Genomic DNA, 57,671 nt, shown 5'->3' on the forward strand with positions numbered 1-57,671 from the left:
TCCCTAACTTTCCACCACGAATATCATATATTAGACGTTCACTAGCCCTATCATAGTCATCCTTCATACCAAGATTGGATGTTATCTTCATGAGAATCTGAGGATTATCCATCTCTAAATCACTGTCAGTTAGACGATAGACCCTTTTGAGACCTTCAGGATTGGACTCCTTAAAAACATCTATGGCATACAAAGCTATATCATCCATTTGTAAAAGGGTATCTTTGATAGCACCTGTCACAGCTAATTTTTTCCCAATTAAGGCATCTTCAAACTTCGGCCATAGAATCCCCGGTGTGTCTAAAAGCTCGAAGTCATTTCCAATCTTAAGCCAGCGTTGTCCCTTGGTAACACCTGGTTTATTGGCAGTTTCTGCTTGGTTTTTCTGGATAATTCGGTTGATAAAAGTTGATTTCCCTACGTTAGGAATTCCTAATATCATTAAACGAATTGGTCTTGGTAGCACGCCTTTAGCAGCTAAGCGGTCAAAGTCGGCTTGCATCATCTTTTTCATAGCGGTTTTAACGGTCGCTAATCCCTTCCCATCTTTAGCTTGTAGTGGGTAGGCTTCGATACCTTGAGAACGATAAAAATTAATCCAGCGGCTAGTTGATTGGCTGTCCGCTAAATCTGCCTTGTTTAATACCATAATGTGTTTCTTATTGCTCTTAATCTCCTCTACTAAAGGATTACGGCTTGATTCAGGAATTCGTGCATCAACACACTCAACCACGATATCCACTAATTTCAGTTTTTCGATCGCCTCTCGCTTGGCTTTAGCCATATGTCCGGGGAACCATTGAATTGTACTCATAAAAAAACTCCTTTCAAGAGGTTGAGTCTTGGCTCCTTCTTATTGAATGATGAATACAATAGAAGGAATACTAGCCTATTATAACATGATTCTTGGAGTTTTTATGTATTACTGTCTACGAAGCTGCAAGGAACTGAGTAAAAACTCCATAGAGACTAGAAGTCATTTCTAAATCATAAAAAGAGTTCCTGAGAAATAAACCAGAAATCAAAACGGTGGCACCACCGTGAGCCTTGGTCTCACGTAGACAGCTATGATTTACACCGCTATTTCTGATTCATTTCTCAGGAACTCTTTTACTTGTCGTACTATAAAGTTGTTATTCAATTTTGATAATTTTTATTTACTCTAAATGGATGCCATTATTTTCTATTACCTTTTGATACCAATAGAATGATTTTTTCTTAATGCGTTTTAAACTTCCCTTGCCTTGATTGTCTTTATCAACATAGATAAATCCATAGCGTTTGCTCATCTCACCTGTTGAAGCAGAAACTAGATCAATGGCGGACCAAACAATATAGCCCATAACTTCAACACCATCATGAATTGCTTCATTCATTGCTAAGATATGATCGTTTAGATAGGAAATACGATAGTCATCTTCGACCTGTCCATTTTCATCAACCGTATCCTTAGCACCAAGCCCATTTTCAACTAGAAATAATGGTTTTTGATAGCGGTCGTAGAGCCTGTTCATTGTAATTCTTAGCCCTTTGGGATCAATTGCCCAGCCCCAATCACTTTTTTCTAAATATGGATTGGGCAATGATTTCACGACATTAGCTTCACTTTGTTGGTTCATCGTTGCACTAGCACATCTTGAAGAATAGTAACTAAAGGAAACGAAATCAACTGTATTCTTTAATAGATTCTCATCATTTTCTTCCATCACTAATTCAATATTTTTTTCTTTAAATAAACGTTTGCTGTAGCTAGGATACTTTCCGCGAACTTGAACATCAATAAAGAATAAGTTCTCACGGTCTTTTTCTAATGCACTCCAAACATCATCAGGGTGACAGGTCTCCGGATAAAAATCACCGCCCGCCAGCATACAACCAATTTGGTTATCTGGGTTAATCTCATGAGCTATTTTGGTTGCTAAGCTAGAGGCTAGTAAAACATGATGTGCTGCCTGATACTTAACAAAATCTTTGTTCTCCCCCTCTTGGAATACTAAACCAGCACCAGAAAAAGGACTGTGTAAAAGAATATTAATTTCGTTAAACGTTAGCCAGTACTTAACCAATCCATCAAACTCTCGAAAACAAGTTTGAGCATACTTAACAAAGTGATCCACCATCTTCCTACTACGCCAAGAACCAATTGTTTCAACCAGATGCATTGGTGCATCAAAATGACAAAGTGTCACTAAAGGTTCCATATTGTATTTGTGACATTCTTTAAATAAGTCTTGGTAATAGTCAATGCCTGCTTGGTTTGGTTTTTCTTCATCACCATTTGGAAAAATCCTTGTCCAAGCAATGGATGTTCTAAATACTTTAAAGCCCATTTCAGCCATTAATTTTATATCGGACTTATAGGTATGGTAGAAATCAATGGCTTGATGACTCGGATAATAATTACTAGATTTTAAGGTCAAATCCGGCACTAAGCCAAGTTTATAGTCCATCCGCTCTTGTCCATGAGGGATAACGTCTACAATAGATAACCCCTTGCCATCCTCAAGGTAAGCACCTTCCGATTGATTTGCTGAAATGGCGCCACCCCAAAGAAAATCATTTGGGAATTTTTTAATATCCAAGATTTATTCCCCCTCTTTTAAATCCTCAAAACCAATAAGTAAGGTCAGTACAAAAGAGAGCACGACGGATAAAATCATAATACCTATTGTCCAAACAACAGACATTGGGTCTTTGGGATCAAAAAATTGTACTGCTGTTGCAACTCCTGGTGATGCCATTGAACGACTAGCTAATCCAGCAATACCAGCCAGTCCACCACAAACAAAACCAGTTATAAGGGAAGCAATCAGTGGACGTTTCAACCTAACAGCCACCCCATATAGCCCCGGTTCTGTAATACCAGCAATTATCGCTGAAAATGCTGCCGCAATAGATGTTTGGCGTAATTCATGGTTACGTGTCTTCCAAGCTACCGCAAGAGCTACACCACCTAGCGACAGGTTAGCACCAATCTCACTTGGCATTACCATAGCTTCCATACCAGTTGCTGCAATTGTCATTAAAATCGTTGGAGTGAACACACGGTGCATACCAGTAATAACTAATAACGGCCAAATGGCACCCATAATAGCAACTGCTAGGAAACCAAGATGATCATGAATGGCATAAACAAGACTTGAAATGGCATTACCAAACCATACACCTGCAGGACCAACCAACATAATAGCGATAGGTGAAGCAATCAAGAAAATCAACATTGGTTTTAAAAAGTTTTTAGTAACTTCTGGAGTGATTCTATCCACAAACCGTTCAATATAAGACAATAACCAAGTCATTACAAGAGTTGGAACAACGGTGTAGGTATATTTTACAGAGGTCATAGCAACACCTAGAAAAATTACAGTTTCTCCATCGGCAATAGCTTTCATTATTTCAATAAAGCTCGGGTGTACAAGAGCACCAGCAATCGCCATAGCAATATATGGATTGGTATTAAATTTCTTAGCGGCCGAAGCGGCTACCATAATTGGTAGGAAGAAAAAGGCACCATCCCCCATTACAGTTAGTAAACGATAGGTATAACTGGTATCTGGTAATACTCCTATCATATTTAATAGTAAGACTAACAATTTAATCATTGAGCCACCAATAATAGCAGGAATCAATGGGCTCATTGTAGAAACAAGTGCGTCTAAAATATTGGCTCCAATTTTCTTGAGGGTTAGTGGTTCTTTGATTTGCCCCTTTGCAATCTCGCTTTCTTGACCAAAATCTCCAATTTTTAAGACTTCCTTGTAGGCTTGTGCAACAGCATTTCCAATAATCACTTGGTGTTGTCCGCCATTATAGATGTAGCCTAGAACACCCTTGATATTCTTTAAGCCATCAACATCTACCTTACTGTCATCTTTTACAACAAAGCGCAAACGTGTCATACAATGTGTAACACCAGAAATATTATCTTTGCCACCAATCTTTTCTACTATTTCCTTTGAAATAAGTGCATAATCTTTTGCCATAATGTTATCTCCTCAATAGTTCTTTTTATGGTCTCACTTTAGCCCAAATTGATAGCGTTCACAATAACTCTTAAGGCTTTAAAAACAAAACGTATGCGATAAAAAATTGTTTCCTGTAGAAAACAATATGTTTTTTCTGTAGGAAACAATTCAAGGTACAAGCGCTGACAATTATGTTACTATTATTGTCAAAGACAATGTAAAATGATTAAAAATGAGGTGCATCTATGTTTAGTCCAGATATCATAAGAGACTTAAGTCCAATACAACTTTCCATTTATAACTACCTTTTGGATAATAAAGAAAAAGTTGCTTATATGAAAATTCGTGAATTTGCTCATGAAAGTCATGTGTCAACAACTAGCATTTTGAAGTTTTGTCAAAAATTAGGTTTTTATAGCTATACAGAGTTCAGAATGGCTTTTAGACAATACCTTCAAGAAGATAAAAAACAAAGTTTACTCACAAATGATACATCCGAAATAATAGATTTCTTAAAGAGAAGTGATTCCGTTGAATTTAACCAACAAATTAATGAAATTACCAAGAGTATTCTAGAAGCTAAACAAACCATCTTTATTGGTAGTGGCAATAGTGGCGTGATGGCGAAGTATGGCGCGCGTTTTTTATCATCAATTGGTGAATTGACTCTTTATATTGATGATCCACACTACCCCATTAAAGGCAACCTCTTCTCTGATTCTGTCGTAATTATTTGTAGTGTTTCTGGCGAAAGTAATGATATTATTACTCATATCAATAGCTTTAAGAGTAAGAATTGTAAGATTATTTCTATTACAAACAATCAAAGCTCAACTATTTCAAAAATGAGTGACATCAACTTATCCTACTACATTTCCCAAAATAAGAATGACCGATATGATATTACATCTCAGATTCCTGTTATTTCTATTATCGAGAAGATTGGTAGAAAGCTTTATCAGCTTAAATCAGAGGAAGAAGTCCCTATCTAATAACTTAGTATCAAACTATAAAAAGAGTCTCCAATACCCTTATTTTTGATAGAGGTATTGGAGACTCTTTACGCATGAACACTACCTGCTAACATTTCCTAAACATCAGTTCAATCGTCTGGCATTCTTCCGTAACCCAGCAAAGCATACCAAGCCACAGATTGCACCAAAAACAATAAATGCTTGAACCAAAGGCATAAAGTTATAGGAATTTAATTGCCAAGCTTTTGTAAGAGCGCCTGGTAGTACTGCTGTTGGTAAATATATCAGAGCGCCTTGGACAACTTTAGGCAAGTCTTCAATCTGTAGTCCCATTAACCCCGATAACATCATAATAGCGAAATAAAGAGTCATGGTAATTCCATAGGCAATGCTAAAGCGACGTACCAATAAACAAATTCCATAAGCTAAGACAAATAGAGATACACCTAAGACAGCAAAAGTCACTACTAAAGCAAAGAAAGCAAAAAATGTTGGAGTCGATAAATTGATATAAGAAGCAGTGGCAACAGTATATAAAATAATAGCTAAGGTCGTACCAATCGCATTAGCAATCATCTTAGCTTGCATCTGCTTGCCTTCACTAATTCCAAACAATACTAATCGATTAATAACCCCCTTTTCAATTTCTTGAGAAAATAGTGCTGAAAATCCAATAAATAATAAAGCCAATGGTATCACTAACATCATTTGCACAAACAATTGAACGCTTACCTGAGCTTTCATTACTTCAGGAACATTTTTAATGATTACTGGGTACAAAATATACAACATAACAATTGGAAAAACTAATCCAAAAAAGATAGCAAAGAAATTTCCTAGCATACTTCTCAATTCATATGTCACTAATCGTCTCATTTTTTATTCCCTCCTATAGCATTCATGCTTAGAATTTCAATATCGTAATTACTACGCTTAAAGGACACATTTTTTTCAACTAACAATTGAACAAGCCCCATTTCTTCCTCAGGTGTTTTGCAAGACAAGGCTAGCATTCCTTCAGGCGCAATAATTTTTTTGTAAGAATCGATTAAGGTATGCTCAATTTGATTGGCATTAAAGGTTACTACAGAATGACCACAATATTTTCTAAACAGTTCTTTGGTATCACCAAAATCAATCAATTTTCCTGCATCTAAAATCATCAGCTTGTTGGTTAACCGTTCTAACTCTTCGTAATAATGGGTAATGAAAATAATACAGGACTCTTTATGGTCATACCATTCAAGAATTTTATCAATCAGACTTTGTCTTGTTGAAAAATCTAATCCTGTAGTAACTTCATCAAAGAATGTGATAGGTGCATCTTGCATTAAGACCAAAATCAGGGTAAATCGTTGCTTTAATCCACCTGATAAATTTTTATAGTGTTTTTTCAAATGGTCATTAAAGTTAAAAAAGTTGATTAATTCTTGCAGCTTTGGATTTTTGTCAACATCGGTATTTAAAATAGTTTCCATAACATTTTTAACACTCATAGTATCTACATACTCATTAAACTGCATATGGACTGACATTTGACTAGGTGCTACTTCTGTGGCAATGGTTCCCTCATATGGTAATATTCCTAAACATGCTTTAACAAAGGTTGTTTTCCCGGCACCGTTTGACCCGATAACGCCCACACGGTCATGGGCATTGATCTCAATTTTGCGGTCAATATCTAAAGCTTTTACATCTTTGTAGCTTACTTGTAAGTCATTAATGGTTATCATAAGAATCTTCCTCCTTTAAATAAATGACGACTTGCACACCTGATTCTTGTAAATCTATCATCCCCTCTTCAAAATTGTCAATCGTCCATCGCAAGCCCAGCATATCGATGAAGGTATCTACCAGATACAAACCTAGTCCCGTTCCTCGTTCTTGATTGTCTTGAGACCTTACAAAGGCTTCCTTAATTCTCGGCAATAACTCTTCATCAATCGTCTTGCCAAAATTGCGTAAGACAAGCTTGTCTTGAGTAAGCATAAGGATCATCTTTCCACCTTGTGGGGTGTATTGGATAGCATTATTGATGATGTTTTCTAAGATGGAATAAAATAATTCTGGGTCAGTTGTAAGCTTGACTGAGTCAAGTGCTGTTTCAATCTGAATATGTTTATCCTTAATGCGTTCAGAAAACTGGTTTAGACAATTTTCAACTAGGTCATTAAGAGAGATTTCTTCTAAATCAAGAGTCTGGCTCTTATAGGCAAAGCTTGCGATAACATTCTCAATAATGCTACTCAAGCGAATCAGTTCCTGCTCAACTTTTGGTAGATAAACATCCGTATCAGCAAACTTACCTACCTTATGCTTCATTCCCTCTACCAACAGACTTGCTCCTGCAATTGGTGTCTTTAGTTGATGAGAAGCATTCATCATAAATATCTTTTGCTTTTCTTTTTCAGCTTCCAAGGCTTCATTCTGCAATTGTAGCTGAGTCAATTTCTGTTGAATATCTTGGTGCATGTCATTCAAGGCATCCTCTAGTACTTTGAATTCATCTCCTTGGTTCTTCTGTTTAAACATAAAATCTTTCTGACCACTACGATTACGAGCTTGCTTTGCCAGTGTTTCAACTGGTTCAGCCAACTTTCGGCTAAATAATGAAGCAGAGATTAGTGAAAACAGTAATAATACTAAAACAATCATAGGTGTACTAATTAGAATGATGGGCATCAATTCACTCAATTGTGGTGTCATGGTTGAAGCAAACGTAATGTAATAAACGCCATTTTTTTGCTTAAATGCTATAATGTTTGTAAATTGAGTTTTATTTGATTCTATCTGGCTAATCATCATTTTCGAGCCATCTTCTAATTGTTTGAAATCTGATATAACAGCACTATCGTCAAGCATTTGGATATTATTTTTAAACTCTTTGATGGTTACCATCTGATTGAATTGGAATTCTTTACTCAAGTCTTCCCATTGTTTCGTATCGAATTCTATATCTATATCTTTGCTATCTTCATTTGAACTTGACATCTGTACAAAAGACTTGCGCATAGAGTCAATCAACTCTTTTAATTCTGGACGAATCACTTCTACGGTTGATGAAAAATATTGATTGAGTAGTTTAAACTCATAGCCGCTTTCAGGAAGTTGAACGCTCATCAAATAGATATTATCAGTAATCAATTCTCCTAAGTTTTCATCTTCACCAGCCACCAAACTTTTTTGAACTTCACTAATTTGTTCGATATATTTATCGTTTTTATAATCAACATACAATCCTGGTAGCATAAAAATAAAGTAACCAATAATTACTAGTCCAACAAGAAAAGTAGTTGCGCCGGTATATAAAAAGACTTTTTTTGAAAGTTTCATTCTGTCACCTCCTGATACTGGTAACCCACACCAATAATTGTTTTTATGACATTGTAAGGCAGTTTTTTTCGTAAGTTTTTAATATGAGCGTCAATCACTCGGTCACTAACAATTAGATTATCTGGGTCAATCTTGTCTAAAAGCTCTTCCCTAGTAAAAGCTTTGGTCGGATAATCTGACATACTCTTAAATATCAAAAACTCGGTAACTGTGAGATGTAGCGATTTTTGTCGATAAAAGACTTGATAACTTTCTTCTTGAATAAGAAAGCCTAGATTGCTCGCACTAACCGCTTGCGGACTCCCCCTTCGCAAAACAGCCTCCATTCTCTTCAAAAGAATTACTGGAGAAAAAGGTTTAATAATGTAATCATCTGCAAAATAGTCAAAAGCCTGAAGTTGATTCGTTTCATCCCCCAAAGCTGTTAACATGATTGTTTTAGTTGAGGGATAAGTCTTAGAAATGTTTTGTAAAACCTCAAGACCAGAAACATATGGCACCATAATGTCTAGAATGGCTAAATCAAACTCATTATCTCTTAATAAGTCTAGTGCGTGTCTCCCATCTATAGCGTGCTTTGCACTGTATCCTGCCAAGAGCAAATATTCCTTAACAACCTCACTAATAATCGGGTCATCTTCTAAATATAGTATTTTCATCCCTAACCTCCTGTCTAATTCTTATCTTTCTTGTTTACATACATATTATAGCAAGACTGTATGAATCTCATATGAATTCAGAAAAAATGACAAAAAAATGATGGGTTTCCCCTTTTGATTCAGTCTTGATTACTGAATCAAAAGAGGAAAAACCATCATTAATTGGATTTCTTATCTAATGATAAGATTTATTTTTTTCTTTTACCTAAACTCTTTATTCCTAGCAAACCTAATAAGAATCCGCCTACTTGAGTTAGCCATAAACTACTTGTACCAGTATTTGGTAACTGTTTAGCAGTGGTCGTTGGTTTTACAGAAGTAGTTGCAACTTGAGAAACCTTGATTTCTTTGTCTTCCTTCGCTCCACTTGCTACCGGTTGCCCACCCTCATTTTCATCAACTCCAGGAATGGTAACTTTGCCTGGGATTGGTTTAGTCGTTAAGTCTTCTTCCTTCACATCTTTCAATGCGTGAGAATAGACTACAGCATATTGACTAAAGTGAGGCACCGTAAAGCGAACGCTTTTACCAACAACTTGGAAATCAATCGCTAAATTGCCATTTTCACCAACATAGTAAACAAAGATTGGCGTTCCATTAATTGGAATCACTACCTGAGCATCACTTTGGATTGGCGAATACTGACCATCTGGATTGGCGAAGCCTAGTTCATAAAGATCATAAGCTTTGCCATCAAAGAGATCCAAAATATTTTCTAAGATGCTTGCATCAAAGACCGCACCTGGTTTAACACCATCCTTATGAATGATGACTGTAATTTGTGTGTCACTATCAGTTACAGTGATAAACTCATCTACTACTGGAGCTGTTGGATCTGTTGGATCTACTGGATCTGTCGGATCTGTTGGATCTACTGGACCTACTGGATCTACTGTATCTGTTGGGTCTACTGGAGCTGTTGGATCTGTTGGATCTGTTGGATCTACTGGATCTGTTGGATCTACTGGATCTACTGGAGCTGTTGGATCTGTTGGAGCTGTTGGATCTACTGGATCTGTTGGATCTACTGGAGCTGTTGGATCTACTGGATCTACTGGATCTGTCGGATCTGTCGGATCTGTTGGATCTGTCGGATCTGTTGGATCTGTTGGATCTACTGGATCTGTCGGATCTGTTGGGTCTACTGGATCTACTGGATCTGTTGGATCTGTTGGATCTGTTGGATCTGTTGGGTCTACTGGATCTACTGGATCTGTCGGTTCTACTGGATCTGTTGATTTAATATCTTTCAATAAACTTATCTCAGCTGCAGATCCAAAACCGGCATGACCAGTTAGTACTTTGAACTCAAAGAGATTAGATAATACTGTGTTTTCAAAAGTTGCATATTTTTCTTCTGTATTATTTTTCCAAGTTCCCTCAGATACTTTTACTAAACTACCATCAACTTGAGCATATACTTCATAAGCAGTAACAACACCATTGCCACCTGCTGGTCTAGGTACATAAACTAATCCATTCACTTTTTGTTCTTCATTCAGTGTAATGGTTACAGTATAACTTGCATCTTTTTTAGTCCAATTTGAATGCCAAAAAGTAGCTTTGTTTCCATCGAAAGCTAGTTCTACTGGTCCCTCAACATTATCCCCAGGTTTTTGCTCACTTGAGGCCGTTACTGATTTAATCTCATCTGATTGAATCACTCGTGGATCAATAAATTTCTCATTACTTAGCGTTAGTCTGTAGATAACTCCATCAAAACCGCCTATTTTACCTAAAGGCATAACAAAAGTAGTATGAGCAAGCTTTGGAAACTCAGTAATTGCTAGTCTATTTTGTTTCATACCATTAACATATAGATCTGTTTGTTGTTTAGCTGTAACAAATCGTAATTCAAGAAGTTCATTTAAAGGTAATTCAGTATCAAATTCAATATCAAATTGTTCAAACTTATAAGCTACTTTTCCATTTTCATTAACCAAATATATACTATTAACACCATTTGTTGAGAATACTTGCTCTCCTTGACCTGTTAGTTTTATTTCCATAGTCAATACCGCATCTGGACCAACCTCTTTGGCGCTTGTAATAATATAGGAATCTTTGCTTACGTGAATTCCTTTATCATCATTTTCAATACCGAATGTTTCAAATGCCTCAATTGTTTCTTTAGAAATATCAAAGAGTTGCTCTTTCGTGATTTTAAATTCTGGATTTGATGAAGGAGCATATTTTAGATGTTCTGGTAAGAAACCAAAATCAGCATATGCTTTTGGTGCACGGTTTGAACCCCATGTTTTTGCAGCTGTAACTTCTAGTGATTTAAAGAAACGAGTAAACATGTCATAAGAAGTAATTCCTGTTTCATGTAAATCAATATTATCATTCCATAAGGCAAATCCCCCTCCTAAAACATTCGGATGAGATTCGTTTAATGTAACTCCTCCACTTGCAGAAAAATCATTTGGTGCCCATGAGTTGTATTGTCTAATGTAGTCTGCATAGTCTTGATAAGGTCCTTTAGCACCACTTCCACTTGGTACAATATAGGTTGGAATATCAAGAATATTAATGATATGAGCCCCCATATTGATTGCATCTGTAGGATTTTGCCAACTTAGTGCCCATAAGTGCATCTCTGTATCGGATACATCAACAGTTGTATTACCATGTTTATTGGATAATGAACCCCAGAATCTTGGTACAATACCTTTTCCTTTAATGAATTTAATCATTTCGTTGGTATATTTACGGTAAGTTTCAGAATCACCATAATATTCATCTGTTCCAATATGAAGTGTCTTAATTCCACGCAATGGTGCATCATCACCATCTAAAAGCTCGTTATAAACAGATTTTACGAAAGCAAGAGTTTCGTCATATTTACCGTCTAGATCAAGCATGGCTACACGTTCAACATCCGCATGGTGACCAGTAACTTGACCCTTATACATCAAGTCTGGTCGAACTTTTACAAACGATAGAGCATGTCCAGGCGTATCAAATTCTGGAACTAAGTTAATTCCCAACTCGTTAGCTCTCTTCAGTAAATTTTGGAACTGCTCAGCTGTATAATGATCATCAGATGTTAGCTTAACACCATTTTCCCCAACAACATTTGTAGCAATTCTGAAACCATCTTTTGCATGTTCTAATACATATTTGATTTTTTCTTCATTGGTCATATTTTTATCTTTAACATGTTCATTTAAGAAAATGTAGTTATCGTTTAAATGAAGTTGTAAATCATTCATCTTATAATAAGCCATATTTTCCATGAATTCTAAGACCATGTGATAAGGAACAAATTTACGACCCGTATCTAGCATAAATCCTCTATGTCCAAATGCTGGATAATCTCTTAGCAATCCATTTTGCAGGTCTTTTTCACCCATTTGAAGTAGGGTTCTGGTTCCATAAAACGCTCCTACATGTGAATTAGCCTCGATAGTAATTACTCCATCTTGAATTGTAATACCGTAACCCTCATCAGCGTAGCCTTTATCTGTAACTTTCTTGAATTCAATTCGTTTACCATTTGATGTTTCCCCAATGGCCAGACTTAAGCCTCTAGCTTGTAGATCTTTTTGATACATTTCAAGAGCTTTTGCAAAGTCACTTGTCATAACTAAAATCGTTTCATTAGTGATAGAAGTTTTCCCTTCTACTCCATGCCATTGCTGAACAACCGGTACTACAACTGGTTTTTCACCAACACCTTCATTTTCATAGAGTCCACCAACTTCAATAACAAACTCTTTCATTCTAACTTGATTATTATGCGTTTGTTGTAAGGACACTTTGACACTTTGATTGGTCAATGGTTTATAAACAGTACCTGTTAAATCAACTACGCCTGATGCATTTGTTCCTACGATAACCACTTCACCTTGTAATTCAGGCAGAATGATTTTAGTGCCATCTTCTGATAAGGTTAGTTGCGTTATTTGATTAAGATTATCAATGACCGCTGTATCTGCTGTGTTTGAGTAGGCACGAATTTCATTGATGGCTACATTGCGCCAGCCCAATTTTCCAGTGACATAATCTGTCACGACTAGTCTTAAATGCGTTGCATCTATACCTTTATCAAGTTCAATAACTTCATTTACTTGTGCAGCAGTTTTACGTTCGTGAGCAAGGGTCCAATTTGAAATGTTTTCTAGCCCATTCGTATCTTTCGTTTTAATATAGTAAAGTTTCCATGCATTTACATTTGGATCATCTTGATTAGCACTAGTACGTTTGTCCCAATCAATTTCAATTCTCTCAATATGCGTTAATTGGTTCAAAGCAAGTGTTAAAGTTGGATCAACAACATCTTTATCAGTTGCCCAACGTGTCGAGTCATTTCCGTCAATGGCTTTATCAGCAGTATACTGTGTGTTAACTTCAAAGTTATTGGCACTAGCCTTTGCGCCACTTAAGTGATTCACATTTGGTGTATTCAAGGCAGGTTTTTCTGATTGGTTAGAGAAAGCTCGAATCTCATTAATTCCAACATTACGCCATTTGAGATTACCTTCAACGTATTCAGTAATGACTAGCTTCAGCTGTTTAGTAGTAATTCCCTGACTCAAGTTAACAATTTCATTGATACCTGTTGCCTGATTCCGTTCATGTGCTAAGATCCATTCACTTTCACTAGCAGCTAATCTATTGGCAACTTTATCTTCTTTAACATAATAGAGTTGCCATGAATTTACATTCGGGTCTGCAACTGTCCCATTGTTTTTTCTTGGGTCCCAGTCAATTTCAATTCTTTCCATATAGGTAGGCTGGTCAAGTGTTATGAATAGGGTAGGCTTCTCTATGTTTACATTAGTCGCCCAACGAGTATCGTTTTTCCCATCTACGGCTTTATCTGCAGTGAAAGTCGTACCTTTTTCAAAGTCGCTAGCAGTAGCTGTGGCATTTAATAAATGGTTTACATCATGTGTATTCTGAACGTTTGATTGACTTCCCTCTTCTGGGTTAGTGCTTTCAGGATCAAGACTAGTTTGACTGTTTGCTAACTTACCTTTTGCATCTACTGTTAAGAGATTTATGTTAACAATCTCACCCTTAAATACGCTCTCAATTTCACTTCCCCAATCACCTTCCTCTATAGCATAAAGTAGTGTCTTTTTATCCACTTGTTTAATGAACTTAGCTATTTTTCCATTTGATAACACTAAGTCAGGTTGTTCAACTGCTAGTACACCATAATCAAAGGCAACTTCGATTTGGTTATTATCTTTTTGTTTAATAGAGTCAACTTTAACAGTTGGTAAAGAGGATTCTTCGTTAATGATAAAGTCCCAATTGAAGCGCTTGAACATTAGACTATAGTCATTGTATCCACTTGGGCTATGCTCATAGAGAATACCAAACTCTTCATTATTTATTTTTTGAATTGAATTATAGGCAAATTTGCCATCTTGGATTGCTTGTGAGTGTGTCCATTCTAGAGTGCCATCAGCTTGTACTTTTGCTAAGCGCACATGGCCATTTTCTCTTTTAGGACCATTTGAATTTGCTAGAAGAATATATTCTTGTCCCTCACGTTCAAATTGGATGGCTGATAATTGTACATAAACATCTGTAACATCATTCAGTAAAACAACATCATCTTCCCAAGTTGCTCCACCATCTTTACTGGTTGCCATTTGGACTTTCTTATTGAGGTTACGCATAAAGAGCTTTAAGTCACCATTTTTTAATTGAACAACTGTTGATTCTGTATTTTGTGCAAAAGCATTATTCATTGTAGTGGAATGAATTTTACTCCCATCAGCTAAAGTTCGATTATCATTTACCGCTTGACCAGGTTTCCAAGTTACTCCGTTATCGTCAGAATAGATAACCGCTGAAGATTGAGAACCATTTAAATGAGAAGCATGGTTAGTAGAGTATACTGGAATAATAATTCTTCCTTTATGCTCTCCACTGTGTAGTGCAATACCTGTACCAGGTCCAACGCCAAAGAATTTGTAGTCATCAGACTTAACTTGTGGTGTAATATCAGTTGGTGCAGACCAAGTTTGGCCATCATCATCACTATAGGACATCCATAAATATGAAGTTTTAGCACTTCTAAATGGACTTGTTGGGTTGTCAATAAAGTAGATGTTTCCAATTTTTTCAGAACCTTTAAAGATATCACCCATTTGAGAATATGGTGCCTTTTCTGGTTTCACAACTACTCTGTACACTGTTACTTTGCCGTCAGGTGAATACACGATTCCATCATCACGAACCGTATGGAATTCAGATGTTTGATTCTCTTTATTAGAATACAGTTTTAGATATTTTTTGCCTTCAATTTCGCTATATGGATCTTCTCTTGGACCGTTCATACCAAAAATACCTTGCATTTGAGGAAACATATCATAAACAGAGAAAATTCGTTTGGTATCTGGATTTTGCGCCAAAACCATATCAATATTTACAATACCATTAACGCTTGCATCTTTAGCATTTGGATTGATTTGTAAATCAGTAATTGGGATAATATTGCTCCAGGTTTCTCCCTTATCCGTAGAGCGACGAACAACCATATCAATATCACCCCAGTCAGCAGAGTGGTTATGACGTTGATCTGCACCTGCAATCAGTGTTCCTTTATCCGTAACTAGGAGTGCAGGAATACGGTAACTAAAAATCCCCTCCTTGTTCTTTTGATTATTTTGGCCACCCTTATAGACTGCTTTAGCATCGGTCACCTTTACATTTTCAGGAACATTTAATTTATAAGATTCTGCAGCAAAAAGATTTGATCGCTCTGCCATTTCTTCATTGGTGAAGGCTTTATCGTAAACTACAAAATCATTTAGATAGTACCCCTCATTCCAAACTTCTTTTGAACCTCTTACCGTTTTACCAAATTGAGCAACTTGGTCACTAGTTTTAGCCGATAAATCTTTGATGAATTTCGATGACACTTTAGTAGTACGTGATAAAACACCATTTACATATATTCTTGCAAAGCTATTATTTTTATCGACTACTAGACCTACTGAATTCCATTCGCCTGGTTTAACTTGCAATGGTGCATCAGCATAATTGCCATAAAATGCAGTTTTATTTGCATCCTTAGCTTCTACACCAACTACACCTTTAAAGACATATAGTGATAAATAATCTTCAGAACTTGTATTTGTTGATACAGAGTATAGGTTAATGTAAGTGTTCAGGTTTTCTGGTGCCTTAAATTCCATATAGAGTGTTGCATTAGATAAATTCTTTAGAGTTTCTACATCATTCTTTACAACAACACGATTATTGTTGTTCTTATCAATGGAAATATTTCTGTGTCTAATTACTTCATTGGCAGCAAATTTATCAACTACAGGACTATTTTCTTTGACAATTAAATCTTTTGTTGAAGCCTCATGGAGAGATGCAACCTCCTCAGCACTTACTGCTTTATTGTAAATAGATAAACTATCGACCTGATAATTGGCTCCCCATGGTTTAACAGTCTCTCTAACAGTTGCACCAAACTGCATATTATCTGCATTCTTTAAATCTTTTAAAAACTTAGATGTTTGTTCAGCTGTCTTAGCAATTTGCCCATCTACATATAAGCTTACAGTGGATTTCTTTTCCTCATTAGCTTGACCTACAACAAAAGACAAAGAATGCCAACTATCCGGTCTAAGTTTCTTGTCTGTTGCACCAATAGCAGTATAGAATTGTTGCGTATTATCTCTACCTTCAACTCCCAATACTCCTTTATTCAGATAAAAAGTCAAATATTCCGCTCTATCTTTAGAAGATGAAATTGAAAATAAATTCATAAAGTTAGGAATTGCTTCTGGAGTTTTAAAAGTTAAATGAATAGACCCACTTTCCAAGTCCTTAACTAGCTTTAGATCCTCACTCAAATCTACCCGTTGATCATTACTTTCGTTAATTGTCTTGTCTTCAACAACTAGGACTGGTTTATCCGTTGAGGTTATAGCTTCTTTACTTTCAGTACTTTCGGTATTTTCTTCAAGTTTTTTATCCTCTAAAACCTTCTCACCTTCTGCCACTTTAGCGCTTTCATTTTTTTCTAAATCAGTCTTATTATTTTTTTCCAGACTATCTACTTCTGTTACAGATGTAGCCTCTTCTTTGCTTAGCTCATCTAGTACTTTCTCCTCCTCAAGTGACTCCGTTTTTGAGTCTTCACTTTCCAAAATCACATTGGTCTCAGAAATATCTTCTTTCTTTACCTCTTCCTCTGTATCAACAGCACTTATATTAGTCTTATCTTCAACTGCTGCTAGTACAGCTTTATTTTCTCCCTTAATTTCTTCACTATCAGACACATGTGCATCTGGAGTAAATGAAATACTTTCAGTTACCTTCCCTTCCTCACTTGCTCGAACTTGATTATTACTATTCATTCCAATAGTAGTTAGTACAGCTACAATAACCGTACTGGTAATGAGTAATGGTTTTCTATTTTGATAAGGTTGCCGACTCTCTCCAAAATCTAGAACTTTCTTATCAATATCTGACCTTTCCTCATTTTTTCTGCTTATCATATCCCAAACACCTCCTAAACTATTTATAGCAATAAAATTATTACCATATTTTTATAATACTAAAATGAAGGACATTTTTGTGTTCTATTAATTTAAGAATTCCTTAAACTTTTGAAACGCTTTCATAAGTCTGTGTTTTTCTATATTTTTAAATGTAATGTAATTTACATCAAACTCTTTTCTTGTCATGTAAACTAGTAATTATTTTCGTTCAGAAAGTTTTAGCCTCATAAAACCAAAAAAACGTCCCTATCAGTAAACCCGATAAGGACGATTTTGTAAGTATAATTCTAAAAACTCCAACCTACAGATAATAAAAGACAGCAAAGAACATAAAAATTGCCCCAGCTAGCACAAATAGGTGCCATAAAACGTGGTAAAGGTTGTTGTATTTCTTTCTATAAAAGATTGTTCCTAGTGAGTAACTTACTCCACCCATAACTAGGAAGAAGATTCCCCCCCAGCCAATAGATTCATAAAGCGGACGAATCGTGAAAATGACTGCCCAGCCCATTGCTAGATAAAGAAAAACTGAAATCTTAGATAACTTTTCCAGGAAGAATGTTTCAATGATAATCCCACCTATAGCAAATGCCCAGATGGCAATACAAATCCCCCGACCAAAGGAGCCACCGATTCCTAATAGACAGAATGGTGTATAGGTTCCTGCAATCAAGACATAGATTGATGAGTGATCAAACCGTTGCAAGTACTTTGCGGCTCTAGTAAATTTTAAACTGTGATACAGAGTAGAAGCTAAGAACAAGAGAATGAGTGAGGAACCGTAAACAATAAATGACGCCAAGGCCGTTGTATTGTTGACTTGGAGTGCCTTCAAGATTAAGAGAATTAAGGCTGTGATACTGAGCCCAACTCCTATTCCATGTGTTACTGCATTTAATACTTCCCCTACAATAACGGATTTTTTTGATTGAATTGGATAGACTTTTTTTGTTTTCGTTAAATCTGTCATAATATCACCCTCAATTTATTTGTATATGTTTATTATAGGAGTAATTCTATCGTTTGTCTAATCGAATTGATAGAATTTTATCATTAAATATTTCTACTGGAATGATTTTTTATCAGCTATCACCTAAAAATAGCATTCATGTAGTGTTTATATAAGGTTGCAAAACGATAAGAGTAAGACTTTGCCCAAGGTTTTCTCTTTCCACAAAAATGTAAGATAACTGTATTTTTCATCACCCAATCGAGGTCATAATCTCCTCCACTTCTAATCATGTAACTCGTATAGTATCTAGCATCATAATTCCAGATAGCATCATCAATTGCTAAGGTAAGACTTCCATACAGGAAATTAAAAACATCTTGATCAGGTAGTATGAGCTCCCCTTTATAGTTGCTCACACATTGAAAAATATCCTCAGCTTTTACGACTTCCCTTGCTACTTTTAAGTTCATTAGCAAGACACCTGTATTAAAATAATCATGATTTGTCCCCAATCGAATTCGATTAACACCATTTATAATATTTGTAACTCCGATATGTGAAGCAGCCGCAAATATATATTCATTCAAAGACATTTCCCACAAAGGTCTAATAGAGTTGATGACAAGAATATCCGGATCCAAGTAGAGAATTCTATCAAGAGTCGAAGGAAGAAGGTGTGGTGCTAATAAGCGATAATACATTTCTTGTGGGTATTGTTTTGAAACAGGAGCCTTCTTAAAAATAGCAGAATCTACCTGAATAGGCGTTAGTGAAACACCCTGTAAGTCACAAAAATCTCCTAGGTCTTGTAGCTCCTCCGATGAGATGCTGCTATGTAGTAACCAGATATGGATGGTTTCATGTGGATTATTCGTAACGAGAGACTTTAACATAGTATGAAATGGCTTTATGTAGCCTTTATCAAAACTGACAAGTATATTGATGGCATTAGTCGACACGTGTTCCTTCACCTCTTTAATGATTGATTCAAAATTAGTAGCTTCTATCATTTAAGATTATACGATACATATCTAGTAATTTCCAATCACTCTCCCACCAGAATACACTCTATGAGAATGGATGCTTAGTAAGAGATTGACCATCTGATTAATAGCTAACCCTCTTTTTATGGTATAATTCAATCAAACCATATCTTTTAAAGGAGTTGAGGCTATTTGAACGAGCAAGAAACAAATCAAAGAAGAGTTCAACAAAATGTAAAGAGAAACCCATGGAAAATTGCTTTTTTTAGTCTTCTCATCGGACTAATTTTGGCACTAGGTGGAACTTATCTATATATCATTAATCTCATCAATTCAAATCAAAATACGGTTAATACCATTTCAAATCAAGTAACAACAAGTCAACCAACCAGTGAAACAAACCTTGCCTTTGATGTGAACCTTACTAAGGCTCAGTTAAGTCAGCTACTTAATCAGTCTCTGCAAGATACCAACAATCTAGCAGATCCAATAACCATTGCGATAGAAGATAAGGTTATTCTAAAAGGAACCACCGAATTTTTGGGATTAAGGGTTCCATATGTGTTAGAATCCAGTCCTTTTATCATGGACAATGGCAACCTTCAACTAAAAGTAGATTCCTTTAAGTTATCTGGTCTCTCACTTCCATCAAGCTCCGCCCTATCATCTATTGGCAATCAAGAAAATCTTCCCACTTGGTTAGGAATTGATAGTCAAAATGGACTGATTGTATTACAATTAAATCAGCTTAACTTTGGGGAAAAGAATGCTGTTGTGGTTAAATCAATTGATTTGCCAGCAGATTCGATTGTGTTTTCAGTTTCATTTTCACAAGAACAGTTACAAAAAATATTAGAAAAACAATAGGAGAGTGTCAACATGAGTGTTCATATTTCAGCTACAAAAGGTCAAATTGCAGAATCAGTTTTAATGCCGGGAGATCCATTGCGTGCTAAATACATTGCAGAAAACTACTTAACACAAGTGGAGCAATACAATGCCGTTCGTAATATGTTTGGTTATACTGGTTTATACAAAGGACAAAAAGTATCTGTCCAAGGGTCTGGTATGGGAATCCCTTCTATGATGATTTATGCAAACGAGCTTTATACCGAATTTGATGTACAACGCATTATTCGGGTTGGTTCAGGTGGTTCTATACAAGAAGATGTACACGTTCGTGATATCGTTCTAGGTCAAGCCGCAACTACCGATTCCTCTATCATTACTAATATATTCAGAAACCAAGTAACCTATGCCCCTATCGCAAGTTTTAACCTACTAGATAAGGCTTATCACCATGCTGTAGACCGTGGAAGTAGAGTACATGTAGGAAATATCCTTTCCTCCGACCGTTTCTACAATGCCGAGCTAGATAAGATGAAGTTAGCCGAATACGGTGTTTTAGCTATTGAGATGGAAGCAGCAGGTCTATATGCCTTAGCAGCACAACATAAAAAAGAAGCCTTAGCTATCGTGACCATTAGTGACCATATCCTAACTGGCGAAGAAACTACCGCTCAAGAACGGGAACAAACCTTTAATGAAATGATGGAAATTGCTTTAGATACCGTTATCTAATTTTAGAAAGAAGGAAATCATATGGATGAATTTGAACCACAAGCACATGATAAAAAGGGTCAAGCTACAGGGATTCGTCCATGGGTCTTTGCTTTATCACTCTTCGCTATGGCCGTTATCGCAGTATTTGCGACCCTCTTTGTTACTGGTAAGTTAGAGACGTCTACTCGAGGAACCGGTCCAAGTGTCAGTGATGTCCTCAAAATTCCGACCAGCCCCAATAGCCAAGTACCAAAAGGTGAACTGGCAGAAATTGAAAAAGTTTATTATTACCTAACCAACGGCTATGTCAATAAGGACATCACCTCACAAGAGATTGTAAATGGTGCCTTAAAAGGAATGGCAGATGCTGTCGGTGATCCTTATACCACTTATATGGTCAATGAAGAAACTATGCAAATTGATCAAACTCTAACTGGTTCATTTGGCGGAATTGGAGCCGAACTGAAAAGTGAAAATGGACAAGTTATGATTAGTACAACTATGGAAGGCACCCCTTCACGTAAAGTTGGTTTGCAGACCAATGATGTCATTCTGAAAGTTGATGGCAATGATATGACTGGCAAAACAATTAGTGAAGTGGTATCCGTAGTTCGTGGGCCAGCAGGAACAGATGTTGTTTTAACCATCCTGCGCAATATGCAAGAGATGGAAGTGACCATTACTCGTGCTGAGATTGCTATTGTAACAGTAACTGGAACTGTTGATGATACTGATAAGACAATCGGACATGTCAAGATTACTAGCTTTTCCAAAAATACAGCTGATGAATTGAAAACAGCCGTTGAATCGTTGCGCCAACAAGGTGTTACGTCTCTCATCTTTGACTTGAGACATAATCCTGGTGGTCTTTTAGACCAAGCAATTGCCATTTCCAATATGTTCTTAAAAGATGGAGATACCATTCTTCAGATTGAGGATCGTGATGGGAATATCAGATCTTACAAGGCATCAGATCAGGATTACGGTGACTTCAAAATTACCGAGCCCTATATCCTCTTAGTCGATGAAGGTAGCGCCAGCGCATCAGAAATTCTAGCTGGAGCTTTACAAGAATCCGTGAATGCCAAAATTCTTGGGGTCACAACCTACGGAAAAGGAACTGTGCAAACAGTCATCCCTATCTCTGATACTAGCGAATTGAAATTCACCAATGCCAAATGGTTAACCCCTGACGGAAACTGGATTAATGAAAAAGGTATCACTCCTTCTATTGAAGTAAAACTTCCTGACTACGCCTTTGTAACCATTATTGATACTCGTGAAACGGTTGAACTAGGCAACGTTAGTGATAATGTAAAGAATATCGAAACAATGTTGAAAGCCTTAGGTTATGACGTTACAATAGATGGCTATTTTGATGAAGGTACAAAAAAAGCTGTAGAAGCTTACCAAGCCAGCAAAAATTTGCCTGTTAATGGACAAATTGACCTAGCAACTGCTAATGCGTTAATGGATGATATTCGTGAATTGATTGTCAAAAATGATACACAATACAAAGCAGCTGTAGAAGAATTAAAAAAATAGGAGGACGACTATGCGTTTTACCAAAGAACCTATCGAACCAGAAGAGCAAGAACGAGAATTTATTCCTCGTAATCAAGCCCTAAAAGTTAAGACAAGTAAGAAAAAGAAAAAAAATAAGGTTGACCAAAATAAAACTAAACTGCAACGATTCATGTCTGAAGCTTTTAGTATTATTGTGACCTTTCTGGTTTCTTTAGCCATCCTATTCTTGCTACAAACATTTTTATTTAAGTTCTTTACAGTTGCTGGGAACTCCATGTATCCGAGTTTACACAATGGTGACCGTATGATTATGAGTAAGATTAATAGCATAAACCGATTTGATATAGTTGTGATTGACTCCCCCGATGAAACGGAAGAATACATCAAACGTGTCATTGGGATGCCGGGAGACGAGATTACTGTTTTCCAAGGCCAGCTCTACATCAATGGTCAACGAGTAGATCAACCTTTTATCAACTCAGAAGCAGTAGAAACAAAGACCGTTCCTATTGGGGATTTCACACTCTATAGTTTGTTTGGTGTTTCTAAAGTTCCAGAGGGAAACTACTTTGTTATGGGGGATAACCGTGACATCTCTAAAGATAGTCGCATGATAGGTTTCGTCTCTAAAGAACATATTAAAGGTGAAGCCGTCTTTACCTTATGGCCATTAAATCGAATTGGGATACCAAAAGGGTATGCTGACCTCTACTCCGATTCTAGCTCATCAAGTTCAACAGCTACACCATAAGAATAGGTAAGATTTTCTCTAAAATTAAAACACCACCTAAACCGTTAAGTATCTACGGTTTAGGTGGTGTTTTTTGAACAAATAGTTAGGACGGCTAGCTTGAGATTCGTTTGAGTATTGTTGCTCTTTAATTCCTACTTCCGAATAAATAACGAAAAGGTATGGGGATAGGTATTATTTTCGTCTAGACTTCCTTCGACTGATTTTTTTAGTTGAAACTTGTCCCAATCCAGCTTTGGAAAATAGGTATCCCCTTCAAAAGTTTCATGAATCTTGGTCTGGTACAAGACATCGACATCATCTAAAAACAATTTGAATATATCTGATCCGCCAATGATATAAATATCGTCCTCTTTAGCATCTTGCAGTATGGTTTCCTTGTCTAGTAAAACCTCTGCCCCATTGCCATCGTAACCCGTTTGTCTAGTTAAAACAATAGTCTGTCTACCCGGTAAAAGACGCTTATTCATCCCCTCAAAGGTTTTTCTGCCCATAACGATCGTACCGTCCATAGTGATTTCTTTGAAAAATTTTAAGTCATTCGGCAATGTCCATGGTAAAGTGCCATTCTTTCCGATTAATCCATTTTCATCTTCTGCCCATACAAATGCTAGCATTGTTTTCCTCTTTTCCTCTAGTTAGACTGCAATAGGTGCCTTGATACCTGGGTGCGACTGGTAGCCAACCAATTCAATATCCTCTGGTTCAACCTCAAAAATGGATTTCTCTGGGTGACGGAGTAAGAGTTTTGGCAAATCATATGGTTGACGTTCCAACTGGCGATTAATTTGGTCCAAATGGTTGCTGTAGAGATGTGCATCACCAAATGTGTGGACAAAATCGCCAACTTCTAAGCCAACTTCATTGGCTAATAGGTGCGTTAGCAAGGCATAAGAGGCAATGTTAAATGGTACCCCTAAGAAAATATCTGCACTTCTTTGATACAATTGACAACTCAGCTTGCCATCTGCTACATAAAACTGAAAGAGTGTATGACATGGTGGTAGAGCCATAGATGGGACATCTTCCGGATTCCATGCTGACACAATCATTCTCCGTGAATCAGGATTGTTCTTTAACAAATCAATTAAATCACTTATTTGATCGATGGTTTCTCCTGACTTAGTCTTCCAAGATCGCCATTGTGAGCCATAGATATTGCCTAGATCGCCATACTTAGCAGCAAATTCTTGGTCAGCTAAAATCTGGTCACAAAAAGCTTGTTTTTCCTTTTGGTAAACTTGATTAAAGGTTTCGTCTTCTGTCGCTCTGATACCAAAATTGGTCATATCTGGTCCGTGGTAATCAGGCGATTTCACATAGCGTTCAAACGCCCACTCATCCCAGATATGATTGTTGTGTTGCAATAGATAGCGGATATTGGTATCTCCTTTTAAAAACCATAAAAGTTCACTCTTTATTAGCCCGAAAGGTACTCGCTTGGTGGTTAATAATGGAAATCCATCTTGTAAATTAAACCTCATTTGGTAGCCAAATACGCTTTTAGTTCCTGTTCCCGTACGATCTGTTTTCAAGCTTCCTTGATCCAAAACGTGTTGGGCAAATTCTAAATATTGTTTGGTCATTGCTCTCGCACCTTTCTATGCTTCTATGATTGCGGCAAGTTCTTCCCAGCGACTATAGAGTCCTTCTATTTCTGTCTCCACTTGGCTGCTTTCTTCTTGTAAGACTTGTAGCTTAGTAAAATCAGATTGGTTAGCCAACATTTGATTCTGTAAATGTTCAAGCTGGTCTTCTAAGACTTGAATCTTATCTTCAAGACCGTCCCATTCTTTTTGCTCATGGTAAGTCAGCTTTTTCTTTTTGGCTTTTGGACTTACTTCAACCACTTCTTCTTTGCTTTGACTAGAAAGCTTTTGCTCTGCGTTCGCTTTCTTCTTTTCTTCCTTAGCTTGCACCTCAAGGTAGTCTGACATGGTTCCTCTAAAGGTATCCAAGAGTCCCTGCCCCTTGATGTCCACCAGAAAGTCAGCAACTTTATCCAAAAAGTAACGGTCATGAGAAACAGTAATGACAGCACCATTAAATTCCGAAATATAGCTTTCTAAAACGGTTAAGGTGTCTATATCCAAGTCATTGGTTGGTTCGTCTAGTAAAAGAACATTGGGCTTTGTCATCAAGAGTTTTAAGAGATACAGACGTCTTCTCTCGCCACCTGATAGGGTTTTAATCTGTGCACTATGCATTTGACGTGGAAAAAGAAAAGTTTCCAATAGTTCCGCAACCGATGCTACTTCACCATTTTTCTGTTTGACTTCCTCAGCATACTCACGTAAATATTGCGATAATTGCTTGTCACCCGGAATATCATCATCCATCTGTTTATAATAGGCGATTCGTACAGTCTCTCCTACCGTAAAGTTGCCAGAGTCAAACTCTCTTTGGCTAGCTAAGGCATTCAAAAAGGTCGATTTTCCAACCCCATTATCTCCGACAATACCAATTCTATCATTGGCCTGAATAATCCAATCTAAGTTTGAAATGATAGTCAAACCAGCAATGCTTAATGACACCTGTTCCATGTGGAAGACACGCTTGCCAATTCGTTTTTGGTCTAGATTAATTTCTAGCTCTTGTTTGGTCTGGTTCTGCTGAACCTCGCTTTCTAAACTTTCAAAGCGTTGAATGCGGGCTTGCTGCTTAGTGGTTCGAGCTTTAGCTCCTTGGCGCATCCATTGTAATTCACTCAGATAGAGTTGTTTTTGCTTTTGAGTCATTCTAAGGGCAATCTCTTCCCTTTGAGATCGTTGCTCCAAATAGGACTGATAGTTGCCCACATAACGTTCAATCTTTCCATTGGTCAACTCAAACATATGTGTCACAACTCGTTCTAAGAAGTATCTATCATGCGTTACAAGTAAGAGGGCTCCCTTGTATTGAGCCAGATAATCCTCTAACCATTGAATAGTATTCATATCCAGGTGGTTGGTAGGCTCATCTAAGAGTAGTAGATCAGGCTGGTCAATTAAAACTTTTGCCAAGCCTACTCGTTTCTTTTGTCCTCCTGACAAGGAGCCAATCCTACGTTCTAAATCGCCAACTCCTAATTTAGTGAGGATAGTTTTGATTTGAACCTCCATTTGCCAAGCATCTTCTTGGGTCATTCGCTGTTCGAGGGTTTCAAAATTTCTTACATACTCACTGGAGTTTGGATTTTTTTGCAGATTCTCTAAAGCTTCTTCATAGTCACGAACCAGTTTTAGCTTAGGATGATCTGACTGATAAATGGCATCAAAAACGCTAATTTCTTCAGGAAAGCTTGGATTCTGCTCCAAATAAGCCATTCTAAAATCCTTAGATTTAATAATATCTCCTGACTCAGCAGTATCTTTTCCAGCAATAATAGACATAAGCGTGCTCTTGCCACTGCCATTTTGTCCAATTAAACCAACATGTTCCCCCTCAGAAATGGTAAAGGAAACATCTTCTAACAATTGTTTCATTCCGGTACTTTTTCTTAAATTCTCTACACGAATGTCTTTCATAACGTCATCCTTTGCTAAGGTGCTTCATGCACTCAAATTCTCTTATATAGAATAGCATAGTTTAGGAAATTGTGCGATGCATTTACCTAGCAAGAAAATCTACTCTTAGAAAAGTCCGGAAACACGCCCCTGTGCATCAACATCCATATTTAAGGCGGCAGGAACTTTTGGCAGACCAGGCATGGTCATTACGTCACCTGTTAGGGCCACGATAAAACCTGCTCCGATTTTTGGTACAAATGAACGAATATTGATTTCAAAGTCATTCGGTCTACCCAACAGTTGAGGATCATCCGATAAAGAATATTGTGTTTTTGCCATACAAACCGGTAATTGACCCCAACCATTTGCCTCAAAGGTTTTGATTTGATTCAAGGCTTCTTTGGAATATGTGACGCCACTTGCTCCGTAGATTTTTTTGGCAATCTTATCTATTTTTTCTGTGATGGTTGAATCAACTTCAATCAAGGGGCTAAAGACTTGATCAGACTTGTCAATAGCTTCTACGACCGCATGAGCCAAGTCTAATCCTCCCTTTGAACCATTTGCCCAGACAGAGGTTTGGATAGACTCAACGCCCAATTTTTGGCACAGTGACCTTACCAAATCAATCTCCGCTTGGCTATCGTCGGTAAATTCGTTTAACGCAACGACAACTGGTAGTTGATAGGACTGGATATTTTCAATATGTTTTTGTAAGTTGCTAAAGCCTTCTTCGACAGCTTCTAGATCCTCTCCTTTAGTCAAATTAGCTAGGCTAACGCCACCATGTAATTTAAGCGAACGAATAGTCGCCACAATAACAACGGCATCAGGCGCTTTACCGAGTTGTGGAACTTTAATGTCTAAGAATTTCTCAGCACCTAAATCAGCACCAAAACCAGCCTCCGTCACCACATAATCTGCCAATGACAAGGCGGCTTTTGTCGCAATAATACTATTACAACCATGAGCGATATTGGCAAATGGCCCACCATGAATAATTGCTGGAGTATGCTCTAAGGTCTGTACCAGATTAGGCTGTAGAGCATCTTTCAATAGTAAGGTCAAGGCTCCTTCAACTTGAAGGTCAGCAACCGTTACAGGTTTACGATCATAGGTAAAGCCAATAACAATCCTAGCAATCCGATTTTTCAAATCAGCTAAATCACTAGCCAAGCAAAGAATTGCCATTATCTCACTGGCTACGGTGATATCAAAGCCATCTTCACGAGGAATGCCCTGTAGTGGTCCACCCAATCCAACGATAACTTTGCGGAGGGCACGATCGTTTAAGTCAACCACCCTTTTCCATGAAATACGCCTTTGGTCAATGTCTAGGGCATTGCCTTGATGAATATGGTTATCAATCAGAGCAGATAAGGCATTGTTTGCCGCACTAATAGCGTGCATATCTCCTGTAAAATGCAAATTAATATCTTCCATTGGAACTACCTGTGCATAACCACCACCCGCAGCACCACCTTTAATGCCCATAGTTGGTCCTAATGAAGGCTCTCTTAAGGCAATCATGGCATTTTTGTCAATAGCACGTAAGGCATCCCCTAAACCAACAGTGACGGTAGATTTGCCTTCACCGGCTGGCGTTGGGTTAATGGCTGTAACCAAGATTAATTTCCCATTTGCTTTCCCATCACTTACCTTGTCTAAATGAATTTTAGCCTTATAACGACCATAGACTTCTATGTCCTCTTCCGTCAAACCCAAATGTTTGGCAATGTCTAAGATATGTTTTGGTTGGTTTTCTTGAGCAATTTCAAGGTCTTTTTTCAATGTCTTTCCCTCCAGAATTTGATTTCCTCTACTAGCTTTATACCATGAAACAATCTAAAATACTAGAAAAACGTTCAGAAACCCAATGGATTTCCGAACGTTTTTCATGTAAAAATTATCAATTGTTTGGATTAGGTTGTTTTTCTATCTTTTGCTTGTGCTTTTTGATGTACTTATGTTTATAAGAGTAATAAGTATAAGAAAGTGGAATAACGGCTCCCAGCCAAGCTAGTGGGTTTGCCATAGTTGCGCCGACAAAGCCAAAGATTTGAGATAGAAAGATAGCCGCAATCATACGCATAACCAACTCCATAATTCCGGCAAGAGTTGGAATGAAACTTTTCCCTAGCCCTTGTAAGGTATACCGATAGATAAAGAGTAAGGATAGTAAAAAGTACATAGAAGAATTTGTGATAAAATACCAGCGTCCCAACTGAACAACGTCTTCTTGACCCGGCCCTACAAAAAGAGTTATCAGCTGCGGGCTAAAGAGAATCAAGAATATCCCAATAGCGACTGAGAAAGTTAGAGATAGCTTAATACACGTTGTTACCCCATCCCAGATTCGTTGATAAAGTTTAGCACCAAAGTTTTGAGCTGTATACGTAGCCATGGTAACACCAAAGGACATCAAAGGTAAGATGGCCAACTGGTCAATCTTTTGAGCAGCGGTATAGGCTGCAACAGAATTTGCTCCCAATTGGTTGAGCGTAATTTGGATAGATAAGGCACCAATAGCGATAATGGAGGTTTGAAAGGCCATAGGAAAGGCAATCCGTACATGAGCCATGACAAAGCCATTAGAGACCTTCAAATCCTCCCGCTTAAAATGAAGAATTGGTAGGCGACGTTTGATGTAGACCAGACAGGCAATAGCAGAAAAAGCTTGAGAAATAATGGTCGCAAAGCCAGCACCAGCTACACCAATTTTAAAGACGACAATAAACACAATATCCAAAATAATATTCATAATACAAGCAATTACTAAAAAGTAAAGCGGTGTTTTGCTATCTCCTAATGCTCTTAAAATATTGGACAAGAGATTAAAGGCTACAGATGTGCTGAGTCCAGCTAAAATAACACGTAAATAGCTTTCAGACTGATCAATAATCTCAACAGGGGTCCGCATGGTTTCTAAAATCAAGCGACAAAAAATAACACTAAACACAGTCAATACTAAGGAAACACAAGCAGCAATCAGTAAAGAAACAAAGAAACTTTGTCTAACACCCTTTTCATCTTTAGCACCAAATTTCTGAGCTAAAGGAATCGCAAGTCCCGCTGTTAGCCCTTGGGCAAAGCCCAAGATTAGGAACATAATACTCCCTGTTGAGCCTACAGCTGCTAGAGCTGTCACTCCGATAGTTCTACCCACTATAAAAGTATCTGCCATACTATATAATTGTTGGAATAAATTCCCAATTAATAAAGGAATCGTAAAACTTAAAATCAACCCTAAAGGTTTTCCTTTAGTCATATCTTTTGCCACAAACAACACTTCTTTCTACCATGAAATAATACGTACATTTTACCAATAATTTACAAATAAATTCCATCTTGACTTGAATACGTTAACAAGAGTTTAGTATACTAGAAATGGTTCAAAAATACTATTTACAAGGGAGGAATATTTTGGAATGGAAAAGAATAAAAAAGGATATCTATTTTATTTACTAGTCTTACTCTTAAGTTTTTTTGTATTTTATCAAGCAACACCTGTATTAGCCGAGGAAAGTGTGCCTACTAGTGCACAGGAAAGCCCTACTTCGGATACTAGTATAGCTCCGGGTGAAACCCCGCCAACTACTGATTCAACCGATAGTGCTGCAGATGGTGCTACTGTTGTAGACGAGACTCCTGCTGATGAACCTAAGGCGGATACTCCTGATACTGCAACCAGCATAGATTCAGCTCAAACTGCTTCAGATAGCTCTAGTGACGTAACTAGTCTAGAAGATGCTACTGTTACACCTTCTGAAACTACAGAGGCTGCTGTAGCAGAACCAGTACAAGCTAGCACTGAGGAAGTTGCTAAAGTAGATACGAAAAACGTAACCATCCTTCATACCAATGACATTCATGGTCGTTTGGAAGGTAGTTCAAGTGTTATTGGTATCGCAAAAGTAGCTACCATTGTTGAAGAAGCTCGTGCAGAAAATCCAGTAACCTTAGTTTTAGACGCTGGAGATGCCTTCCAAGGAATGCCTATTTCGAATAACTCTAAAGGTGCTGCCATGGCTGCCATGATGAACCAAGTTGGTTATGATGCTATGACTGTCGGCAATCACGAGTTTGATTTTGGCTTTGAGGAAGCTATCGGCTACAAAGACCTATTAAATTTCCCAATCGTTTCTTCTAATATTTATAAAGATGGCAAACGAGTTTATGACCCTTATACCATTATCACCAAAGATGGGATTGGGTTCGCTGTCATTGGAGCAACTACTCCTGAAACAGCTACAAAAACTCACCCAAACAATGTTAAAGGCGTTACCTTTACTGATCCAATCACCGAAACAGAAAAAGTGGTTCAAGAACTCACAGCAAGCCATCCTACCATTAAAAACTATATCTTCCTTGTTCACTTAGGTATTGACCCAACAACCAAGACAGAATGGCAAGGGGGCGAATTAGCTAGAGCACTTTCTATTAACAGCCTTTTAGCTGACAAACAGACTGTTGTCATTGATGGGCACTCACATACTACTGTTCCTAATGGCGAAAAATATGGCAACGTGCAATATGTACAAACCGGTAGCTATCTAGGAAATATCGGTAAAGTCACTTATACGGCCGGTGAAAATAACTTCAATGCACAATTAATTTCTGCTGCTCAAACAGCTGACGTTGCTGAAGATGACAAAGTGGCCGCCTTAGTTAAGGAAGCTAAAGATGAATTTGCTTTCCAAAATTCACAAGTTATCGTTGAAATGAACCCTGTCGAATTAAACGGTGAACGCAGTGATGTACGTGTTCGTGAAACCAACCTAGGCGACCTAGTGACTGACGCTATGTATAACTATGGTCAACACGGATTTGCGAATAAAACTGACCTAGCAGTAACCAATGGTGGCGGTCTTCGTGCTTCTATTGCCAAAGATGCCCCAATTACTAAAGGGGATGTTATTAACGTATTGCCATTTGGTAATATTATTTCACAAATCGACGTTTCTGGTCAACAAATTCTTGATATGTTTGCCTTCTCTCTTCGTTCAGCTATCCAAGTTGATGAAGCAGGCAACCCAATAGTAGACAGCGAGGGACTTCCTTTGCTTGGCTCGAATGGTGGTTTCTTACAAGCCTCTGGGGTAAAAGTATTCTTTAATCCTCTAGTTAGCGGCCTAAAAGAAGATGGGACTGTTGATCCAGCTAGAATTTTAAAAATTCAAATCTACAATCAAGCTACTGAAACTTATGAAAACTTAGACTTAACAAGAACCTATTTCTTAGCAACAAATGACTTCTTAGCTGTCGGTGGGGATGGTTATGATATGTTATATGGCCCACGTGAAGAAGGACCTTCATTGGATGAAGTCTTTGCCAGCTATTTAACAGATATTGACCTTCTTGACTATGCTAACCCAACTCCATATTCTCGTATCCTCCCTCTTGACCCTGCTCTTGACAATGATGGCGATGGATTTACAAATGAACAAGAATTGGCTGCTGGCACTGACCCATTTGACCCAGCTTCTAAACCAACTATTGCTGATCCGGATAAACCAACTAAAGACGAACCAACTAAACAAGAGCCTACTAAAAAAGAACCAACAGAAAAAGAAACTGCTGGTACTAAGGTAACAACAACAACTAGTAAAAAGGCTGCAGCAACAATATTACCAAACACTGGTAGTGATTCAAATCTTATCTACTTAGTTATGGGAACTTCATTTGCTTTCGCTGGCTTCGTAGTAGTTGGAAAGAAATCTAAAAAAGCGGCTTAAGTGCTTAGGATTCATACAATAGACGCTGTGAAACATCAGAGTATACAAATCAAAACAGGCAATTCTCACGAAATTTGTGAGAACTGCCTGTTTTTCATTCAAGTCATGTATACCACTTAAAACTTGTACAAAATCAAGGAAAATTAGAATAATTTTGATAAAAAATGTGGTAGACTATCTTACGAGGAGTGATGAAGATGAACCAACCAGACCCACAAAAAATCAAAAAAATAAAAGAATACCTGCAAATTATTAATCAACCTGATTCAGCAACCAATCGCTCTGAAAAGTTGACTGCTATTTCAGAACTGTTTAATTATTACCATGGAGATTGGCAAAGAGATGCTTTATATTTCGCTGCAAACAATGTCACCCTTTTTGATGATAACCAGATGCAGACTATTATTGCCAACCACAATCCTGACCGAAAATTACCAAGAACTATCATCAAAACAGAAGAACAAAGTAAATACAAGCGGCATATGAAACCTGGCCAAGACTAAGGTAGAAAAATTCAATAGAAAAAAATAACTGTCAGATAAATCAACCATGACGAAAAGTTGATTTATCTGACAGTTATTTCATTAAATTTGCTTTTTTTCTAGTAAGATAAATTTCTGTTACCCCAACTAAAAATATTAATACAAAGGCATATTTAAAACCAGTATATGCCATAGCATACATCAAACCATAAACCCCTATTGATATTGAAAGTCGTGTTTTAGTGAATGGCGATTCATTATCCCAATGGCGTAAAATATGAAATAACACTACCATAAAAATCATACACAAAACTATCTGCCCAATCCAAAATATATACGGATTAGTTGTATTAAATTGCCCGTTTATTTCTTGGTTTGCTACAAGTGAAGTAACCGTAGCAATAAATCCTAGTGTTCCATTTGAATATAATTTCATTGGCCACCCCGTTCCTAATAATCTACTCTATATAACACTATCTCTATATAGCAACTATAGCATAATTAACACTTGCCTACAATTATTTGTCCAATGTAATCTTAAAACTTCTTATAGTTTGTAAAGAATTATCAGAAGCCAACTTCTTTGAGAAATTAATTTCTGATAAGTATTTTTGCCAATCATAGTCCAATCATCTAAAAGGTATTGAAAAAAATCTAGGCTGCTATACAAACAAAAGACTTTTGCGGAAATCTTATCAGAAATAACGGTGTAAAGCATAGCTGGCGTACAGTGGATGTTTGGCGCTTTCGCCGATTACAACCACGTAGACAGCTAAGCCAGTGAGACCTAGGCTCACCTTGTTTATAAGAAAGCCACCGTTCTCATTTCTGATAAGATTTCCGCAAAACTCTTTTGTGATTTAGAAATAGACTATATTATTTATGGATGCCCCCCACCCCTAATACCATCGTTCTGATGTCTAACAAATTAGTTGGAGAGTCCCATCACAATGTCAATCATTGACTCCATTCTAAAAAAATTAAAACTTCCTGAAGCGCTCATACCTATCTTGAGCCCATTCTGGTCCTGTTCTTGATTTTGTAGAATCCAGATAGTCAATGAGTTGTTTTCTGATGTGCTGGGCTATCTTTTCAGGGCTTTTGCGTTGTTCTGGGATAACCTGGTCTACGATGGTTTGTTCCAGAAGTTCTTTGCTAGTAAAGCCCATGAGCTTACTGGCTTCTGCAGCCCGACTAGAATCCTTCCAAAGAATAGAAGCAAAGCCTTCAGGTGACAGAATAGAATACATAGCTAACTCCAAAATCCAAACCTGATTGGCTACCGCAAGAGCCAGTGCACCACCACTACCACCTTCACCAGTTAGGATGCAGATGACAGGAACTTGCAATTGACTCATTTGAGCCAGATTATTAGCAATGGCTTGACCGATTCCCCGCTCTTCTGCCGTGATACCACAAAATGCTCCTGCTGTATTAACAAAAGTTACGATAGGTCTACCAAACTTTTCTGCTTGTTTCATTAAGCGTAAACTTTTACGATAACCTTCCGGATGAACAGAGCCAAAGTTTGTTTGCAAGTTTCTCGTCAGATCGTGCCCTTTTTCCATACCAATAACCGTAACAGGTCTAGCACCCAACATAGCGATACCACCAATAATGGCTTGGTCATCCCCAAAATTACGGTCACCATGTAGCTCTATAAATGTATCAAAAACTAAGTCAATCCATTCACTAGTCAAGGTACGACCATTGTCTCTTGCCGCCTTAACAGTTTTCATAGGATTCATACACCATCACCTCCCTTAGAGTAGCTATGGTGCATCAAGAGCAAGTTTTCTATTGTTTGCTTCAAGACACTACGGTTGACGATTTTATCAATAAATCCTTGTTTAAGAACAGATTCTGCCGATTGGAAATCATCCGGTAGTTGCTGATTAATAGTCTGCTCTATCACTCGTTTTCCCGCAAAACCAACTAAGGCATTAGGTTCTGCTAAAATCACATCACCCAACATAGCAAAACTGGCCGTAACCCCACCAGTTGTCGGGTCGGTTAATACGGTTAAATAAAAGAGACCCGCTTTAGAATATTGTTCAAGAGCAGCAGAAATTTTAGCCATTTGCATTAAAGAGTAAATCCCTTCTTGCATTCTAGCACCTCCAGAAGCAGTAAAAATGATTAGTGGCAGCTGTTCATCAAGTGCAAACTCAACCGCTCTGGTAATTTTTTCACCAACAATTTGCCCCATGGAACCCATCATAAAGGATGAATCCATGACAGCAACAATCACTCGGTTACCTTGTATCATACCGTCCACCACTTTTACAGCCTCATCAAGCCCTGTTCGACGCTTGGACATATCCAATTTGTCCGCATAACCGGGGAAGTCCTGAGGAAACTTAAGCGGTAGATTAGTAAAAAGCTCCGTATAAGTATCCATGATAAGCTCCAATCGGTCATTAGCATTCAAGCGAAAATGGTGCCCACAATTAGGGCATAGTTTCAAGCGACCTAAGTCATCTTGATATATGGTTTTTAAACAGCTTGGACACTTAATCCATTTGCCATCTGGGACTAGGGGTTTTGCATTATGGTTATCTTGATTTTTGTTCTGCTCTTGGATAGGAATATAGGCTCTTTTTTTGAATAACTTCATTCGTTCACCTCATTACAGATTAGATTGGCTTAGGCTTGATCTTTCCACTGAGGTAAAAATGTCGTTTCTAGATAAGCTGTATCATAATTTGCTTGTAAAAATCCTTCTGATGTTAGTAAGGATAGTAAGAATTCATGGTTTGTCGGTACACCTTCAACGGCTAATTCACTGAGCAAGCGTGACATCTTTTGGATAGCCTGCATACGATTTGGTGCATGAACAATTAATTTGGCTAGCATGGAGTCGTAATATGGCGGAATCTGATAGCCTGAATAGAGAGCACTCTCTAAACGAACACCCATGCCACCTTTTGGCAGATGTACAAAAGAGACAAGCCCAGGAGATGGTCTAAAGCCATTAAAAGGGTCTTCCGCATTCAGACGACACTCAATCGAATGCCCAGTAAATTGGATATCTTCTTGTCTTAACGCTAGTTTCTCTCCACTGGCAATTCGGATTTGCCACTCAACCAAGTCAACTCCCGTAATCATTTCTGTTATAGGATGCTCTACTTGGATTCTAGTATTCATCTCCATAAAGTAGTAATCGCCTTTTTCATCAACTAAAAACTCAATGGTACCTGCATTTTGATAGCCAACAGCCTCAGCAGCTCGAACAGCATCCTGTCCCATCTTCTGACGCAATACTTCAGAGATATATGGACTTGGAGCTTCTTCTATAACTTTTTGGTTGTTTCGTTGCAAGGAACAATCTCTTTCCCCCAGATGAATCACATGTCCAAAATGGTCAGCCAGAATCTGAAACTCAATATGTTTGGCTGGGAAAATAATCCGCTCTAAATAAACAGCACCATTTCCAAAGGCGTTCTCTGCTTCCTGTCTTGCAGCTTGGTACTGTCGTTCAAAATCATCTAAACTGTTAACACGACGAATTCCCTTGCCACCTCCACCAGCACTGGCCTTAATAAACAGAGGAAAGCCAACTTGTTTAGCTTGAGCTAAGCCGTTTTCTAGACTATCAATCTCACCATCACTTCCCGGAATTACGGGCACTTTGGCTTCAATCATCTTTTCTCTAGCTTGTGCTTTGTCTCCCATCATCGAAATGACTTGTGCACTCGGACCGATAAAGCTAATCTGACATTCCGTACACATCTGGGCAAACTTGGCATTTTCAGAAAGGAAACCAAAACCAGGATGAATGGCTTGTGACTCAGTCAAGACTGCAGCACTCAAGATGTTTTCAATATTCAGATAGGACTCCTTAGAAGAAGCTGCACCAATACAAATAGCTTGGTCAGCTAATTCCACATGCAGTGCCTCTTTGTCGGCTTGTGAGTAGACAGCAACTGTTTCAATACCTAGGTCTCTACAAGCACGAATGATACGGCAGGCAATTTCACCTCGGTTGGCCACTAAAATTCTTGTAAACATATAACATCCCTATCTTCCAATGATAAAGGTTAAGTCAGCCTCACAAACTTTTTTGCCATCAACGAAGGCTTGCCCTTTTCCAATACCAGCGTATTCTTTAAGCTTTACAATATCCACTTGTAGGGTTAGTACATCCCCCGGAACTACTTTTTGACGGAATTTCACATTGTTTAATCCACCTAAGTAAGCTGTTTTTCCTTGGAAGCCTTCCATCTTCAAGAGAGGAATTGAACCTGCTTGAGCTAAGGCTTCAACGATTAGAACGCCTGGCATAACTGGTTCGCCCGGAAAGTGTCCTTGGAAGAAGTGCTCGTTAAAGGTCACATTCTTTTTACAAACAATATGTTCTCCCGGTATTAGCTCTTCAACACGATCAATATAAAGAATTGGGAATCGATTTGGGATAGTCTCCATCACTTCTTGAACTGTCATAATTGTCATTTATCTTCCTCCTAAAACTCGTTTACTTGCTTATTTTTATAATAGCTTGACCGTAGTCAACCATCTGTCCATTTTCCACCAGAACTTCAAGAACCTGACCACTATAAGGGCTGGTAATCTCATTCATAATCTTCATGGCTTCAACGATACAAACCACTTGGCCTTCTTTAAGGTCTTGCCCCACTTGGACAAATGGTGCCTCTTGAGGACCTGATGCTAGATAGACCAAGCCGACAATAGGACTAGTGATATAGTCAACACTGTCTTCTTGACTCTCTTCAACGGGAACAGTAACAGGTACAACTGCACTTTCTTCTTTAGCAGTAGACACTATTTCTTTAGAAATTTTTTCTTCTACCAGTCTACTTTCAGCTTGATGAGGTTGATCTACCCGTTTGCTTAAAGCAAGGCTAGTATCTTTATGATTTAAGGACAACTCCATAATACTTGACGCATCGAATTTCTCGATAATGTCTTTAATTTCTTGTAAATCCATACTTACACCGTCCATTTTTTAAAACATAAGACTGCATTATGCCCACCAAAACCTAATGAGTTGCTGAGGGCAATATCAACCTGACCAGCCTGTCCCACATTAGGAATGATATCTAAGTCACATGCTGGATCTTGCTCTTCAACATTAATAGTAGGCGGCATAAAATCATCTTCAATTGCCTTAATACAGGCGATGGCTTCAATAGCACCAGCCGCACCCAGTAAATGTCCAGTCATGGATTTTGTGCTTGAAACCTTAACCGTATCAGCAGCTTGTCCTAGTGCATAACGAATAGCCGTTGTTTCCGCTGAATCATTAGCAGGTGTGCTAGTTCCATGGGCGTTGATATAATCCACTTGTTCAGGACTAACCCCCGCTTCCTCCATAGCTGCTATCATGGCCTTTCCTGCACCACTTCCATCAGGAGTTGGTGCTGTCATATGATAACAGTCCGCAGTCGCACCATAGCCAACCACTTCTGCATAAATATGAGCGCCTCTTGCTTGTGCATGCCCAAGACTTTCTAAGACCACAACACCTGCACCCTCACCCATAACGAAACCATGTCGTTCCTTGTCAAATGGTATCGAAGCACGATTTGGGTCTTGGCTATTTGACAAAGCGGTTAAGGCCGCAAAGCCTGCAATACCAATCTCACAAATAGTTCCTTCTGCACCACCGGCAACAATGGCATCCGCATATCCATGTTTAATATGACGGAAAGCTTCTCCAATCGCATTGGTTGCGGAAGCACAGGCAGTAACGATAGAGGTACACACTCCACGAGCACCAATCTTAATCGAAATATTACCAGCTACCATGTTACCGATAGCCATAGGCACGAAAAATGGTGCCACACGAGTAGGACCCTTATCATGCATCTTGATAATCTGACTTTCCATAACAGTTAAACCACCAATACCCGAGCCAACAATGACACCAAAACGGTCAAAATCCGTATTGTCAGGAGTAATGCCACTATCTTTAACGGCTTCAAGGGCTGCGGCAACGCCATATTGGCTAAAAAGGTCCATCCGTTTTGCTTCCTTACGGTCCATATAATCAGCAGCATTAAAATTCTTTACTTCTGCGGCTACATGAACATCCAAGTCTTTCTTATCAAACTTGGTAATAGGTGCAATCCCGTTGACACCCTCTTTTAAGTTATTCCAAAATGTTGCTACATCATTGCCTAAAGGAGTAATTGCTCCCATTCCGGTTATTACTACTCGATTCATAGAAACCTACCTTTCTTTTCATCCATTCTATTCATTAGCAGTGAGTCCCTAGGAATCACTAGATGTTTCTTTGTTTCCCTAAGTGTGCAAACCGCCATTAACCTCAATCACTTGTCCTGTAATGTAGGAACTACTTGCTAAAAAAAGGCAGGTTTGGGCAATGTCTTGCACTTGACCTAGTTTTTTCAAAGGAATCATCTTGAGCCACTCTTCTTTCACCTTTTCAGGCAGAGCATCGGTCATATCCGTTTCAATAAAACCCGGTGCAACAGCATTTACAGTTACACCACGAGGGGCTACTTCTTTAGCAACTGATTTGGTAAAGCCGATCAAACCAGCCTTACTAGCAGCATAATTGCTTTGACCAGGGTTGCCTGTGATACCGACAATACTAGTCATATTAATAATGGTTCCAAAACGTTGCTTTAGCATAACTGGAACGACAAATCGAGTCATGTTAAAACAACCTTTTAGGTTAACATTGATCACATCATCAAAATCTTTTTCGGACATACGCATAAGTAGACCATCACGAGTAATCCCCGCATTATTGATGAGGATGTCAATTTGGCCAAAACGTTCTTTGACTTCTTTAACCATTTCTTCTGCCAGACTGAAATTAGAAATATCTCCAATAAAGGTCATAACTTGACCCGAATAATCGGAAAACTTATCTAAGACAGACTGGTCAATGTCACTAGTGGCATTAAGAACAACGTTAGCGCCCTCTTTAGCAAATGCTAAGGCTAACCCTAATCCAATCCCACGTCTACTCCCAGTAATCATCACTGTTTTGTCTTTAAATGTCATTATATGCTCCTTTATCTTCTATATGACTTGGTTTCACATCGAAAAATTGTGCCAGACTTCTAAGGTTTGCAATGGTATCCACTTGGAATAGATGTATAGTTTTGTTTTGACCTTGCGCAATTTTCTTAATCATCTGAGATAAGCTCTTACCCGGTCCAACTTCCACAAAAACATCTACATCTTGCTCCAACATATGACCTACAATTTCCTTCCATCTAACTGGTTGGCTAATCTGCTCTGCCAGATTTTGACCAAACTGATCAGGTTGGTGCCAGACACCCGTTACATTGCTATAGACTGGAATTTTTGGCGTTCGCCAATCAACCTGAGCCAAAACGCCTGCCATTTGATGAGTAGCCTCCTGCATCATCTCCGTATGAAATGGTCCACTGACTTGAAGAGGGATTACTTTTTTAATGCCTTTTTCTTGTAAATAATTTTTTAGTGCATCAACTCCCTCAAGGCTACCACCAACCACAACTTGACCAGGGGTATTATAATTGGCTGGCGCCACATACAAACCTTGAGCCTGAATAGCTTGGCAGGCCTCTTCGACAGTGACATCTTCCTCGCCTAAAACTGCCATCATAGTCCCTTTTCCAGGCGGAACAGCTTCTTGCATCAGACTAGCTCGTTTATCAATCAAGCTAAACGCTGCCTGCCGTCCAATCGCTCCACTGGATACCAATGCAGGATATTCTCCAAGGGACAAGCCAGCGACAAAGTCAGGCTGAATGCCCATATCTTCCAGTACTTTTTCAATCGCCAATGATACGGCAACTAAAGCAGGCTGAGCATATCTGGTCTGACTCAGTAAATGACCTTTATCCTCTAACAAAAGCTCTTGCAAATCAAAAGGCAAAACAGAATCTGCCTCCTCAATCACTTCTTGAGCTTTTGGAAAAGTAGATAAGATTTCATGAGCCATTCCCACCTTTTGTACTCCTTGTCCCGGATAGACAAATGCCACTTTCATAACTAACCTCCAAGTTCAGATTACGATTTACTAACCAAAATTTTTTCTACATTAAAAGCGACTCAGTTGTTCTTTGATAACTTGATGTGATTCGTCCATTAATTCTAAGATAATGTCCTTACAGGATTGTTGCTTATGGACCAATCCAGCAATTTGTCCAGCCATCATGGAGCCCATTTTTATATCCCCATCAACGACTACACGTTTTAAAGCACCTTTTCCGATTTCTTCAAGACGTTCCAAGTCTGGATTATCTTTACCAGTCTCTTCTTTTTCCGCCTGCAAATAAATCTTGGTTAATTTATTTCGCAAAACACGAACTGGATGACCCGTAATTTGACCTGTAATAACCGTATCAATATCTTTGGCTTTAACCACCGCATCCTTAAAGTTTTGATGGGCAGTCGATTCAAGAGAAATCAAAAAGCGTGTGCCTAGTTGAACAGCGTCAGCTCCCAACATCAAGGCAGCAGCCATCCCGCGTCCATCACCAATCCCTCCAGCAGCAATCACTGGGATAGAAACTGCATCAACCACTTGAGGTAAAAGAACCATGGTAGTTAGTTTCCCAATATGTCCCCCTGCTTCCATGCCTTCAATGACAACCGCATCAGCTCCATCTTTTTCCATACGTTTTGCCAGAGCCACAGATGCCACTACCGGAATCACGATAACGCCAGCTTCACGAAACTGAGCCATATATTTACCTGGACTACCAGCTCCCGTGCAGACCACTTTAACGCCAGCCTTACAGACAACTTCTACTACTTCATCCACATGGGGATTTAAGAGCATAATATTGACTCCAAAAGGTTTATCTGTTAGTCGTTTCATCTCATCAATCATGTCTTGAACAATCGAACCAGGTGCATGACCACATGCGATGATTCCTAATCCTCCCGCATTTGATACAGCGCTGGCAAGACTAGGATTGGCAACCCACGCCATACCACCTTGAACAACAGGGTATTGGATTCCAATCATGTCACAGATTTTTGATTTCATGTGTTACCATTCCTTTACTTTGAGTCTAGAATTTTATTGAGCTAATTGAGCATCTACATAGTTAACCAAGTCTTGAACAGTTTCAAGTCCTTCTTCTGTATCGATCTTTACATCAAACTCATCTTCAATATCATTAATAATTTGGAACAAATCTAAACTATCAGCTTCTAATTCATCTTTTAACTTAGTTGTTAATTGTACTTCTTCTTCCTCTTTACCTAATTGGTCCACGATAATTGCTTGAATTTTTTCGAATGTCATTTTATTTTCCTCCAATAATGTTTGTTTTTTTTATGGTCTTACAAATATTTTATACCGTTAGAACAATGCTTCCCCAAGATAAGCCGCCACCAAAACCGGATAGGACAAGAGTTTGCCCACTTCCTAAGATGATTTTCTTTTCCTCAATCAACTGGTCTAATAACAGCGGTATGCTTGCTGCAGAGGTATTGCCTAATGTTGCGATGTTACTTGGAAATTTCTCTAAAGGTATAGATAGTTTCTTAGCTACACTTTCAATCAAACGCGAATTAGCTTGATGTAGAATAAACAGATCCACATCTTCCAATTCAAGCCCGGCAGAATCACAAGCCGCCTTAATACTAGCAGGAACTTCTTTAACTACAAGTTCAAATATTCCTCGACCATCCATGGTCATCTTCTGATTTGAATCTATGCGATTTCCAGCTACCAAAGCCAAGGCTCTTGAACCATCTGAGTGAAGATCGTAAGATAAAAGCTTAGTGGCATTATCTTGCGTTTTTTCAACCAAGAGTGCTCCAGCACCATCACCAAAAAGAATAGCTGTCGAGCGGTCTGCCCAATCCACACTGGATAACATCGTTTCCCCACCTATGACTAAGCCATAAGGTAAAGTAGAAGTTTCTAGCAAATGGTAGAGTGTGTTTGTAGCAAAGACAAAGCCGCTACATGCAGCACTAATATCAAAGCCATATGCTCCACTAGCACCAATCGCATCTTGGACAAGAGTAGCCAAAGCTGGACTAGAAAAATTCGGTGTCATCGTGGCCACCAGAATGATACCAATCTGCTTAGGATCAATATCAGCTTTTTCAAGAGCCTTCTTGGCAGCTCGGATACATAAATCACTTGTTGTCTCCTCTTGTGCCCATCTACGCTCTTGAATACCTGTCCGCTTCCTAATCCACTGGTCATTGGTATCGACCTTTTGCGCCCAATCTTCATTGGTCAATCGTGTTTCTGGAAGGTATGAACCTGTCGCTAACCACCTTACGCCCACTATTCCAACTCCTCATGCATATTGGTTAGAATGATTTCATGTAAGAAGTCGTAGAGATTCTTCAATCCTTTAACTAAGACTTTCACTTCATCTTCATTCAATCCTTGTATGGTTTTCTTAACTAATTCTTCATGGAATCTGCGATGCACTCGATACAATAATCTTCCACGATTGGTTAATCCTAATACTACAATTCGGCGATCTGTTGGGTGTTTCAATCGTTCAACATAGCCTTTTTTAACTAATGCATTAACGGCAACGGTAAGCGTCCCTACTGTTACATTTAATTTGTTAGCTACTTCGGTCGTCGTGTGCTCTTGGTGTAAGCCAATCGCTTCAATGGTATGCATTTCTTTTATCGACAAATCATTAAACTTACTTTGCGCAAGAGAAGTTTCTTCAATGTCTAACATCTGATTGAATACGTCAACCAAGTAACTATTTATGGTCTCTAGAGATTGATCCATGGTATACCTCCCATATATAGTTTGAACATCAAATTATTTGATATTCAAACTATATAGAATTTTACTTTGATTGTCAAACCTTTTTTTGTAAAAAATAATACTGCTGTAAATATATTAAGAATCTCCAATTGATTTGTCAGAAATAAATACGGTGGCACCGCCGTGAGCCAAGGTCTCACAGCTTAGCTGTCTACGTGGCTGTAAATCGGCTGAAGCCGAAACATCCACTGTGCGTCAGCTATGCTTTACACCGTTATTTCTGGCAAATCAATTGGAGATTCTTTCCTACCTGAAAAAAATTTTTTCCATAAGTATTTACCTATCTTCAAATTTCTAAAGTAAGCGAAAAAACAAAAAAGCACTACAAGATCAATCAAAACTGATTCTTGTAATGCTTTTGGAGTAATCTTATTTAGATTTAATATAGGTTGTTCCGTTGGCTGCTGGACCTTCTGATTTACCGATAAAGCCAACTAATACCACGATCGTAATAATATATGGAGCAATATTCAACCATACAGATGGAATATCTTTAATGATTGGAATATAGTTTCCGATAACACCAAGACTTTGTGCTAGACCAAATAATAGTGCAGAGAACATCACACCAATTGGATTCCATTTACCGAAAATCATAGCTGCCATAGCGATAAACCCTTGTCCAACAATTGTAGCGTGTGAGAAGTTTAGGGTGATAGATTGAGAAACAACAGCTCCACCTACTCCACCTAAAAACCCAGAAATCATCACACCCGCATAACGCATTAGGTAAACATTAATCCCTAAGGTATCTGCCGCTTTTGGATGCTCCCCTACAGAACGTAAACGTAGACCAAACTTAGTTTTAAATAAAATAAAGTAACATAGAATAGCTACAAGCATAGCTAGATAAGCTGGTGCTGAAGTATCTGTAAAGAAAATCCGTCCAATAATAGGAATAGAACTTAAAACTGGAATGGTTGTTTTACCAAAGTTCTGCGTAATGATCTCTGTTTGCCCTTTTTGATCGAAGAGCATACGTGTTAAGAAAATAGCTAGGGCTGGTGCCAACATATTCATTACAGTACCAGAAACAATATGGTCTGCTCGTAAGTTGACAGTTGCAACAGCATGAATGATAGAAAACAATGCACCCACAATCCCGGAAACAAGTAGAGCTACCCAAGGTGTCCATGCCCCTAAGGAATTTGCAAAATTTAAGTTAAAGATGATAGCTGTAAAGGCACCCATAACCATGATCCCTTCCAAGCCCACGTTAACAATACCACTTCGTTCTGAGAAGGTTCCACCAAGGCCAGTAAAAATTAAAGGTGTGGAGTAAATTAACATTGAGCTAACAATGATCGATAAGACCGTCATTATATCCATACTAGTTCACCTTCTCTTTCTTTGTAAAATGAAATTTATCAAATAAATATGTGATAATGTAGCTTGCTCCAACAAAGAAAATGATAGAAGCCATCACAATACTTACAACTTCTTTTGGTACTTGAGCTACTAGAGGCATAGAGTTGCCACCAATACGTAAAATACCAAAAATTAAAGCTGAAAATACAATACCAAATGGATTTCCTGATCCTAACAAGGAAACCGCTAAACCATCAAAACCAATATCTGGCAAAGCGCTAAATGTAAAGATATTTTGGAAAGTTCCTAATCCTTCCATAGCACCACCTAAACCAGCCAGTGCTCCTGAGATTAACATGGCTAAAATAATATTTTTCTTAGCGCTCATCCCAGCATATTCAGCCGCAAATTTGTTTAAACCAACTGTCTTTAATTCAAAACCAACAATCGTTTTATTCATAAGAACCCAAACAAAAATCACAGCAGCTATAGCTACAAAGATACCTAAGTGAAGGGTAGAGTTTTGCGTTAACTGGGTCAACCAAGTAGCTCTAAGAGTTGCATTTTCGGAGATTTTAGCAGTGGCATCTGCTTTTTCCGTCAACACTTCACGGATTAAATAGTTTACAACAGATAAGGCTGTGTAGTTTAACATAATCGTTACGATAACCTCACTGGTGTTGAAATAAGCTCTCAAATAACCAGCAATACCTGCCCAAAGTGCTCCACCAAGTGCCCCAACAATTAAGCAAAGTGGCAATAAAAGAAAACGTGGTAAATCTGGGAATAGCAAAGCTGTCCAAACGGAGAAGAACCAACCAAATAGTGCTTGACCAGCAACCCCGATATTGAAGAAACCAGCTTTATAAGCTACTGAGAACCCTAACCCAACTAGGATTAATGGTGTAGCTTGTCTTAAGGTTTCACCAATAAAGAACGGTCTTCCTAAAGCACCTTTTAGCATAGCATCGTATCCTTTGATTGGGTCAAATCCGAAGATAAGCATGACAATTGCCCCTAAGACTAGTCCAAAAATAACAGAAAGAATTGGAACTAGAAAGGAACGTAATTTACTTTGACTCATATTGATTACACCCCTTCCACTGAAGTTACTTCAGTTTGTTCATTTGCTTGTTGTTTGTTTGAGCCAGCCATTAATAAGCCTAGTTCAGTTTCAGTAGTTTCTGAAGGTTTCACAACAGCAACAATTTCACCTTCATACATAACGGCAATTCTATCAGAAACATTTAGTATTTCATCTAACTCAAAACTCATCAGTAAGACAGCTTTTCCATTGTCTCTTTGTTCAATTAACCGCTTATGAATGAACTCAATCGCACCAACATCAAGTCCACGAGTTGGTTGTGCTGCAATCAGAACAGATGGATCACGGTGTAATTCACGAGCAATGATTGCTTTTTGTTGATTCCCACCAGACAAGGCTTTAGCAGGTACTTTTTCATTCACCGTACGAACATCAAACTCTTCAATTAGCTTCACTGCAAGATTTTCAATTTCTTTTTCTTGCAAGAATCCGTTTTTAGATAATGGATCTTTATAGTAAGTTTGTAGCGCAATATTCTCTTCTAAACGCATGTCTAAGACTAGCCCGTGTTTGTGACGGTCTTCTGGAATATGCCCAAAACCTGTTTCCGTAATCTTTCTTGGTTTAGCGTTGGTAATATCTGTTCCAGCAAGAAGAATTGTACCGCTCTCCACTGGTCTTAAACCAGAAATAGCTTGTATCAACTCACTTTGTCCATTACCATCAACCCCAGCAATTCCCAATACTTCTCCAGCATACAATTGCAAGTTTAAATGATCAACAGCTGTTAGATTCCTAGAATCTTTGACCACTAGATCCTTAATTTCTAAGGTTAGGTCAGTTGGATTTGCTGGCTTCTTAACTGTTTTAAAGGACACGGAACGACCAACCATCATATCGGCTAACTCTTGGTTAGAAACATCTTTAACCTGTACTGTATCAATGGATTTTCCACGTCGAATGATAGTACAACGATCAGCTACAGCTTTGATTTCTTTCAGTTTATGGGTGATTAGGATGATAGATTTTCCTTCTTCGGTCAATTTTTTCATGATAATCATTAATTCATCAATTTCTTGCGGTGTTAATACAGCAGTTGGTTCGTCAAAAATTAAAATTTCAGCTCCACGATAAAGGGTTTTTAAGATTTCTACCCTTTGTTCCATCCCAACCGTAATATCTTCAACACGAGCATCCGGATCTACTGTCAAGTGGTATTTACTAGATAATTCCATGATTTGCTTTTTAGCAGCTTTACGGTCCAGAATTCCCATGTTGGAAACTTCTTTCCCAAGCATGATGTTTTCTGTAACTGTGAATTTTTTTACCAACATAAAATGTTGGTGAACCATTCCAATCCCTAGTTGGTTGGCTTTGTTTGGAGAGTCAATTTTTACTTCCTCTCCGTTTACTTTGATTGTTCCTTCTGTAGGTTCCAATAGTCCTGAAAGAATATTCATTAAGGTTGACTTTCCTGCTCCGTTTTCACCAAGTAGTGCATGAATTTCACCTTTTCGAAGATTCAGGAAGATGTTGTCGTTGGCTTTAAATTCGCCAAACTGTTTTGTGATTCCTTCCATCTCAATAACATATGGTTGGTTAGTCACAGACCTCACTCCTTTACATAGTAGTTGCTAATACATTATAAGATATTTTCTATTAATTCTCTATCAAAATTCTATATAATAATATGAAAAAATTTAATAAGTGCTTTTATCATTTCAATTTAGTAGTTTCTAGCTTGGAAAAATAGCTGAAACTAAAGTAAAGGCTTACAAATATAAAGATAAAAATATTCCTTATGCAAAATGTAATGCAATTCTGATAAGGAATGCTGAAATCTAGAGGGAAAAACACACTCGTAAGGCACTGAGAATCCTCACGAGTGTAGTTACCTTTTAATACTTTTTAATTAAGGTTTTTCTGGTACTTCTTGTTTTCCATCAATGATTGCTTGTTTGTATTCGTTAACTTTAGCAATCACTTCAGGAGTTAATTGGCCATCTGTAAGACCAACACCATCATCAGCTAAACCGTAAACAATATTTTTTCCACCGTTATAGTTCCCTTTTTGAGCTTCTTCAGTAAATTTCTTAACAGAAGTTCCTACACCTTTTAAGGTTGATGTTAAAGTAACGTTACGAGAAGCATCCACAACACCTTCATTGGATTGATCTTGGTCCACCCCGATTACCCAAATTTCTTTGCTAGGGTCCGCTTGAACAATTTCTTTTGCTTCTGAGAAGAGACCAGTACCTACTGCACCTGCTGCGTGGAAGATAATATCAATATTGCTTGCATACATTGCTGAAGCCAATGATTTACCTTTAGCCGCGTCAACGAATGAATCTGCATACTGAACGCTAACTTCTGCGTCAGGTTTAACTGCTTTAACTCCAGCGACAAAACCTGCTTCAAAACGGTCGATAACATCTCCATGCATACCACCAATGAAACCAATTTTATTCGTTTTAGTGGTTAAACCAGCCGCAACTCCTGCTAAGAATGATGCTTCATGGTCACGGAAGTTAATGGAAGCAACGTTTGGTAAGTCAACAACTGAGTCTACAATTGCAAAGTTATTATTTGGGTTAGCTTTAGCTGCTTCAGTAATAGCATCTGCTAGCTTATAACCAATACCATAAATCATATTAAAATTTGATAAAACTGCAGTGTTTAAGTTGGTCACGTAGTCTGAATCAGAGTTTGATTGTAGATAATCGTATCCGCCAACACCTTTCGATTTACCGTTTTCTTTACCCCAGTCAGTTAATCCTTCCCAAGCACCTTGGTTAAATGATTTGTCATCAATACCACCTTGGTCAGTGATAATTACAGCAGAGAAATCTGATGTTGCAGTTGATGACGCCTCTGAAGTAGACTCGCCTGTTGCTGAACTTGATTCAGTTTTTCCTGAACCTCCACATGCTACTAAAGCAACGGATGCTCCAACTGTTAAGGCTAGTAAAGCTAGTTCTTTTTTTGTCTTCAAAGTAATACCCTCCATAAAATAGATTAGTTTTCTTAACAAGAATAGTTTACCATGTTTTTTCACAAAAGGAAACTATTTCTTTACAATATTTCTTTGTCGGATGAAAAACGTTCGGTTTCTGTTTCATGACCCGCGTTTTCATTTTCATTGTTTTCATTTTCTTTCTCAAATAGCTGAATATTCACTTTTCGTGGTTTACTTCCTTCTGATGGCCCGATATAGCCTCGTTCCTCAAGTTCATCAATTAAACGAGCAGCTCGGTTATATCCGATACGAAATTTTCGTTGCAGATATGAGGTACTGGTCGTCTCTTGTTCTCGCAACATTTCTACTGCTTCATAGAAGAGTTCGTCTTCTGGTTGGTCTTTGTTAGAATTGCCGGTATCACTAATCATCATTTCTTCAACATATTCTACTTCTTGTTGGTCTTTGACATAGTCGACAACGCGCTCCACTTCCGCATCCGTTAGATAGGCTCCTTGGACACGAATTGGTTTATTTTCACCCATCGGCATGTAGAGCATATCTCCTCTGCCTAAAAGTTTTTCAGCTCCACTGCTATCAATGATGGTTCGTGAGTCGGTTCCACTTGAAACGGCAAAAGCAATTCGAGATGGTACATTGGCCTTGATAATTCCCGTAATAACATCTACAGATGGTCTTTGGGTTGCTAGTACCATATGGATTCCAGCAGCCCGAGCCATTTGTGCAAGTCGAATAATAGCATCTTCGACTTCATTACTTGCTACCATCATTAAATCAGCTAACTCATCAACAATGACCAAAATATAAGGTAAAGTAGGGTTATTTTCGCCTGACTCTAAGTTGTATTGCACCAGATGAGAATTGTACCCATCGATATTCCGCATCCCCATAGAAGCAAACAATTCATAACGTTTTTCCATTTCAGCGACTACCTTTTGAAGAGCTTGTGCTGCTTTTCTTGGATTGGTAACCACAGGGGTCAGAAGATGTGGTATACCGTTATAGACATTTAACTCAACCATCTTAGGGTCAATCATCATTAGTTTGACTTCGTGTGGCTTCGTCTTCATCAAAATACTAGTAATGATACCATTGATACAAACTGATTTCCCACTACCGGTAGATCCAGCTATCAATAAATGGGGCATCTTAGTCAAATCAGCTAGACGAACATTGCCGGAAATATCTCTTCCTAAAGGAACATCCAATAATTTATCGGAATGGAGACTTGCTTGAATGACATCACTGAAAGAAACAAAACTGGTCTTGCTGTTAGGTACTTCAATTCCAATATAGGGTTTGCCAGGAATTGGCGCTTCAATCCGAATATCTTTTGCAGCTAGTGCCAAGGCAATATCATCACTGAGGTTAACAATTTTGCTAACTTTGACACCTACAGCTGGTTTAATCTCGAATTTAGTTACAGCTGGTCCAAGTTGTGGTTCTTGCATTACTTTGGCCTCAACCCCAAAACTCTTGAAAGTCTGTTCTAAAATTTGCATATTTTTTTTGATTAGATTTTTTTCATTAGTCTGGTCAGTTTTCGCAATTGGGTCAAGCAAGGTTACTGGCGGCAATTTATAGTCAACGTCTTCTTTTTGAGCATCAATTGAAAAATCATCTAATGGCTCATCATCAATCACCAATTTTGTTTGAATAATTTCTTTTGGTGCAGGCTTCATGACAGGATCAACTATTTCAGTTTGTACAGGATTGGAAACTGGTACTTCCTCAGGAGCATAGGCTTGGTAACGTAAATCTATCTCTTCTTCGTCATGAACCGTTAAGTCTTCCTCATCGTCTTGGAAGAGTGTATTCTTAATGCGGTTAATCATTGAATGACCAGGCTTCTCTTGATTCTTTTGAGAGCGTGATTCCGGCTGGATAGATTCAGATTTAGTGGCCTCTTCTTGTTTTTCTTCTTTACTTTGTTTAGCTTCTTGTCTTACTTCCTTGATCTTTCCACCGACATTTTCAGTGATAGTCCTACCATGCCCACGAACCACAGCCATGATATCAGAAAATTTGAGATCAAATACAATGGCTGCCACTAAGGAATACATGAGAGCTATTATGAAAAACGTTCCTAGTTGTGAGACTAGAAAATAGGTCGTTGAATAGATTGCTGCTCCAACTAGTCCCCCACCCAAGACCTGTCCTGATTGGTTCAATTGAAAATCTACTACAAAGCGGTTCATCGTTTCTTGTATCAAGTTTCCTTGACTTTGAAAAAATTGATTAAAAGTAATTGCTTCTATTAATAGTAACGTTGTGATATAAGTAATCCCTATTGCCAACTGATGTTTAAGGGCTAGCTTAGGTCTTTGACCTCTAATAATTAAATATAGTCCATAAAGCAGCATGGCTAAAAAGAAAAATCTATCTGTTTCTCCAACTAAAAGCCTAATTAGATTAGCTAAAACTTGTCCTAAATAGCCTAAACGAACACCACCTAAAATAGCTAAAAAAGCCAAAATAACACCCGTCAATTCAATGGATAAACTAAAGTTCTTCTTGCTTGATTTTCTTCTACTTGTATTTCTATTGGTAGATCTATTACTAGCTCTGCCTTTATTTTGCGGTTTTTTTGCCACGATATCCCTCCACTTACTGAAACAAATTTCTATTTTATGTTATTAGACATTCTCAAAAATTTTATTATTCATATCCACCAACATCAAGCCTGTATAAAGTTGCAAATACTCCACACAGTCTTCACAGTAGAACAAGTCATCCTCATTCCAAAAGGCAGACGAATAGTCGAATTTTTGACGTATATACTGATAGGACTTCTTAAAGTCATTGAATTTAGCTTGGTAATAGTCCTTAGCCTCGTTAATGTCCTCAAAGTCCACAGAGTCTATAATATCCTCTTGCCAATCCTCAAAAAACCACCAGGGCTCAATAGCACCCTTCATAATAATTACTCGAAACATTTACTCTTCACCTCTTGCAAATTATACCATTCTTTCAATAAGGAAGAAACCAGTTAGAATTACACACCTTGCACTTGCAAGTCCAAATTTTCTTCGTTACTATTAAAGTAATAATTAAGCATTAGGTAAAATAATTCTAATCTAATACATTAATATTATAACCATAAGAAAGCCACTAGCCCATCTGTCGGACATAACGGTGTAGAGCATAGCTGATGCACAGTGGGTGTTTGGCGCTTTCGCCAATTACAGCCACGTAGACAGCTAAGCCGTGAGACCAAGGCTCACGGCGATGCCACCGTTCTTATGTCTGACAGATGGGCTAGTGACTCGGATACAGTTGATTAGCAAAAACATTTCCCTAAACCTAGCATTTCAAATTAAACAGTTGGAGGTATAACAAATGGAAACTATCTCAATTCGAGTATACGGACGAGTACAAGGTGTCGGCTTTCGCTACTTTACCAAACTCTTAGCTGACAAGATGACCATTCGAGGAACAGTAGAAAACAAGATAGATGGATCCGTAAAAATCATAGCACAAGCCGAACCAGATCTCTTAGAAGCCTTCCTATTAGAAGTCAAAAAATCTCCTGCACCCTATGGAAAAGTCACAAAAACAGAAGTAGAAAGAATACAGGAAAATAAAGAATACACAAATTTTAAGGTTACAAATTGAAAAGGCTCTAAAAATACAGTACAATAGTATTTGTCTATTTTAAAAACTACCAAAGAAAGAATGTGAATCATGAAATTTTCAAAAACAACTAAGTTAGCGACCCTCTTGGCAACAAGTGCGCTATTCTTAGCAGGTTGCGTCCAATATGACGCAAATAGAAACCCACACGGCGTAATCTATGAGTATATGGTTCTTCCAACTCAAGCAGCCATGGATTGGTTAGCAGCAACATTTAACGGCAGTTATGGAATGGCTATTATCATCATTTCAGTTATTATCCGTCTCTTGTTGATGCCATCTACATTCAAACAATCTAGAACAATGTTGATCCAGCAAGAAAAAACTGCCAAGGTAAAACCATATGTGGATGAAATCAACGCTAGAGCTAAAGCAGCCACTAGCCCTGAAGAAAGAGCAACCATCCAACAAGAACAAATGGAGCTTTATCGTTTGAATGATATTAGCTTAACTGGTTCTGTAGCAAGTGGATGTTTGCCGTTGTTAATTCAACTGCCAATCTTCAACGCCATGTACAACGCTATCCACCTATCGCCAAAAATTGCAGAAAGTAGCTTCCTAGGAATCCCATTAGGACAACCATTTATACCTCTTGCTTTAGCAGCTGGTGTGATATATTTCTTACAAAGTTACCTTTCTCAAGCTAATATGGCACCGGAGCAAAAACAACAGATGAGAACCATGCTCTTTATGAGCCCAGCAATGATCTTGCTCTTCACTTGGAGTTCTCCTGCTGGATTAGGTCTATACTTCTTCATTGGTGGAGTTTTTGCGCTGCTACAAACATGGATTCAAAACAGCATCATTCGCCCTCGCGTGAAAGTTGAAATTGATGCAGAACTAGCAGACAAAGAAGTTATTCTACCTAAGAAAACCAAATCAGGAGCTACAACATCTCCACAAGCCCAAGAAACATTTGCTGCTATTCGTAACAGAAATAACTCACGTAACCAAAACCAATCAAGAAACAGCGGCAAACAAAACCGCAAAAAATAATCTAAAAAAAGTGGTTCTCACAGAATATGTGAGAACCACTTTTTTTGTCTAACATTCAGAAGGCTAAGATAACATTTATTGGAAGTTCACTTTTATTACTAACGCAAAAGAGTCTAATGTAGAAATCAATTTTATTCATTATAGATTTTTTACCCAGCCATTCGATTCTATAAACAAACACAACTTATATTCCAGCTAGCCTACTACTCATCAGATAAACTAGGATGAATCCTACCCTCAGTCCGAATAATTGGCAACTTCATTCTAAAAATAGATCCATGATTCAATTGACTAGTCACAGTAATTTCCCCATTATAACTAGCTACCAATTCTTTAGCAATAGAAAGACCTAAACCAGTCCCACCCTTTTGACGAGAACGAGCCTTATCGACACGGTAAAAACGTGAAAAGACTTTACGACGATCCTCATCCGTCATTCCCATACCAAAGTCTTGAATAGCAATTTCAACCTTGTTCATACTCATAGATAAACTAACAATAATTTCCTTTCTATCCAAAGAATACTTAACAGCATTGTCTAAGAGGATAATACAAATTTGTTGAAAATGGTTAGAAAACATCTGAATGACAACTTCCCTAGACAAATCAGAGTCAAAGACAAATTTATAATCCGGATAAAGAATTTTAAAATTATCGACAATAGATTTTACAGACTGAAACACACTTGTTTCTGCGTCTTTATACTGCTCTTTTACTTGAGAAGCTCTAGATAAATCTAGCATTTCTTGTACCAAGACCTTCATACGTTCCAGCTCAGTCAAAGAGGAAGCCAAGGATTCTTCAAGTATTTCAGGGTCATTTTTCCCCCATCTATTCAATAGTTTTAAATGCCCTTCAACAATAGCTACAGGTGTTCTAAGTTCATGGGAGACATCTTCAACGAAGTGTTTTTGTTGTTCTATATAAAAACTAATCTTGGTTAATAATTCATTAAAACCGTCAACAACCGCTTTTAATTCTTGATTGTTGGTTGGAATTTCCAGCCTTGTACTAGAAATATTCTCATCAGTAATAGAAGTTATGAGTTTTTGAATTTCTTTCAATGGTCTAGATAATTGATAGGCCAAAACATAACCTAAGCCAACTGAAACAACCAAACCAGCTAGTACTAACCATAAAAAATAAGTCCATAACATTTTTTGTGTTGTATAATATTGCTGCAAACGATTGGTCACTTGAACATAACCAATAAGCATCCTACTGGTTTTGTTAAAAACCGGTCCACCACTTTGAATAATAGTCCGATTATTGTCGGTAACTTCTTTACTATAAAATTGTGTTGAAGGAAGCTGTTGATGGTACCAATTCTGGGTTTGAAAAATCATCTGCTTGGAATTATTAAAAACTTGAATATTAATCTCACTTGGCAATAGACTATCTAATTGTTGAGTCGGTTTGACCAACTCTATGTCTGTTAATTCATAGTGATTGGTATCATTTAAACGATTGAGAACCTGCGTTTGAATAAGATTCTCTTCTTCATTTGAAAAAATAGTGATTAAATCTTGTGTATATTTCTCGGTTTTTTCTAATTGGCTAGCTTTTTGAGCGTTTAATTCCTTTTGCATCATCATCCAAGTAAAGAATATCAATAGGAAAAAAATAGTGGTTGAAATAATCAACCACCACTTCTTTAATACAGACATGCCTGAAAAAGGAAGATTACTCAGTCGATTAACTCTATTGAGCAAAGTCATCCCTCCTATTGTCTCATCACATAACCTGTTCCACGAACTGTCTGAATGTAACTTTCTTTGCCAGGTTCATCAATCTTATTGCGGAGATAACGAATATAAACATCCACTACGTTGGTTTCAACTTCCATCTTGTAGCCCCAAACCTTGTTTAGCAGGACTTCACGTGAAAGAACCACATTAATGTTTTCCATCAGCATCAATAGGAGTTCATATTCTCTTTTAGTCAACTCAATCACTTGACCAGCACGACGAACAACACGGTTTTCTTTTTCAATTAAAATATCTTGATAAACAACAGTAGTTTGCTTGTGTTTACGAGTTTCTTCCTCAATATCAAGACGACGGAAAAGTGCACGAATTCTAGCCAAAAGTTCTTCGATGGCAAATGGTTTTACAATATAATCATCGGCTCCTTGATCCAAACCAGAAACACGGTCAATCACAGAGTCACGGGCTGTCATAATAATAATTGGTGTATCTTTCAGAGGGCGCAAACGACGTACAATTTCTAAGCCATTTAATTCTGGTAACATCAAATCAAGTAAAATAACATCCCAGTCTTCATCAATGGCAGCTTGAAGACCTGTTCTTCCGTCATTGCAAATCATGGTTTCGTAACCTTCGTGTTGTAATTCTAATTCAACAAATCTTCCTAAGTTCTTCTCATCTTCTATAATGAGAATTCGTAATTTTTGGCTCATAAAATTCCCCCTAATCCATCTATATACAGGCTTATTCATTATTCAGATTCTAATCTATTCCTAATTTTATCACAGTTGATAGAGTTTTCACAGTCTAAGATGAGAAAAAAATTGTAAAAGACTAAAAATTTCTTTAGTCTTTTACAATTTATGAATTATGCTTGAGGAATTTCGATTTCATTTGCCCAATCAAAGTGATAGGTTCCTGGTTTGTCCACACGTTCATAGGTATGGGCACCAAAGTAATCTCTTTGTGCTTGGATTAAATTAGCTGGCAATGTTTCAGAACGGTAAGCATCAAAATAAGCCAAGGCTGATGAAAAAGTAGGTGTTGGGATTCCAGCTTTAACAGCTGTAATAACGATATCACGTGCTGCACTTTGGTAAGATTCAGTAACGTATAAGAAATACTTATCTAATAATAAGTTTTTCAAATCTGCATCTCTCTCAAAGGCATCTGTAATCTTTTGTAAGAATTGTGCACGGATAATACATCCTGCGCGGAAGATTTTAGCAATCTCTCCGTACTGTAAATCCCAGTTGTAAGCTTCACTAGCAACTCTCATTTGTGCAAAACCTTGAGCGTAGCTCATAATTTTTGAGAAGTAGAGTCCCTTACGAACAGATTCAATTAATTCTTGTTTTTCATTTTGGCTTAGTTCTGGTTCTTTAATTGCGGCCAATTCTTTACTCGCTAAAGTACGTTCGTCTTTCAAAGTGGAGATGAAACGTGCGAATACTGATTCAGTAATTAGTGGTAGTGGCACGCCTAGATCAAGAGCGCTTTGTGATGTCCATTTGCCAGTACCCTTGTTGCCAGCTTTGTCCAAAATAACATCTACCATTGGCTTGCCGGTTTCTGGGTCATATTTGGTTAAGATATCTGCAGTAATCTCAATTAGGTAGCTGTCTAGCTCGCCAGCATTCCACTCTTTAAAGGTAGCAGCAATTTCTTCTATGCTTAAGCCACCGACACGTCTTAGAATGTCATAAGCTTCTGCGATTAATTGCATGTCGCCATATTCTATACCGTTGTGAACCATTTTAACATAGTGCCCAGCACCATTTTCACCGATATAAGTGACACATGGAGCACCATCATCAGCTTTGGCAGCAATTTCTTCGAGAATTGGTGCGACTAAATCATAGGCTTCCTTCTGTCCCCCTGGCATGATAGATGGTCCTAAGAGAGCGCCTTCTTCCCCACCGGAAACGCCAGTACCGATAAAGTTGATTCCTGAATTAGCTAACTCCTCATTACGACGAATGGTATCTTTGAAGAAAGTATTACCTCCATCAATTAGCACGTCACCTTTGTCTAAATGTGGCAATAAACTTTGAATCGTTTTATCCGTTGCTTCTCCAGCTTTGACCATTAACAAGATTCTTCTTGGTGTTTCAAGCGATTGAACAAATTCTTCCACGGAATAAGTTGGGACTAATTTTTTCCCTGGGTTCTCTGCTATGACTTCATCTGTCTTTGAAGATGTGCGATTAAAGATAGATACAGTATATCCTCTGCTCTCAATGTTTAGTGCTAGGTTACGACCCATTACAGCCATTCCTACAACACCAATTTGTTGTTTTGACATTCTAACTTCCTCCATATCGTCTTGTTTCTCATACTACTACATACTATCAAAAATTATTAGTTTTG

The 57,671-nt window shown here is 38.0% G+C and carries 46 protein-coding genes (1 of these 46 cut by a window edge); 9 read left to right on the top strand and 37 right to left on the bottom strand.

Annotated elements, in window-relative coordinates:
- The 3 genes from ylqF to ascF form a co-directional block, all read right to left on the bottom strand.
- On the bottom strand, positions 1-814 hold the 5' portion of the coding sequence (gene ylqF, locus NPA36_RS00510) for a ribosome biogenesis GTPase YlqF (RefSeq protein ID WP_256944162.1). The gene continues 62 nt to the left of window position 1, outside the view; 814 of the gene's 876 nt are visible here — the first part of the coding sequence; it begins with the start codon at positions 812-814; its stop codon lies beyond the left edge, outside the window.
- Positions 815-1,157: 343 nt separating this feature from the next.
- A complete protein-coding gene (ascB, locus tag NPA36_RS00515) occupies positions 1,158-2,585 on the bottom strand; it encodes a 6-phospho-beta-glucosidase (protein WP_328516866.1) in 1,428 nt (475 codons plus the stop codon).
- On the bottom strand, positions 2,586-3,983 hold the full coding sequence (ascF, locus tag NPA36_RS00520; RefSeq protein WP_256944163.1) for a PTS cellobiose/arbutin/salicin transporter subunit IIBC: 1,398 nt from the start codon (positions 3,981-3,983) through the stop codon (positions 2,586-2,588).
- Between the two features lie 227 nt (positions 3,984-4,210).
- On the opposite strand from ascF, the gene NPA36_RS00525 reads away from it, so the two are divergent.
- Positions 4,211-4,957 (top strand): MurR/RpiR family transcriptional regulator, encoded by a 747-nt coding sequence (locus NPA36_RS00525; protein ID WP_256944164.1) that lies wholly within the window; start codon positions 4,211-4,213, stop codon positions 4,955-4,957.
- 105 nt (positions 4,958-5,062) lie between these two features.
- On the opposite strand, the gene NPA36_RS00530 is transcribed toward NPA36_RS00525, so the two are convergent.
- The 7 genes from NPA36_RS00530 to NPA36_RS00560 form a co-directional block, all read right to left on the bottom strand.
- Entirely contained in the window at positions 5,063-5,815 is a 753-nt protein-coding gene (locus NPA36_RS00530; RefSeq protein ID WP_256944165.1) for an ABC transporter permease, read from the bottom strand.
- Positions 5,812-6,672, bottom strand: coding sequence for an ATP-binding cassette domain-containing protein (locus NPA36_RS00535; RefSeq protein WP_256944166.1), 861 nt, complete (start codon positions 6,670-6,672; stop codon positions 5,812-5,814). Before NPA36_RS00535 ends, NPA36_RS00530 begins: the two co-directional genes overlap by 4 nt.
- Positions 6,659-8,272 (bottom strand): sensor histidine kinase, encoded by a 1,614-nt coding sequence (locus NPA36_RS00540; protein ID WP_256944167.1) that lies wholly within the window; start codon positions 8,270-8,272, stop codon positions 6,659-6,661. Before NPA36_RS00540 ends, NPA36_RS00535 begins: the two co-directional genes overlap by 14 nt.
- A complete protein-coding gene (locus NPA36_RS00545; protein WP_256944168.1) occupies positions 8,269-8,931 on the bottom strand; it encodes a response regulator transcription factor in 663 nt (220 codons plus the stop codon). The genes NPA36_RS00540 and NPA36_RS00545 overlap by 4 nt, the downstream gene beginning before the upstream one ends.
- A 188-nt stretch (positions 8,932-9,119) precedes the next feature.
- Positions 9,120-17,408, bottom strand: coding sequence for a sialidase domain-containing protein (locus NPA36_RS00550; RefSeq protein WP_256944169.1), 8,289 nt, complete (start codon positions 17,406-17,408; stop codon positions 9,120-9,122).
- A 304-nt stretch (positions 17,409-17,712) separates the two neighbouring features.
- A complete protein-coding gene (gene trhA / locus NPA36_RS00555) occupies positions 17,713-18,381 on the bottom strand; it encodes a PAQR family membrane homeostasis protein TrhA (protein WP_256944170.1) in 669 nt (222 codons plus the stop codon).
- A 119-nt stretch (positions 18,382-18,500) separates the two neighbouring features.
- Positions 18,501-19,322 (bottom strand): glycosyltransferase family 8 protein, encoded by an 822-nt coding sequence (locus NPA36_RS00560; RefSeq protein ID WP_256944171.1) that lies wholly within the window; start codon positions 19,320-19,322, stop codon positions 18,501-18,503.
- Between the two features lie 216 nt (positions 19,323-19,538).
- Here NPA36_RS00560 and NPA36_RS00565 point away from each other — a divergent pair, with 216 nt between their 5' ends.
- Genes NPA36_RS00565 through lepB form a run of 4 tightly spaced genes read left to right on the top strand, consistent with a single transcriptional unit; the run spans position 19,539 to position 23,187 of the window.
- Positions 19,539-20,213 carry a YpmS family protein gene (locus NPA36_RS00565; RefSeq protein ID WP_256944172.1) on the top strand — a complete coding sequence of 225 codons (675 nt, stop codon included), beginning with the start codon at positions 19,539-19,541 and terminating at the stop codon, positions 20,211-20,213.
- Between the two features lie 12 nt (positions 20,214-20,225).
- Positions 20,226-20,927 carry a purine-nucleoside phosphorylase gene (gene deoD / locus NPA36_RS00570; protein ID WP_256944173.1) on the top strand — a complete coding sequence of 234 codons (702 nt, stop codon included), beginning with the start codon at positions 20,226-20,228 and terminating at the stop codon, positions 20,925-20,927.
- A gap of 21 nt (positions 20,928-20,948) precedes the next feature.
- Positions 20,949-22,454, top strand: coding sequence for a S41 family peptidase (locus tag NPA36_RS00575; protein ID WP_256944174.1), 1,506 nt, complete (start codon positions 20,949-20,951; stop codon positions 22,452-22,454).
- Between the two features lie 10 nt (positions 22,455-22,464).
- Positions 22,465-23,187, top strand: a complete 723-nt coding sequence (lepB, locus tag NPA36_RS00580) for a signal peptidase I (RefSeq protein ID WP_256944175.1) — start codon at positions 22,465-22,467, stop codon at positions 23,185-23,187.
- A 134-nt stretch (positions 23,188-23,321) separates the two neighbouring features.
- Here lepB and NPA36_RS00585 read toward each other — a convergent pair whose 3' ends face one another.
- The 5 genes from NPA36_RS00585 to NPA36_RS00605 all read right to left on the bottom strand — a co-directional run bounded on the left by NPA36_RS00585 (position 23,322) and on the right by NPA36_RS00605 (position 29,955).
- Positions 23,322-23,804 (bottom strand): dihydrofolate reductase, encoded by a 483-nt coding sequence (locus NPA36_RS00585; RefSeq protein ID WP_256944176.1) that lies wholly within the window; start codon positions 23,802-23,804, stop codon positions 23,322-23,324.
- A 21-nt stretch (positions 23,805-23,825) separates the two neighbouring features.
- Positions 23,826-24,773 (bottom strand): thymidylate synthase, encoded by a 948-nt coding sequence (locus tag NPA36_RS00590; RefSeq protein ID WP_256944177.1) that lies wholly within the window; start codon positions 24,771-24,773, stop codon positions 23,826-23,828.
- 15 nt (positions 24,774-24,788) lie between these two features.
- Positions 24,789-26,693: an ABC-F family ATP-binding cassette domain-containing protein gene (locus tag NPA36_RS00595; protein ID WP_256944178.1), complete on the bottom strand. Its 1,905-nt coding sequence runs from the start codon at positions 26,691-26,693 to the stop codon at positions 24,789-24,791.
- Between the two features lie 105 nt (positions 26,694-26,798).
- Complete coding sequence (locus tag NPA36_RS00600; protein WP_256944179.1) at positions 26,799-28,466, bottom strand: formate--tetrahydrofolate ligase; 1,668 nt, start codon at positions 28,464-28,466, stop codon at positions 26,799-26,801.
- A 118-nt stretch (positions 28,467-28,584) separates the two neighbouring features.
- Positions 28,585-29,955 (bottom strand): MATE family efflux transporter, encoded by a 1,371-nt coding sequence (locus tag NPA36_RS00605; RefSeq protein ID WP_256944180.1) that lies wholly within the window; start codon positions 29,953-29,955, stop codon positions 28,585-28,587.
- Between the two features lie 148 nt (positions 29,956-30,103).
- Here NPA36_RS00605 and NPA36_RS00610 point away from each other — a divergent pair, with 148 nt between their 5' ends.
- Together NPA36_RS00610 and NPA36_RS00615 are read left to right on the top strand one after the other, a co-directional pair.
- Positions 30,104-32,410: a 5'-nucleotidase C-terminal domain-containing protein gene (locus NPA36_RS00610; RefSeq protein ID WP_256944181.1), complete on the top strand. Its 2,307-nt coding sequence runs from the start codon at positions 30,104-30,106 to the stop codon at positions 32,408-32,410.
- A gap of 197 nt (positions 32,411-32,607) precedes the next feature.
- Entirely contained in the window at positions 32,608-32,913 is a 306-nt protein-coding gene (locus NPA36_RS00615; protein WP_256944182.1) for a dTDP-glucose 4,6-dehydratase, read from the top strand.
- Positions 32,914-32,986: 73 nt separating this feature from the next.
- Here the strand turns inward: NPA36_RS00615 and NPA36_RS00620 are convergent, their stop codons facing one another.
- The 19 genes from NPA36_RS00620 to NPA36_RS00710 all read right to left on the bottom strand — a co-directional run bounded on the left by NPA36_RS00620 (position 32,987) and on the right by NPA36_RS00710 (position 51,902).
- A complete protein-coding gene (locus NPA36_RS00620; RefSeq protein WP_256944183.1) occupies positions 32,987-33,328 on the bottom strand; it encodes a hypothetical protein in 342 nt (113 codons plus the stop codon).
- A gap of 544 nt (positions 33,329-33,872) precedes the next feature.
- A complete protein-coding gene (accA, locus tag NPA36_RS00625) occupies positions 33,873-34,640 on the bottom strand; it encodes an acetyl-CoA carboxylase carboxyltransferase subunit alpha (RefSeq protein ID WP_256944184.1) in 768 nt (255 codons plus the stop codon).
- Complete coding sequence (gene accD / locus NPA36_RS00630) at positions 34,637-35,509, bottom strand: acetyl-CoA carboxylase, carboxyltransferase subunit beta (protein ID WP_256944185.1); 873 nt, start codon at positions 35,507-35,509, stop codon at positions 34,637-34,639. Before accD ends, accA begins: the two co-directional genes overlap by 4 nt.
- A 29-nt stretch (positions 35,510-35,538) precedes the next feature.
- A complete protein-coding gene (accC, locus tag NPA36_RS00635; RefSeq protein WP_256944186.1) occupies positions 35,539-36,903 on the bottom strand; it encodes an acetyl-CoA carboxylase biotin carboxylase subunit in 1,365 nt (454 codons plus the stop codon).
- A 9-nt stretch (positions 36,904-36,912) separates the two neighbouring features.
- Positions 36,913-37,344 carry a 3-hydroxyacyl-ACP dehydratase FabZ gene (gene fabZ / locus NPA36_RS00640; RefSeq protein ID WP_256944187.1) on the bottom strand — a complete coding sequence of 144 codons (432 nt, stop codon included), beginning with the start codon at positions 37,342-37,344 and terminating at the stop codon, positions 36,913-36,915.
- Positions 37,345-37,366: 22 nt separating this feature from the next.
- Complete coding sequence (gene accB, locus NPA36_RS00645) at positions 37,367-37,840, bottom strand: acetyl-CoA carboxylase biotin carboxyl carrier protein (RefSeq protein WP_256944188.1); 474 nt, start codon at positions 37,838-37,840, stop codon at positions 37,367-37,369.
- 2 nt (positions 37,841-37,842) lie between these two features.
- Positions 37,843-39,078, bottom strand: coding sequence for a beta-ketoacyl-ACP synthase II (gene fabF / locus NPA36_RS00650; protein WP_256944189.1), 1,236 nt, complete (start codon positions 39,076-39,078; stop codon positions 37,843-37,845).
- A 78-nt stretch (positions 39,079-39,156) separates the two neighbouring features.
- Positions 39,157-39,888 (bottom strand): 3-oxoacyl-[acyl-carrier-protein] reductase, encoded by a 732-nt coding sequence (gene fabG, locus NPA36_RS00655; RefSeq protein ID WP_256944190.1) that lies wholly within the window; start codon positions 39,886-39,888, stop codon positions 39,157-39,159.
- Positions 39,878-40,864, bottom strand: coding sequence for an ACP S-malonyltransferase (gene fabD / locus NPA36_RS00660; RefSeq protein ID WP_256944191.1), 987 nt, complete (start codon positions 40,862-40,864; stop codon positions 39,878-39,880). Before fabD ends, fabG begins: the two co-directional genes overlap by 11 nt.
- Before the next feature lie 51 nt (positions 40,865-40,915).
- Positions 40,916-41,869, bottom strand: coding sequence for an enoyl-[acyl-carrier-protein] reductase FabK (fabK, locus tag NPA36_RS00665; RefSeq protein ID WP_256944192.1), 954 nt, complete (start codon positions 41,867-41,869; stop codon positions 40,916-40,918).
- Positions 41,870-41,902: 33 nt separating this feature from the next.
- A complete protein-coding gene (locus NPA36_RS00670) occupies positions 41,903-42,130 on the bottom strand; it encodes an acyl carrier protein (RefSeq protein WP_256944193.1) in 228 nt (75 codons plus the stop codon).
- A 49-nt stretch (positions 42,131-42,179) separates the two neighbouring features.
- Positions 42,180-43,130: a beta-ketoacyl-ACP synthase III gene (locus NPA36_RS00675; protein ID WP_256944194.1), complete on the bottom strand. Its 951-nt coding sequence runs from the start codon at positions 43,128-43,130 to the stop codon at positions 42,180-42,182.
- On the bottom strand, positions 43,130-43,597 hold the full coding sequence (locus tag NPA36_RS00680; RefSeq protein WP_256944195.1) for a MarR family winged helix-turn-helix transcriptional regulator: 468 nt from the start codon (positions 43,595-43,597) through the stop codon (positions 43,130-43,132). The genes NPA36_RS00675 and NPA36_RS00680 overlap by 1 nt, the downstream gene beginning before the upstream one ends.
- 408 nt (positions 43,598-44,005) lie before the next feature.
- Positions 44,006-44,965, bottom strand: a complete 960-nt coding sequence (locus tag NPA36_RS00685) for an ABC transporter permease (RefSeq protein WP_256944196.1) — start codon at positions 44,963-44,965, stop codon at positions 44,006-44,008.
- 1 nt (position 44,966) lies between these two features.
- Positions 44,967-46,028: an ABC transporter permease gene (locus tag NPA36_RS00690; RefSeq protein ID WP_256944197.1), complete on the bottom strand. Its 1,062-nt coding sequence runs from the start codon at positions 46,026-46,028 to the stop codon at positions 44,967-44,969.
- Between the two features lie 5 nt (positions 46,029-46,033).
- A complete protein-coding gene (locus NPA36_RS00695) occupies positions 46,034-47,569 on the bottom strand; it encodes an ABC transporter ATP-binding protein (protein ID WP_256944467.1) in 1,536 nt (511 codons plus the stop codon).
- Positions 47,570-47,901: 332 nt separating this feature from the next.
- A complete protein-coding gene (locus NPA36_RS00700; RefSeq protein WP_407932748.1) occupies positions 47,902-48,981 on the bottom strand; it encodes a BMP family lipoprotein in 1,080 nt (359 codons plus the stop codon).
- 80 nt (positions 48,982-49,061) lie between these two features.
- Entirely contained in the window at positions 49,062-51,560 is a 2,499-nt protein-coding gene (locus tag NPA36_RS00705; RefSeq protein WP_256944198.1) for a DNA translocase FtsK, read from the bottom strand.
- A 42-nt stretch (positions 51,561-51,602) separates the two neighbouring features.
- The gene (locus NPA36_RS00710; protein WP_256944199.1) at positions 51,603-51,902 is read right to left on the bottom strand and encodes a DUF1033 family protein; all 300 of its coding nucleotides are present in this window, start codon (positions 51,900-51,902) and stop codon (positions 51,603-51,605) included.
- A gap of 403 nt (positions 51,903-52,305) precedes the next feature.
- On the opposite strand from NPA36_RS00710, the gene NPA36_RS00715 reads away from it, so the two are divergent.
- Together NPA36_RS00715 and yidC are read left to right on the top strand one after the other, a co-directional pair.
- A complete protein-coding gene (locus NPA36_RS00715; protein ID WP_256944200.1) occupies positions 52,306-52,581 on the top strand; it encodes an acylphosphatase in 276 nt (91 codons plus the stop codon).
- 69 nt (positions 52,582-52,650) lie between these two features.
- Positions 52,651-53,595, top strand: coding sequence for a membrane protein insertase YidC (gene yidC / locus NPA36_RS00720; RefSeq protein ID WP_256944201.1), 945 nt, complete (start codon positions 52,651-52,653; stop codon positions 53,593-53,595).
- Positions 53,596-53,798: 203 nt separating this feature from the next.
- On the opposite strand, the gene NPA36_RS00725 is transcribed toward yidC, so the two are convergent.
- From NPA36_RS00725 to gndA, 3 genes are all read right to left on the bottom strand, one after another.
- A complete protein-coding gene (locus NPA36_RS00725; protein WP_256944202.1) occupies positions 53,799-55,307 on the bottom strand; it encodes a HAMP domain-containing histidine kinase in 1,509 nt (502 codons plus the stop codon).
- 11 nt (positions 55,308-55,318) lie between these two features.
- On the bottom strand, positions 55,319-56,014 hold the full coding sequence (locus NPA36_RS00730) for a response regulator transcription factor (protein WP_256944203.1): 696 nt from the start codon (positions 56,012-56,014) through the stop codon (positions 55,319-55,321).
- Positions 56,015-56,169: 155 nt separating this feature from the next.
- Positions 56,170-57,606 carry an NADP-dependent phosphogluconate dehydrogenase gene (gene gndA, locus NPA36_RS00735; protein ID WP_256944204.1) on the bottom strand — a complete coding sequence of 479 codons (1,437 nt, stop codon included), beginning with the start codon at positions 57,604-57,606 and terminating at the stop codon, positions 56,170-56,172.
- Positions 57,607-57,671: the final 65 nt, after the last annotated feature.

The sequence above is a fragment of the Granulicatella seriolae genome (genome assembly GCF_024543085.1).
Taxonomy (GTDB): domain Bacteria; phylum Bacillota; class Bacilli; order Lactobacillales; family Aerococcaceae; genus Granulicatella; species Granulicatella seriolae.

Excerpts from the sequence above, each read along its gene's own strand:
- NPA36_RS00525 (WP_256944164.1), top strand. The coding sequence starts at position 4,211 with ATGTTTAGTCCAGATATCATAAGAGACTTAAGTCCAATACAACTTTCC.
- NPA36_RS00540 (WP_256944167.1), bottom strand. The coding sequence starts at position 8,272 with ATGAAACTTTCAAAAAAAGTCTTTTTATATACCGGCGCAACTACTTTT.
- accC (WP_256944186.1), bottom strand. The coding sequence starts at position 36,903 with ATGTTTACAAGAATTTTAGTGGCCAACCGAGGTGAAATTGCCTGCCGT.
- fabK (WP_256944192.1), bottom strand. The coding sequence starts at position 41,869 with ATGAAATCAAAAATCTGTGACATGATTGGAATCCAATACCCTGTTGTT.
- NPA36_RS00535 (WP_256944166.1), bottom strand. The coding sequence starts at position 6,672 with ATGATAACCATTAATGACTTACAAGTAAGCTACAAAGATGTAAAAGCT.
- fabG (WP_256944190.1), bottom strand. The coding sequence starts at position 39,888 with ATGACATTTAAAGACAAAACAGTGATGATTACTGGGAGTAGACGTGGG.
- trhA (WP_256944170.1), bottom strand. The coding sequence starts at position 18,381 with ATGACAGATTTAACGAAAACAAAAAAAGTCTATCCAATTCAATCAAAA.
- NPA36_RS00575 (WP_256944174.1), top strand. The coding sequence starts at position 20,949 with ATGGATGAATTTGAACCACAAGCACATGATAAAAAGGGTCAAGCTACA.
- fabZ (WP_256944187.1), bottom strand. The coding sequence starts at position 37,344 with ATGACAATTATGACAGTTCAAGAAGTGATGGAGACTATCCCAAATCGA.
- NPA36_RS00530 (WP_256944165.1), bottom strand. The coding sequence starts at position 5,815 with ATGAGACGATTAGTGACATATGAATTGAGAAGTATGCTAGGAAATTTC.
- NPA36_RS00730 (WP_256944203.1), bottom strand. The coding sequence starts at position 56,014 with ATGAGCCAAAAATTACGAATTCTCATTATAGAAGATGAGAAGAACTTA.
- fabF (WP_256944189.1), bottom strand. The coding sequence starts at position 39,078 with ATGAATCGAGTAGTAATAACCGGAATGGGAGCAATTACTCCTTTAGGC.
- NPA36_RS00610 (WP_256944181.1), top strand. The coding sequence starts at position 30,104 with ATGGAAAAGAATAAAAAAGGATATCTATTTTATTTACTAGTCTTACTC.
- ascF (WP_256944163.1), bottom strand. The coding sequence starts at position 3,983 with ATGGCAAAAGATTATGCACTTATTTCAAAGGAAATAGTAGAAAAGATT.
- NPA36_RS00710 (WP_256944199.1), bottom strand. The coding sequence starts at position 51,902 with ATGTTTCGAGTAATTATTATGAAGGGTGCTATTGAGCCCTGGTGGTTT.
- gndA (WP_256944204.1), bottom strand. The coding sequence starts at position 57,606 with ATGTCAAAACAACAAATTGGTGTTGTAGGAATGGCTGTAATGGGTCGT.
- NPA36_RS00550 (WP_256944169.1), bottom strand. The coding sequence starts at position 17,408 with ATGATAAGCAGAAAAAATGAGGAAAGGTCAGATATTGATAAGAAAGTT.
- NPA36_RS00585 (WP_256944176.1), bottom strand. The coding sequence starts at position 23,804 with ATGCTAGCATTTGTATGGGCAGAAGATGAAAATGGATTAATCGGAAAG.
- lepB (WP_256944175.1), top strand. The coding sequence starts at position 22,465 with ATGCGTTTTACCAAAGAACCTATCGAACCAGAAGAGCAAGAACGAGAA.
- NPA36_RS00690 (WP_256944197.1), bottom strand. The coding sequence starts at position 46,028 with ATGAGTCAAAGTAAATTACGTTCCTTTCTAGTTCCAATTCTTTCTGTT.
- deoD (WP_256944173.1), top strand. The coding sequence starts at position 20,226 with ATGAGTGTTCATATTTCAGCTACAAAAGGTCAAATTGCAGAATCAGTT.
- accA (WP_256944184.1), bottom strand. The coding sequence starts at position 34,640 with ATGAATCCTATGAAAACTGTTAAGGCGGCAAGAGACAATGGTCGTACC.
- NPA36_RS00670 (WP_256944193.1), bottom strand. The coding sequence starts at position 42,130 with ATGACATTCGAAAAAATTCAAGCAATTATCGTGGACCAATTAGGTAAA.
- NPA36_RS00695 (WP_256944467.1), bottom strand. The coding sequence starts at position 47,569 with ATGGAAGGAATCACAAAACAGTTTGGCGAATTTAAAGCCAACGACAAC.
- NPA36_RS00620 (WP_256944183.1), bottom strand. The coding sequence starts at position 33,328 with ATGAAATTATATTCAAATGGAACACTAGGATTTATTGCTACGGTTACT.
- NPA36_RS00715 (WP_256944200.1), top strand. The coding sequence starts at position 52,306 with ATGGAAACTATCTCAATTCGAGTATACGGACGAGTACAAGGTGTCGGC.
- accD (WP_256944185.1), bottom strand. The coding sequence starts at position 35,509 with ATGAAGTTATTCAAAAAAAGAGCCTATATTCCTATCCAAGAGCAGAAC.
- NPA36_RS00685 (WP_256944196.1), bottom strand. The coding sequence starts at position 44,965 with ATGGATATAATGACGGTCTTATCGATCATTGTTAGCTCAATGTTAATT.
- fabD (WP_256944191.1), bottom strand. The coding sequence starts at position 40,864 with ATGAAAGTGGCATTTGTCTATCCGGGACAAGGAGTACAAAAGGTGGGA.
- yidC (WP_256944201.1), top strand. The coding sequence starts at position 52,651 with ATGAAATTTTCAAAAACAACTAAGTTAGCGACCCTCTTGGCAACAAGT.
- NPA36_RS00595 (WP_256944178.1), bottom strand. The coding sequence starts at position 26,693 with ATGAAAGACATTCGTGTAGAGAATTTAAGAAAAAGTACCGGAATGAAA.
- accB (WP_256944188.1), bottom strand. The coding sequence starts at position 37,840 with ATGGATTTACAAGAAATTAAAGACATTATCGAGAAATTCGATGCGTCA.
- NPA36_RS00615 (WP_256944182.1), top strand. The coding sequence starts at position 32,608 with ATGAACCAACCAGACCCACAAAAAATCAAAAAAATAAAAGAATACCTG.
- NPA36_RS00680 (WP_256944195.1), bottom strand. The coding sequence starts at position 43,597 with ATGGATCAATCTCTAGAGACCATAAATAGTTACTTGGTTGACGTATTC.
- NPA36_RS00545 (WP_256944168.1), bottom strand. The coding sequence starts at position 8,931 with ATGAAAATACTATATTTAGAAGATGACCCGATTATTAGTGAGGTTGTT.
- NPA36_RS00590 (WP_256944177.1), bottom strand. The coding sequence starts at position 24,773 with ATGACCAAACAATATTTAGAATTTGCCCAACACGTTTTGGATCAAGGA.